This is a genomic window from Paenibacillus sp. VTT E-133280 (genome assembly GCF_002264385.1).
GTDB lineage: Bacteria > Bacillota > Bacilli > Paenibacillales > Paenibacillaceae > Paenibacillus_AQ > Paenibacillus_AQ nitricinens.
The window spans coordinates 1-43,762 of sequence record NZ_NFUX01000063.1; the positions used below are offsets into that span (position 1 = coordinate 1).

The 43,762-nt window shown below is 44.2% G+C and carries 42 protein-coding genes, 1 tRNA gene, 1 other RNA gene and 2 riboswitches; of the genes, 13 read left to right on the forward strand and 31 right to left on the reverse strand.

Going from position 1 to position 43,762, the window contains the following annotated elements; translation table 11 throughout:
• Positions 1-215: 215 nt before the first annotated feature.
• The 14 genes from CA600_RS23275 to rpoE all read right to left on the reverse strand — a co-directional run bounded on the left by CA600_RS23275 (position 216) and on the right by rpoE (position 13,091).
• Complete coding sequence (locus tag CA600_RS23275; RefSeq protein ID WP_371915754.1) at positions 216-473, reverse strand: pro-sigmaK processing inhibitor BofA family protein; 258 nt, start codon at positions 471-473, stop codon at positions 216-218.
• A gap of 43 nt (positions 474-516) precedes the next feature.
• On the reverse strand, positions 517-768 hold the full coding sequence (locus CA600_RS23280; RefSeq protein WP_094873241.1) for a DUF2508 family protein: 252 nt from the start codon (positions 766-768) through the stop codon (positions 517-519).
• 136 nt (positions 769-904) lie between these two features.
• Positions 905-1,504 (reverse strand): recombination mediator RecR, encoded by a 600-nt coding sequence (gene recR, locus CA600_RS23285; RefSeq protein ID WP_042123249.1) that lies wholly within the window; start codon positions 1,502-1,504, stop codon positions 905-907.
• A gap of 39 nt (positions 1,505-1,543) precedes the next feature.
• Complete coding sequence (locus tag CA600_RS23290; RefSeq protein WP_094873243.1) at positions 1,544-1,855, reverse strand: YbaB/EbfC family nucleoid-associated protein; 312 nt, start codon at positions 1,853-1,855, stop codon at positions 1,544-1,546.
• A 47-nt stretch (positions 1,856-1,902) separates the two neighbouring features.
• Entirely contained in the window at positions 1,903-3,678 is a 1,776-nt protein-coding gene (gene dnaX / locus CA600_RS23295) for a DNA polymerase III subunit gamma/tau (RefSeq protein WP_094873244.1), read from the reverse strand.
• Positions 3,679-3,815: 137 nt separating this feature from the next.
• Positions 3,816-4,084: signal recognition particle sRNA large type (gene ffs, locus CA600_RS23300), an RNA gene on the reverse strand.
• 116 nt (positions 4,085-4,200) lie between these two features.
• Positions 4,201-4,398: a 50S ribosomal protein L31 gene (gene rpmE / locus CA600_RS23305; RefSeq protein WP_042123239.1), complete on the reverse strand. Its 198-nt coding sequence runs from the start codon at positions 4,396-4,398 to the stop codon at positions 4,201-4,203.
• Positions 4,399-4,529: 131 nt separating this feature from the next.
• A complete protein-coding gene (locus CA600_RS23310) occupies positions 4,530-5,807 on the reverse strand; it encodes a radical SAM protein (protein WP_094873246.1) in 1,278 nt (425 codons plus the stop codon).
• Between the two features lie 25 nt (positions 5,808-5,832).
• A complete protein-coding gene (gene rho, locus CA600_RS23315) occupies positions 5,833-7,185 on the reverse strand; it encodes a transcription termination factor Rho (protein WP_042123234.1) in 1,353 nt (450 codons plus the stop codon).
• Positions 7,186-7,348: 163 nt separating this feature from the next.
• The gene (locus CA600_RS23320; protein WP_060623903.1) at positions 7,349-8,602 is read right to left on the reverse strand and encodes a UDP-N-acetylglucosamine 1-carboxyvinyltransferase; all 1,254 of its coding nucleotides are present in this window, start codon (positions 8,600-8,602) and stop codon (positions 7,349-7,351) included.
• 187 nt (positions 8,603-8,789) lie between these two features.
• Positions 8,790-9,644, reverse strand: a complete 855-nt coding sequence (gene fba, locus CA600_RS23325; protein WP_036679934.1) for a class II fructose-1,6-bisphosphate aldolase — start codon at positions 9,642-9,644, stop codon at positions 8,790-8,792.
• A 208-nt stretch (positions 9,645-9,852) separates the two neighbouring features.
• Positions 9,853-10,182 carry a response regulator gene (locus CA600_RS23330; protein ID WP_094873284.1) on the reverse strand — a complete coding sequence of 110 codons (330 nt, stop codon included), beginning with the start codon at positions 10,180-10,182 and terminating at the stop codon, positions 9,853-9,855.
• A 426-nt stretch (positions 10,183-10,608) separates the two neighbouring features.
• Positions 10,609-12,216: a CTP synthase gene (locus tag CA600_RS23335; RefSeq protein ID WP_094873247.1), complete on the reverse strand. Its 1,608-nt coding sequence runs from the start codon at positions 12,214-12,216 to the stop codon at positions 10,609-10,611.
• A gap of 326 nt (positions 12,217-12,542) precedes the next feature.
• Positions 12,543-13,091 (reverse strand): DNA-directed RNA polymerase subunit delta, encoded by a 549-nt coding sequence (gene rpoE, locus CA600_RS23340; protein WP_094873249.1) that lies wholly within the window; start codon positions 13,089-13,091, stop codon positions 12,543-12,545.
• A gap of 458 nt (positions 13,092-13,549) precedes the next feature.
• Between rpoE and CA600_RS23345 the strand changes: the two genes are divergently transcribed.
• A complete protein-coding gene (locus CA600_RS23345; protein WP_094873251.1) occupies positions 13,550-14,719 on the forward strand; it encodes a S8 family peptidase in 1,170 nt (389 codons plus the stop codon).
• Between the two features lie 126 nt (positions 14,720-14,845).
• On the opposite strand, the gene argS is transcribed toward CA600_RS23345, so the two are convergent.
• From argS to CA600_RS23360, 3 genes are all read right to left on the reverse strand, one after another.
• The gene (gene argS / locus CA600_RS23350) at positions 14,846-16,531 is read right to left on the reverse strand and encodes an arginine--tRNA ligase (protein WP_076121339.1); all 1,686 of its coding nucleotides are present in this window, start codon (positions 16,529-16,531) and stop codon (positions 14,846-14,848) included.
• The gene (locus CA600_RS23355; protein ID WP_094873252.1) at positions 16,528-16,971 is read right to left on the reverse strand and encodes a DUF1934 domain-containing protein; all 444 of its coding nucleotides are present in this window, start codon (positions 16,969-16,971) and stop codon (positions 16,528-16,530) included. The genes argS and CA600_RS23355 overlap by 4 nt, the downstream gene beginning before the upstream one ends.
• Before the next feature lie 325 nt (positions 16,972-17,296).
• Positions 17,297-18,481, reverse strand: a complete 1,185-nt coding sequence (locus tag CA600_RS23360) for a hypothetical protein (protein ID WP_094873253.1) — start codon at positions 18,479-18,481, stop codon at positions 17,297-17,299.
• Between the two features lie 224 nt (positions 18,482-18,705).
• Between CA600_RS23360 and CA600_RS23365 the strand changes: the two genes are divergently transcribed.
• On the forward strand, positions 18,706-20,766 hold the full coding sequence (locus tag CA600_RS23365; protein WP_094873255.1) for a transglycosylase domain-containing protein: 2,061 nt from the start codon (positions 18,706-18,708) through the stop codon (positions 20,764-20,766).
• Positions 20,767-20,968: 202 nt separating this feature from the next.
• Positions 20,969-21,442 (forward strand): AbrB/MazE/SpoVT family DNA-binding domain-containing protein, encoded by a 474-nt coding sequence (locus CA600_RS23370; protein WP_094873257.1) that lies wholly within the window; start codon positions 20,969-20,971, stop codon positions 21,440-21,442.
• 101 nt (positions 21,443-21,543) lie between these two features.
• On the opposite strand, the gene CA600_RS23375 is transcribed toward CA600_RS23370, so the two are convergent.
• Positions 21,544-22,050, reverse strand: coding sequence for a YwhD family protein (locus tag CA600_RS23375; protein WP_094873258.1), 507 nt, complete (start codon positions 22,048-22,050; stop codon positions 21,544-21,546).
• A 103-nt stretch (positions 22,051-22,153) separates the two neighbouring features.
• Here CA600_RS23375 and CA600_RS23380 point away from each other — a divergent pair, with 103 nt between their 5' ends.
• The 6 genes from CA600_RS23380 to CA600_RS23405 all read left to right on the forward strand — a co-directional run bounded on the left by CA600_RS23380 (position 22,154) and on the right by CA600_RS23405 (position 28,005).
• Positions 22,154-24,160 carry a M1 family metallopeptidase gene (locus CA600_RS23380; protein WP_094873260.1) on the forward strand — a complete coding sequence of 669 codons (2,007 nt, stop codon included), beginning with the start codon at positions 22,154-22,156 and terminating at the stop codon, positions 24,158-24,160.
• 11 nt (positions 24,161-24,171) lie between these two features.
• Positions 24,172-25,002: a hypothetical protein gene (locus CA600_RS23385; RefSeq protein WP_143812191.1), complete on the forward strand. Its 831-nt coding sequence runs from the start codon at positions 24,172-24,174 to the stop codon at positions 25,000-25,002.
• A gap of 213 nt (positions 25,003-25,215) precedes the next feature.
• A riboswitch (cyclic di-AMP (ydaO/yuaA leader) is annotated at positions 25,216-25,353 on the forward strand.
• Positions 25,354-25,406: 53 nt separating this feature from the next.
• Positions 25,407-25,835, forward strand: coding sequence for a C40 family peptidase (locus tag CA600_RS23390; protein ID WP_042131746.1), 429 nt, complete (start codon positions 25,407-25,409; stop codon positions 25,833-25,835).
• A gap of 359 nt (positions 25,836-26,194) precedes the next feature.
• Positions 26,195-26,336: riboswitch (cyclic di-AMP (ydaO/yuaA leader) on the forward strand.
• Positions 26,337-26,341: 5 nt separating this feature from the next.
• Complete coding sequence (locus CA600_RS23395) at positions 26,342-26,833, forward strand: C40 family peptidase (RefSeq protein WP_094873263.1); 492 nt, start codon at positions 26,342-26,344, stop codon at positions 26,831-26,833.
• A gap of 202 nt (positions 26,834-27,035) precedes the next feature.
• Positions 27,036-27,521, forward strand: coding sequence for a GNAT family N-acetyltransferase (locus CA600_RS23400; protein WP_094873265.1), 486 nt, complete (start codon positions 27,036-27,038; stop codon positions 27,519-27,521).
• Positions 27,522-27,648: 127 nt separating this feature from the next.
• Entirely contained in the window at positions 27,649-28,005 is a 357-nt protein-coding gene (locus CA600_RS23405; RefSeq protein WP_094873267.1) for a c-type cytochrome, read from the forward strand.
• A gap of 82 nt (positions 28,006-28,087) precedes the next feature.
• Here CA600_RS23405 and CA600_RS23410 read toward each other — a convergent pair whose 3' ends face one another.
• Positions 28,088-28,375, reverse strand: a complete 288-nt coding sequence (locus CA600_RS23410; RefSeq protein WP_042123209.1) for a 4a-hydroxytetrahydrobiopterin dehydratase — start codon at positions 28,373-28,375, stop codon at positions 28,088-28,090.
• A gap of 228 nt (positions 28,376-28,603) precedes the next feature.
• The gene (locus CA600_RS23415) at positions 28,604-28,897 is read right to left on the reverse strand and encodes a hypothetical protein (RefSeq protein ID WP_042131745.1); all 294 of its coding nucleotides are present in this window, start codon (positions 28,895-28,897) and stop codon (positions 28,604-28,606) included.
• Positions 28,898-29,103: 206 nt separating this feature from the next.
• On the opposite strand from CA600_RS23415, the gene motA reads away from it, so the two are divergent.
• Together motA and motB are read left to right on the forward strand one after the other, a co-directional pair.
• A complete protein-coding gene (motA, locus tag CA600_RS23420; RefSeq protein WP_094873268.1) occupies positions 29,104-29,907 on the forward strand; it encodes a flagellar motor stator protein MotA in 804 nt (267 codons plus the stop codon).
• Positions 29,891-30,709 (forward strand): flagellar motor protein MotB, encoded by an 819-nt coding sequence (gene motB / locus CA600_RS23425; protein ID WP_094873270.1) that lies wholly within the window; start codon positions 29,891-29,893, stop codon positions 30,707-30,709. The genes motA and motB overlap by 17 nt, the downstream gene beginning before the upstream one ends.
• Positions 30,710-30,810: 101 nt before the next feature.
• On the opposite strand, the gene rluF is transcribed toward motB, so the two are convergent.
• Both rluF and CA600_RS23435 read right to left on the reverse strand, forming a co-directional pair.
• On the reverse strand, positions 30,811-31,512 hold the full coding sequence (rluF, locus tag CA600_RS23430) for a 23S rRNA pseudouridine(2604) synthase RluF (RefSeq protein ID WP_094873285.1): 702 nt from the start codon (positions 31,510-31,512) through the stop codon (positions 30,811-30,813).
• Positions 31,502-33,829 carry a sensor histidine kinase gene (locus CA600_RS23435; RefSeq protein WP_094873271.1) on the reverse strand — a complete coding sequence of 776 codons (2,328 nt, stop codon included), beginning with the start codon at positions 33,827-33,829 and terminating at the stop codon, positions 31,502-31,504. The genes rluF and CA600_RS23435 overlap by 11 nt, the downstream gene beginning before the upstream one ends.
• 387 nt (positions 33,830-34,216) lie before the next feature.
• On the opposite strand from CA600_RS23435, the gene tadA reads away from it, so the two are divergent.
• Positions 34,217-34,702 carry a tRNA adenosine(34) deaminase TadA gene (tadA, locus tag CA600_RS23440; RefSeq protein WP_256989982.1) on the forward strand — a complete coding sequence of 162 codons (486 nt, stop codon included), beginning with the start codon at positions 34,217-34,219 and terminating at the stop codon, positions 34,700-34,702.
• A gap of 1 nt (position 34,703) precedes the next feature.
• Positions 34,704-35,273, forward strand: coding sequence for a GNAT family N-acetyltransferase (locus tag CA600_RS23445; RefSeq protein WP_094873274.1), 570 nt, complete (start codon positions 34,704-34,706; stop codon positions 35,271-35,273).
• Between the two features lie 110 nt (positions 35,274-35,383).
• Here the strand turns inward: CA600_RS23445 and CA600_RS23450 are convergent, their stop codons facing one another.
• From CA600_RS23450 to guaB, 9 genes are all read right to left on the reverse strand, one after another.
• Entirely contained in the window at positions 35,384-36,475 is a 1,092-nt protein-coding gene (locus CA600_RS23450) for a hypothetical protein (RefSeq protein WP_094873276.1), read from the reverse strand.
• Positions 36,476-36,577: 102 nt separating this feature from the next.
• On the reverse strand, positions 36,578-36,730 hold the full coding sequence (locus CA600_RS23455; protein ID WP_060623882.1) for a small acid-soluble spore protein P: 153 nt from the start codon (positions 36,728-36,730) through the stop codon (positions 36,578-36,580).
• Positions 36,731-36,742: 12 nt separating this feature from the next.
• The gene (locus CA600_RS23460; RefSeq protein WP_094873278.1) at positions 36,743-37,084 is read right to left on the reverse strand and encodes a hypothetical protein; all 342 of its coding nucleotides are present in this window, start codon (positions 37,082-37,084) and stop codon (positions 36,743-36,745) included.
• 174 nt (positions 37,085-37,258) lie between these two features.
• A tRNA-Ser gene (locus CA600_RS23465) sits at positions 37,259-37,347 on the reverse strand.
• A 67-nt stretch (positions 37,348-37,414) separates the two neighbouring features.
• Positions 37,415-38,701 (reverse strand): serine--tRNA ligase, encoded by a 1,287-nt coding sequence (gene serS, locus CA600_RS23470; protein WP_094873279.1) that lies wholly within the window; start codon positions 38,699-38,701, stop codon positions 37,415-37,417.
• Positions 38,702-38,774: 73 nt separating this feature from the next.
• Positions 38,775-39,371, reverse strand: coding sequence for a pyridoxal 5'-phosphate synthase glutaminase subunit PdxT (gene pdxT, locus CA600_RS23475; RefSeq protein ID WP_094873280.1), 597 nt, complete (start codon positions 39,369-39,371; stop codon positions 38,775-38,777).
• A gap of 18 nt (positions 39,372-39,389) precedes the next feature.
• On the reverse strand, positions 39,390-40,271 hold the full coding sequence (gene pdxS, locus CA600_RS23480) for a pyridoxal 5'-phosphate synthase lyase subunit PdxS (protein ID WP_042123186.1): 882 nt from the start codon (positions 40,269-40,271) through the stop codon (positions 39,390-39,392).
• Positions 40,272-40,381: 110 nt separating this feature from the next.
• The gene (locus CA600_RS23485) at positions 40,382-41,728 is read right to left on the reverse strand and encodes a D-alanyl-D-alanine carboxypeptidase family protein (protein ID WP_094873287.1); all 1,347 of its coding nucleotides are present in this window, start codon (positions 41,726-41,728) and stop codon (positions 40,382-40,384) included.
• Positions 41,729-41,890: 162 nt separating this feature from the next.
• A complete protein-coding gene (guaB, locus tag CA600_RS23490; protein ID WP_094873282.1) occupies positions 41,891-43,348 on the reverse strand; it encodes an IMP dehydrogenase in 1,458 nt (485 codons plus the stop codon).
• Positions 43,349-43,762 lie beyond the last annotated feature (414 nt).

Sequence of the window (43,762 nt, forward strand, 5' to 3'; positions counted from 1 at the left end):
CTCACTCGTTGTTCAGTTTTCAAAGATCAATGTCTCATCTTTCGTCGTCGTTGCTTGTCAGCAGCGACCTTTATAATATATCACAGCACCTTTGTTTTCGTCAAGCGTTTTTTTAATTTCTTTTTTTCGCTTACCGTTTCAGCAAGTTGTTAATCAACATCTTGTCCAAAGGGGCGAGACTTAATGTATCATATTTTTCAAACTCACGTCAAGCATTAAAACAAAATAATTCTTAATCCTATTAACATTACAACGCCTGGAAGGCCAAGAACCGTTACTGCGCCTATGGTTGCAGGATTCAGGGGAATATGAACTTGTGTGATTAAACCCGAGAAATTCACTACATATATCGCGAGCGCAGCCAGTACCAAATGAGCTCCGAACAGACTAAGCCATCCAAAGCCAAGCTTTTTCCGGAATACAATTACACTTAACAACACAACTGATATGACCAGTACTCCTATAGCTAACATTCTTAGCATGTTGATCCCTCCTATATTTTCATTTGGCTAGCGGCTACATCTGACTGCTATTTAATCCAATGCTCTTTGCATGTTTGAGATGTATCTGATACTTGCGCTCTGCTGCCTCTAAAATATAAATAGCATAATCAATTTGATCTTGACCCAGCGCTTCATCAAACATTAGGTACGCTCTCTCCCACTCGGATTGTGCCTTACGAACTTCCAGCAACGTTTCCCAGCCCTCCGTATCTTTTCTACCCTGTTCTTCATCTGCTCCCCGCCACAATGAGCTCCACCATCCCATTTCCCATTCCTCCTCAGAATAATTTCGATGCAAAATCACATCTCTTTATTCTCATTCATATCGGGATAGGGACAAACTTAGAACAAAAAAAGGAGGCCCAGGGGGCCTCCTTTTAAAAAACACGACTTTAGAGCTACTAGAATAGCTCACGACGACCTTCCAACGCTTTGGACAAGGTAACCTCGTCGGCATACTCAAGATCGCCACCAACAGGCAAGCCATGGGCTATTCTGGTGATTTTAATCTCAAAAGGACGAACTAGACGAGAAATATACATCGCCGTTGCCTCACCCTCAATGTTGGGGTTGGTCGCCATGATAAGCTCACTCACTCTTTCATCACTCAAACGAGTCAATAATTCCTTCAAGCGAATATCATCAGGGCCTATACCTTCCATAGGTGAAATCGCACCCTGAAGAACGTGATAATACCCATTAAACTCTTTGGTTCGTTCTATTGCCACCAAATCCTTGGAGTCTTGGATCACACAGATTACTGAAGGGTCTCTAGTTTTGTCCTGACATATCTTACACGGATCCGTATCCGTAATATTACAGCAGACGGAGCAATAATGAAGATTACGTTTGACACTTACTAGCGCTTTAGCAAAATCAATGACATCGTCCTCTTTCATGTTAAGCACATGAAAAGCTAACCGGGCGGCTGTCTTCGGCCCAATCCCGGGTAAGCGCGTAAAAGCATCGATCAGCTTGGCTAGCGGTTCGGGATAATACAAATTAATAATTCTCCTTTAGACGAAAGTGGAGTGAGTGAATTAGAACAAGCCTGGGATCTTCATTCCACCAGTAAATTTACCCATATCATTGTTCGCAAGCTCTTCAGCTTGAGTCAAAGCATCATTAACTGCAGTGATTACTAAATCCTGTAGCATTTCAACATCTTCCGGATCAACAGCTTCTGGCTTGATTTGAATAGAAAGCAATTTTTTGTGACCATTAACTTGAACTGTAACTACACCGCCACCTGATGTGCCTTCAATAACCTTGCCACCCAATTCTTCTTGAGCTTTAAGCATTTGCTCCTGCATTTTCTTCACTTGCTTCATCATTTGGTTCATATTATTCATACATCATCTCTCCTTTGGAATGCGCTATTTGCGCTAGTATGCTTACATTACTCTTTTATGACAACAAGGTCTTCTCCAAAAAGCTGGATAGCCTCATCAATCCAAGGTTCAGATTTGGCATCTGCAGTATCATGTTCATGCTCTAACCGTAACTCCTCTTTGCTAGGCTGTCCCACCTGCTTCTGAGCGGCTTCGTTCCAATCGCGCTGCATAATAGTTACCAGTCTATAAGGTTTACCAAGACGCGCTGCAAGCACATTCTCAATGACCTGTCTATTTGCCGGTTTCTCCGTTGTATCACGATGAATCGTGTTCTTGAATGCAACAAGCACAGCATCGTCCATTATGGATACAGGTTCTCCGTCTACAAACCACGCATGAACCGTTACCTTCTCCTCTTTTACCCCTTGCAAGACAAGACTCCACTGTTTGTAGATAGCTGCAAAATCAGGACTATCCTTACCAGCAATAAACTTATCAACATTTGGAGGCATTTTGGAGGTAGCAGAGATTCTAGGCGCAGAACTTGGAGTCGGATTCGATTTCGCAGAAGAAGCACCATCTCGCCCACCTCCGGAAATACCACCAGACTGCAATGCTTGTTCCAGCTTTTTCTCCAGCGCAGTAATCTGTCTCTTGAGCAGATCCAGTTCACCAGAGTGAACCGCAGGAGCATTCACCCCTGATCCAGCCTGTAATGCGCCTAACGGAGCAGCTGATGCGGTCTCACTTCCCTCTTGCTGCAAGCTACAAAGCTTCATCAGCGCGACTTCAAACAACGTCTGCGGATGAGTAGCATACTTCATTTCACCTAGGTACTTATTAAGTGTATCTACGATCTGAAACAGACGCTCCCGGGAAAATGCGGTGGCCATATCTTTAAATTCGGCAGGATTAAGCACTCGCTCCGTCAGTTGATCGGCCCCGGGTACCATCTTAATCATCAATAAATCACGAAAATAATACATAAGATTCTCTAGACATTTATCAGCACTTTTACCTTCATGCATAAGCTGTTCAACAAGCTCCAGCAGAAGACCCATATCACCTTCCAATATGGCAGTGGCAAGACGTGCAAATTGCTCGGAGGGTATCCCTCCGGTCATCCCTAGCACTTGTTCGTACGTAACTTTGCCATCTGTAAAAGATGAAATCTGATCCAGCAAGCTTACTGCATCGCGCATACCCCCATCAGAAAGGCGGGCAATATACTGCAATGCGTTAACATCGGCTGTAATCCCTTCCTTCTCACAGATAGCACTTAGATGTGCCGTCTGTTCTTCCAAAGCTACTCTACGGAAGTCAAACCGCTGACAACGAGAGATGATCGTCGCTGGCAATTTATGAGGTTCCGTAGTTGCAAGGATGAACATTGCATGTGACGGTGGTTCTTCCAATGTCTTTAATAGCGCATTAAATGCTTCTGTTGTCAGCATATGCACTTCATCAATAATATACACTTTACGGCGCACCTCGGTAGGTGCATATTTCACCTTGTCCCGGAGGTCGCGAATCTCTTCTACGCCCCGGTTGGATGCCGCGTCTATTTCCTGCACATCCATCACATTACCCGCAGTGATTCGCAAGCAGGAAGGACACTCGTTGCAAGGCTCCGGACCTGGCCCACGTTCACAATTGACCGCTTTCGCTAAGACTTTAGCAGCACTTGTCTTACCAGTTCCCCGCGGACCACTGAACAGATAGGCATGCGAAACCCGCTGTTCACGAATTGCGTTCTGCAGCGTTTGGATAATGTGCTGTTGTCCAACCATGTCTTGAAACGACTGCGGCCGCCAAGCACGGTACAGCGCGATATGTTCCACTATGCATTACCCTCTCTTAGGCTGCCTCTTTCCCGGCATTTGTCGCAAATTTATTATACTATATTCATCGGCTATTGACCAAAAACAAAAAGCATCTTTGCTTGTGGCAAAGATGCTGTTATAAACAGAATTATAAACCGTGCACCTGTTATTGATGACTACGATCCAAGCGGCAACCCTACATGACTGCTCGGGCTAGGCCACCCTCCGGCACAAGAGTAAACTTACTTATGGCTGCTTCCTTCCGGACCTGACCAGGTTCATAAGCACTCATTGCGGAGGACCCAACCGTCAACACAGCCCGTAGGAACCAAGGCCTCACATCGATAGCACCTCTAACAGGAATTCAACCTCGCTACAGCGGATTGCGAGTTACAGGGCACCGCTACCTCCCCGTCTAGCACGGCGAAGATAAGTATAGCTCACGCTCGAATAAAAATCAACTCCAAGACATAAAATGAGCCCCCAGCGAGAAAGCTGGGAGCTCGATCTAACCATTAAGCCGCTAAGCGGCTATTCCAATTAGATACCGTATTTCTTCTTAAATTTATCTACGCGACCGCCGGCATCCAGGAACTTCTGCTTGCCAGTGAAGAAAGGATGGCAGCTGGAGCAAATTTCAACACGAAGCTCTTGTTTAACAGAGCCAGCTTCGAAAGAGTTGCCACATGCGCAGGTTACCTTAGTTAAGTTATACTTTGGTTGAATTGCTGCTTGCATTTTGAATTTCACCTCTCATGCCCTAAGCCTCATGCGGACCCAGAGTTATATGATTACACTGTGGTATTTTAGCACGAAAAATTCAATTGATCAATATGTTTCATTGGTAATTCATTGGTATATTTGCTCTATTAAATGTTGAGTTGCCGTTGCTTTAGCCGAGCCATATTTGCTGGCGGTACATGGGTGTAAGAACCAATAACAACATCCGGCAATTCGTCACGGAAAATTTCCAGCATTGTCTTCATACCGAGAATTTCACCCTTAGCAGGAGGAATTAACTCCAGATAACTCTCTGGATCAATGTTCAGGTTACGCATCTGAATAAGCTTCAGATCCGTACGTCTTACAAACTCCACCATCGCCTCAATCTCTTCTTCACGGTCAGTTACTCCAGGGAAAATCAGATAGTTGATCGATGTGTAAACGCCCTGCGAGGCAGCATATTTCAAAGACTTCTCTACATTAGCCAATGTGTAGCCACGTGGTTTGTAATAAGCATTATAATGATCATCTAGAGCACTGATCGTGCTGACACGCATCAAATCCAGCCCAGCATCGACGATTCCACGAATATGATCGCTTAAGCCAGCATTGGTGTTGATATTAATATAGCCCATGTCAGTAATCGAACGCACTTCACGGATTGCTTCTATAATAAGTTTTGCCTGCGTAGAAGGTTCACCTTCGCAACCTTGTCCAAAACTGATAATCGACTCAGGCGTCTTCAAGTGCTCCAACATAACTTGTGAAATTTCATTGACCGTTGGTCGGAAATTCATCCGAGTCTGTGGAGACACAAAACCACTATCATCAGGTTGCTCAGAAATACAGCCAAAACAACCAGCATTACATGAATAAGAGACAGGCACACCGCCCTCCCAGCGCCCTAAGAAGGTGTTGGAGGAAGTCAAGCATTCATAACCAAGCGCACAGTTAGAAAGATGTTCATAGAGGCGGTTATCAGGATATTTGGCAGTCAACTCGCCAACGCTTACCTCGAGATCCTGTTTATCACAGTTCAGCGGGTTCCATTTCTCCGGATTATCGGTTGGATCCGCCGCAACATAGAACCCGCCATCCTTCCACACCACAGCCGAATACCCAAACAGAGGAAGCTTGTAAGACTTATCTGTCTTTACATACCCAGGAAGACACAAGCGAGTATAGCCCTGAGGCAGCAGCGCGCCTACAGCCTGTGAGCCATCCGGCAACGCCATCATTTCACCTGTCTCTGGATCCATACCCACCGCCCGCGTACTAGGCAAGCCCACAAGAGTGGCGCCTTCAGGCAGCGGAATCAACTCTTCCTCCAACATTTCAACGATCATATCCCCACTACGGGCTAGCCCGTACAGTTCTGGATGATCATATACGTTTCCTTGCCCGTCGGCATATACCAAATACATGTTAGTCTCCTCTTATTATCAATTCTCAAGTTGTAGGTACTGAAGAAGTCTTTGCCCGTGTTGTGCGACGAGCAGCCGTACCACTGTTGGAAGTTCCTCCGCTACTTGCAGTTCCATTTGGCGATTGTTTAGCTCCCGCAACGTCAAATGATGCTAAGAATTCAGCATTAGTCTTTGTATCACGCAGCTTTTTGATGAATCCCTCCACAAAATCATAGGATTCATTCATATTTTTGCGAATCGCCCAGATCGTATCAAGCTCTTCTTTGCTCAAGAGCACTTCTTCACGACGTGTACCTGAACGACGAATATCAATAGCAGGGAATATACGGCGTTCCGCCAATTTGCGATCCAAATGAAGCTCCATATTACCAGTACCCTTAAACTCTTCATAAATAATATCATCCATACGTGATCCGGTATCAATTAAAGCAGTTGCTAAAATAGTCAGTGAACCGCCCTCTTCTACATTCCGTGCAGAACCAAAAAACCGTTTCGGCCGATGAAAGGCTGCCGGGTCAATCCCCCCGCTAAGTGTGCGTCCAGATGGTGGAACCACAAGATTATACGCACGTGCAAGACGGGTAATGCTATCTAAAAGAATAACTACATCCTTCTTGTGCTCAACTAAACGAAGAGCTCTTTGCAACACAAGTTCGGCCACTTTAATATGATTCTCTGGAAGCTCATCAAACGTCGATGCAACCACTTCGCCTTTTACTGAACGCTGCATATCGGTTACTTCTTCGGGACGCTCATCTATTAGCAATACAAAGAGTTCAATCTCAGGATTATTAGTGGAAATACTATTGGCAATTTCTTTCAAGAGGAGCGTTTTTCCTGCTTTAGGAGGTGCTACAATCAAACCCCGCTGCCCCAAACCTACAGGAGCGAGCAAATCCATTATTCGGGTAGACAAATGAGTAGGGGATGTTTCAAGCGGTAGCTTGTCTTGCGGATAAAGTGGTGTTAATGCTGGAAAATGTAGTCGCTCCGCTGCGCTAGCAGGGTTCTCACCATTAACGGCATTGACTTGAAGCAGGCCAAAATATCGTTCATTTTCTTTCGGCGTCCGGCATTTCCCAGATACAAGATCTCCGCTTCTGAGATCAAACTTCCGAATTTGTGAGGCTGAGATATAAATATCTTCAGCACTAGGCAAATAGTTAATCGGCCTTAGAAATCCATAGCCCTCGGGTAGAATTTCCAGTACGCCTTCCATAAACATAAGACCGCTTTGCTCTGCCTGTGCCCGAAGGATCGCAAAGATCAGTTCCCGTTTCTTCAGCTGTCCGTAATAAGGGATCTGGTATTTCTTGGCCAGCTTATACAACTCGGTCAGCTTCATTTCTTCCAAATCGGAAATTTGAAGATCCATGTAATAACCACCTATTCAATTTTTAAATGAGTTCGCCCTAGTCTATCTACTAGGCAAAATGATGAGTCTATTAAAATGCCCATTAGGATATTAATACCCAATTTGGAAGGATATATGCGGTAAGTAAGCAAATAACCCTCCTTCCAAACGGGATATCCTAATTTTATTCGTTCTCACGCCAAACATGAGCACCAAGTTGTCGAAGGTTGCTCACTAAATTATCATAACCACGGTCAATATATTCTACGCCGGTCACCTCGGTGATCCCATCCCCTACCGTCAATCCAGCAATGACAAGAGCAGCGCCTGCCCGTAAATCGGTCGCTTTCACCTTTGCAGCGTTAAGCTTACCACCCTCAATAATTGCAGAACGGCCTTCAACGCGAATTTTCGCGCCCATTCGTACCAATTCTGGCACATGTTTAAAACGGTTGCTGTAGACGAAATCGCTAAGCACACTAACGCCTTCCGCCTGTGTCAACATACTTGTCATAGGAGATTGTAAATCTGTAGGAAAGCCAGGATAGGTCAACGCTTTGACATCTGCGTGCTCATATTTAGCTCTACCTATAACGCGAATACTTTCATCAAGCTCTTCAATATCAACGCCCATCTCTAAAAGCTTGGCCGTTAAAGCTTCCAAATGCTTAGGAATTACGTTATCTATCAACACATTACCACGCGTAGCCGCAGCGGCAATCATATAAGTTCCAGCTTGAATCCGATCGGGAATAATGGAGTGACGGCAACCGTGCATCTCTGATACCCCTTCGATTCTGATGGTTTCTGTACCAGCGCCTTTAATAACAGCGCCCATAGAATTCAATAGGGTTGCAACATCTATAATCTCAGGCTCTTTAGCCGCATTTTCAATAATTGTGGAGCCTTTGGCACGTGAAGCCGCCAGCATGATGTTAATAGTAGCACCTACGCTTGATACGTCTAAATAAATTTTCGCACCGCGTAGTTCTTTAGCATATAAGTGGATAGAACCATGTTCGTTGGTAACTGTCGCTCCCAGTGCCTCAAATCCTTTGATATGCTGATCGATTGGACGAGGTTCGAAGTTACAACCACCAGGAAGACCTATTGTCGCTTCTTTGAATCTTCCAAGTAGAGCTCCCATCATATAGTACGAAGCTCGAAGTTTCTTAACCGGACCATTAGGCATAGGTATAGATACAATACGCGAAGGATCAATTTTCATCTGGTTGCCTGACCAAGATACACTTGCGCCAAGCTCTTGCAAGATTTCGGAGTAAACGGCTACATCACTAAGGGACGGTAAATTATCAAGAACAACTTCAGATTCGGCCAAAATCGCCGCAGGAATAAGTGCAATAGCACTATTCTTTGCTCCACTGATGGTTACAACGCCCTCTAGCGGACGTCCACCGCCAATCATTAATTTTTCCATAGATTTATCAATTTCCCCCTACGTGTATTGCAGCTGTGTGGGCAATACGTGCTGTGGACTTTTAGTGATGAAAATGGAAAGACACCGGCTAAGCGGTGTGCTTTCCTCATCAAACTATTCAACTGGGCAGAGCTACACCCTGCCCTTTACAAATTGCTTGTCCACCAGTGGCGGAAGCTAACAATGATTAGGCTTTGTTGTTGGATCCAAATTCGCGGATTTTACCAATAACGGTTTCTTTGATCGCATCGCGACCTGGTGCGATGAATGTACGTGGATCGTAAGCATCAGGTTTAGCAGCTAGAACTTCGCGAACAACTTTTGCGAACACGATTTGGTTCTCAGTGTTTACGTTGATTTTGGAAGTACCCAAGGAGATAGCTTTCTTGATGTCATGTTCAGGAATACCTGTACCACCATGAAGAACCATTGGGATGTTAGTAGCATCGCGGATTTCTTCCATTTCTTTAAATCCGAGGTTAGGCTCGCCATGGTAAGGTCCATGAACGGAACCTAGTGCAGGAGCCAAAGTGTCGATACCTGTTTCTTTAACAATACGTACGCACTCATCAAGCTTAGCATACATGATGCCGCCGATAACGTCGTCTTCTTGTCCACCAACAGTACCTACTTCTGCTTCTACAGAAACACCTTTAGCGTGAGCATATTCAACGACTTTTTTAGTCATATCAATGTTCTCATCGATTGGGTGGTGGGAACCGTCGATCATTACGGATGTAAATCCAGCATCAATTGCTGCTTTACATTTATCAAAGCTAGATCCATGGTCAAGGTGGATCGCTACAGGAACTGTGATATTCATATCGATAATTAGACCTTCTACCATCTTAACAACAGTAGTGAAGCCGCCCATGTGACGTGCTGCGCCTTCGGATACACCAAGGATTACTGGTGATTTCTCTTGTTCAGCGGCACCAAGAATAGCTTGTGTCCACTCCAAGTTGTTAATGTTGTACTGACCTACTGCGTATTTTCCTTCAAGTGCTTTGTTCAACATGTCTGTCATAGATACTAATGGCATGGTTTCATCCTCCTAAGAATGTTGGTTGGCTATGTTTTTAAACCGACATCACATACAGGCTTATTATAACACAACCTGAGTCAAATACTAAATAGGATAAACAAAAAAATGTCCCGGTGGGACGATTTTTATCCAGCCCGTATAGCAATTACACTCAACCTGTTTATAATCACCATAACCAAATAGAATCGATACAGAAAATATCATTTTAACTGCATTGATCTACAGACTTATTATGAAGATGCATATTGACCGCTACCCGCATTTCATCGATGTCAAATGGCTTTGTGAAATGCATCAATGCGCCTAGCTTGGTTGCTTCCTTAATCATATCCAGCTCCCCATAAGCGGTCATCATTATGACCTTAATGGACGGATTTAGTTCCTTCAGATGCTTCAAAATCTCAAGTCCATCCATTCCCGGTATTTTCATATCGAGCAAAACCAAGTCAGGAGACTCACTGCGAACAATGTCTAAGGCTAATTTTCCGTTAGCTGCTTGAAATGTCGTATATCCTTCGCTATTGAACACTTCCATAAGAAGAATCCGAATCCCGTTCTGATCATCGACAATTAACACTTTCTTTTTTCCATATAATACCCTCCCAGAGATTAAGCCAGATTGACTATACCGCGCTCTCCACAGCTAACGGCCCCTTCAGAAACTAACCCATACGAAACCTATTATTCGTGCTTCACTGCTCAAATCCTGCTAATTGGATAAAATGGGTAAATAAAGAGTCTGAATTACAGTGATGTCATTTACGGAGCTCTTCAAAATGGACAAACAGGTATAAACACCTTCGGCGTCCTTATAAGGTTGTTAAGCGTTTAAGCGAGAAATTTGGGACATGAAGGACAGGTGAACAACTTATACTTTCGAATAGTTACAAAAAAAGAGCCTCCAATAGGAGGCTCTTCAAGTTTGATATAGAACCCGTAGGTTCCGATTATATTCATAAAATTACTGCTGTTCGGAATGAGTCAAAGAAGCTTTGACGAAATCACGGAACAACGGTTGTGGACGGTTCGGACGTGAAGTGAATTCCGGATGAAATTGAACCGACAAGAACCAAGGATGTCCCGGAAGCTCTACGATCTCAACTAAACGGCCATCTGGGGAGGTTCCGGAAATGACCAGACCTGCTTTTTCAATCTCATCACGGTACGTATTATTGAACTCATAACGGTGACGGTGACGCTCATAAACCAGTTCATCATCGTAGCAAGACATTGCCAGGGAACCCTCAGCAATCTTACAAGGATACAAGCCAAGACGCATAGTACCGCCCATATCTTCAATATCCTTCTGCTCAGGAAGCAGATCGATCAGTGGATATGGTGTGTTTGGATCGATTTCGGAGCTATTTGCACCTTGTAAACCTAGAAGAGAACGGCCATATTCGATTACGGAAACTTGCATACCTAAGCAAATTCCGAAGAAAGGTATCAATTTCTCACGGGCATAACGAATTGCAGAGATTTTACCTTCAATTCCCCGATCACCGAAACCACCTGGAACTAGAATACCACCAACACCGCGCAGCATTTCGTCCACGTTCTCATCTGTGATTTCCTCTGCATTTACCCAGCGTACTTTAACTTCTGCATTGGAGGCAAAACCTGCGTGTGATAAAGATTCCACAACACTCAAATAAGCATCATGCAGAGCTACATACTTCCCTACAATCGCAATTTCCACTGTTTTCTCTAGCTTCTGAATCCGCTCAAGCATACTTTCCCATTCACGCATATCTGGCGCAGGAGTTGTAAGCTTCAAATGATTAACAACAATCTCGTCCAATCCTTCATCACGAAGATTCAATGGAACTTCATACAACGTTGAAGCATCACGGCATTCCACAACAGCATTAGCATCAATATCGCAAAAGAGTGCGATCTTCGCTTTCATGTCTTCGGAAAGCTCATATTCCGTACGGCATACGATGACATTCGGTTGAATACCGATGCTGCGCAGCTCTTTAACACTGTGTTGTGTCGGTTTTGTCTTCACTTCTCCAGCAGCCTTGATATAAGGAATCAAGGTTACATGGATATACATTACATTTTCCCGACCAATATCACTCTTGATTTGGCGAATAGCTTCCAGGAACGGAAGACTCTCAATATCACCTACGGTTCCACCAATCTCTGTGATTACAACATCCGAGTTGGTCTCGCGGCCTGCGCGGAACACGCGTTCTTTGATCTCATTCGTAATATGTGGGATAACTTGTACAGTTCCGCCCAAGTACTCTCCACGACGTTCCTTGCTAATTACGGATGAATAGATCTTACCTGTCGTCACATTGTTGTTCTTTGACAGATTAATATCAATAAACCGTTCATAGTGTCCAAGGTCAAGGTCAGTCTCCGCACCGTCATCGGTTACGAATACTTCACCGTGCTGATAAGGACTCATCGTTCCAGGATCTACGTTAAGATACGGATCAAATTTCTGAATCGTTACCTTTAGACCTCTGTTTTTGAGCAGCCTGCCCAGCGAAGCGGCGGTAATGCCCTTGCCCAGGGAAGACACAACGCCACCCGTTACAAAAATATACTTTGTCACTGTAAAACCCTCCTAAATAAAGTCCAGACATAAAAGCGGCGCATGGTGTTTATCGTAACCCGTTTTACTATCATCAAAACAGGGGAAATCAAAAGTTTGATTCACCGGGGAAAACATAAAGCGTCGTCCCGCAAATTACATAAAACTACAGCTACTTTGCATCTAAAAAAACAAAAAAGTGACACCCGTAGAACCGGGGCACTTTTTATTTTAAAAAACGCGTTTATTAACTTACATGATAAGCCCATGCAATAGTTTACTCTGACGTTCCCCCACTGTCAAGGGAGGAATTATACCATCAGCAAGACGCTTTGAAATTATTTATCTTACTTGTCAGCTTCGGCATCTTCATCTGAGTCATCTTCTGCATCGTCTTCATCTGAGTCATCTTCGTCTATGTCATCTTCATCGATCACGACATCTTCGTCGACTTCTTCTTCGCTGTCGTCGTCGGAATAGAGGTCGTCGCGATCTTCATCGATAGCGTCGAAATCCTCTTCTTCAGCAGCGTAGTTTTCTTCTTCTTCAGCAAAGTCGTCATCTTCCAAATCATCGTCTTCATCGTTGATAATACGCACGCGTTTGGTGTTACCAACCGGATCATCAGAGCGCTCTAGAGGATACCAGCGTTTCAATCCCCAAAGGTTGGTTCCGACACAGGCAAAACGCCCATCAATGTTAATCTCGGTATATAACTGGGCAATAGTATCTTGGCTTTGTTGATCGGTCATACCGCGCAACTTGGCTACCTCGACCATCAGATCACGGTAATAATACGGTGTATTGGCTGCCTTAAGCACTAGAAAGGCCAAATCCACCATCGGCATTTCTTTAACTTTCTCAGGGTCTAGCTTTAAATTGAGTGGCGTACTCACTAAAGGACACTTCCTCTCACGCATTGTTCACATTACGGTTTATTTCAATAATATCCATTAACAAAACTAAGTAAAACCTATTTGACAACAAATTGCAAGTCAAAAGCGGTAACAGCGAACAGAAAGAGCCCTCAGGCTGTTATCCTTAGCAGAAACCTGTCTCCATCTTGAAGAAGATTAAACCTAAAACATATGTACCCGTGTGAAACTTATAATTCCTTTTAATTAAAAAAAGGCGGAGGAAACCCTCCGCTCATGACTGTATCCACGCCAAGGATCGGCTCCTTACGTGATGTTACAAAGAGAGTGTTAATCTCTTCTGTCTATTTTATGTAAAGCGCCGTCTTTTGACACGATGGGCAGCCCATTTCGTTAAAAAAGGGCAAGTTCCCATTCGGACCCCCTCTTCCACTCATACAATATGGCAGCAGGGCACCGAGGAGGGGACAGCGAAACCTATGGACTATTACAATTTTTGGAACATGCTTCTTGAAGAAATATCGGTTGCCCCCAACAATGGTGAGCGGCGTATTCTTACCTTCAATGATCCCCGCCAGTATGCCGGAGCATTTACACAATGGAAGGCGCTGAAAGCGAAGCAGCCTGAGCTGCGGCAAGTGCAGGTATCTCCGTTGATTCGGGCCTTTTTTGTGCCTGCTGCCGGAGCCAGAAAACTAATGAACCGCTTTGCAGATCTCCTAAATGTCGAAGAGGATCTACAAATACAAATCCATTCTATAGCTAACGAAAAGAGCGGAACCGCAACACTCCCTTGGGGGGTGAAAGCCATTCATGCTCCTCAGGCATGGTCCAAGTCAACCGGAGTCCACGTCAAAATCGGCGTAATCGACACAGGCGCTGATTACCGCCATCCTGATCTGAAGCATTCCTTAGCCGCTGGGGTAAATCTACTACACCGCGGAATGTTACCGCTGGATGATAATGGACACGGGACTCACATCGCCGGCACCCTAGCTGCGGCAGGAGGAACACGAGGTATGATGGGAGTGGCTCCGCGAGCGCTGCTATATCCAGTAAAGGCCTTTGATCATAGCGGATCCGCCTATGTGTCGGACATTGTACTGGGTATCGATTGGTGCGTACAGAACAAAATTGATATCATCAATATGAGTTTCGGAATGAAAACTCGAAGCAAAGCGCTTCACAATGTGGTGATTAAAGCGTACCGAGCCGGAATCGCTATCATTGCCTCCTCCGGGAATGACGGCAAACGTGGCGGGGACTATCCGGCACGTTATCCTGAGACGATTGCCGTGGGCGCCATCGATAAAAGACATCGTGTTGCCAGCTTCAGCAACCGCGGTTCTTATATCGATGTATACGGCCCCGGCGAAGGTGTGTCCTCCTGCTGGCTGAAGGAGGGCTATAAAGAGATGAGCGGCACCTCCATGGCAACCTCGCATGTCACGGGAGCCGCTGCACTGCTGCTCGCGGTGCGACCGGGGCTCTCCCCAAGGGAGCTGAAGCTGCTCTTGCGCCGCACCGCGTCCCCGGTGCGGCTGCGCAAGGGGCAGCGACGCACATCTCTTGGCGGCGGCGCTGCCGATGCACTACGCCTGCTGAAAGCAGGAGTGAGGGCCAAGCGGTCGGTCTCCGCGAACGTATAGAACCTGCCCGGGCACCGGGTGGGTCACTCTGACGTGAGCGCAGCTTGTGCCGGTGCGAAGAACGGCACAAAGTAAAATCCGCCCCCGGGGAACCGGAAGGCGGATTTTTTGTCGTTTGATGTTGAATTACATGCGGTCCGGTGCAGAAACACCGACAAGACGCAGGACATTAGCAATCGTAGTACGCGCAGCACCAAGCAGTGCAAGACGTGCCACGGTTTGAGCGGCATCCTCAGTGATTACACGTTCAGCTTTGTAATAACTGTGGAACATCGCAGCCAGCTCATATACATAACGGATGAGGCGATGTGGAGCATAACCTTCAGCGGCAACAGCAATTTCTGCTGGTAGCTCACCAATTTTGCGCAGCAGATCATATTCATGCACTGCTGTCAGCTTGGAGAAGTCAATCTCAGCGTAATCAGGAATGGAGATCCCTTGCTCCTCTGCCTGACGGAAGATGCTGCAGATACGCGCATGCGCATATTGAACGTAGAATACAGGGTTCTCATTAGAAGTAGAGATCGCCAAGTCCATATCGAAATCGAGATGGGAATCCATGCTACGCATGGTGAAGAAATAACGAATCGCATCGATTCCTACTTCCTCCATCAAATCTTCCATCGTGACCGCTTTGCCGGTACGTTTCGACATTTTAACCTTTTCACCATTCTGGAACAGGCTGACCATCTGAGCAATCAGAACCACTAGCTTCTCAGGATCATTGCCAAGTGCTGACATCGCCGCTTTCATCCGCGGAATATAGCCATGATGATCCGCACCCCAAATGTTAATCATTTTATCGTAACCGCGGCCATACTTATCGCTGTGATAAGCAATGTCCGGTGTAAGGTAGGTGTATGTGCCATCGTTCTTAATCAGAACGCGGTCTTTATCATCGCCATACTTAGTCGTTTGCAGCCAGGTTGCCCCATCCTGCTCATAAACTTCTCCACGATCACGAAGCTCGTCCAGTGAGCGCAACACTTCTCCGTTCTCGTACAGCGAAGTCTCACTGAACCAGATATCGAAGTTTACGCGGAATAGTCCCAGATCACGTTTAATTTTATCGAGCTCTTTATTCAGTCCATAAGTCCGGAAAAAAGCTGCGCGGTCACTTGGGCTCATTTCGAGTAGTGTATCACCCTTTTCAGCCACAAGCTCTTTAGCAAATCCCTTAATGTCCTCGCCATGGTAACCGTCTTCAGGCATTTCTGCTTCTTGACCCAGCTCCTGCAGGTAACGAGTTTCAATGGATTTGCACAGGTTGACCACTTGGTTACCGGCATCATTAATATAATATTCCCGTGTCACCTGATAGCCTGCATAATCGAGTACGTTGCAAAGCGCATCGCCGACAGCAGCACCACGTGCATGTCCTAAATGAAGGCTGCCCGTTGGATTGGCGCTGACGAATTCCATTTCAACCTTCTGACCTTGACCGATGTTAATACGGCCATAATCATCGCCCTGCTCGGCAACAAGGCTGATAATTGGGTACAAATAATTCTTGGACAACGTAAAGTTAATAAAGCCTGGTCCGGCAATCTCAGCTTTTTCAATAGAAGCGCTGCTAGTATCCAAATGTTCTATAATTGCCTCGGCAATCTGGCGCGGGTTACGTTTTGCGATTTTGGTCAGCTGCATAGCAGCGTTCGTAGCCAAATCACCGTGTGCCTTATCTCTTGGTACTTCCAGTACGATATCCGGAACCTCTTCCGGTGCAACAATTCCTGCATTCACAATTGCATCGGCAATGGCTTCTTTTACCCGTTCATTCACTAGCTCCAACGGATTCTTTCTCTGTGTCATAATTTCGGTTCCTCCTGTATATGCAAACTAATAGCAAACTTTCCTGACAATTCCTCGTATACGTACAAATCATATTCCCATGAAACCTTTAGGGAGCGCCCTTCGCGCACCACGTCCAGCTTGTTCGTTTCTGTTGAAAGATTAAACTGTGTATATGGCGAACGATAGAATCCCGGCAAACGCCGTCCGGATTGAAAGCTCTGTTCCGACTGTATCCCACCGTGGCGGATTAGTTTTAGCTGATTGCCTGCAATCTTTATGGTTGTACGAACAGAAATTTCCTCTCCTCGAGGGCCTTGCTCTAACTCTTCATATTGAATATATAGATGCGGTCCTTTGGATACTACCTCTCCATTCGCTTTCATAACATTCCGCTGACCATCTTGAAGGCTCACGAGCGTAATAGAGACATCATATTTGTTAGACTGTAGTTCGGGCATCACACGTTCCTCCATTCTGCAAGCCTCTGCATTCTGCATAAGAAAAACGCCTGTCGTAAAACTTAAACATTTTTATATTCATTCAAAGGCCTATTCGCTTTCCCATTGTACACTATATCCAGTCCAAAGAAGCATTTCAATCTCAGAATCCATTAGTTCTAGCTTAGCTCATAAAATTTTACCATATCAATGGATAAAAGCACACTTGGAACATGTAGTAAAACTGTACACAAGTGCAACCAACTTCATAATCACAAAAAAACGGTTCCCTTAGGAACCGTTTAGAAAACTAAAAGCTATGCTCACTACTTTTACTAAACACGGATTACAAGGACAAAATTTTCAACGAAAATCTAAGTTGCCAAGAAGCGCCGCCATCTTTAGTTACATATAACGATGAATAATCGCGTTCGCGAACGGCTAGCCAGCCTTCTTTATTACTAGTGAACGAGATTACCCCTTCATACCCAGCAATCGCCGGAAGATTAGCCCACTGCTTGCCACCGTTATATGTGCGTCCTACCGCTACTTTCTCTGCTGCGTCGGAATAACCCACCAAGAAGGTTGTATTGTTCCCTATCAGCTCCATATTTCCCGGTCTGCCAGCCGCAGGCCCTTTATTCACTACAGCTTTTCCACTACCCGGAGCAGGCCCCCCGCCAGCAGTTTCCTGTGCGATCACTCTATTCCAGCTTTTCCCCTTATTCGTACTTGTATATAGGGAATATGAGGTTTGACTCATTCCTGAGCCGCCAAAAAGAACCACATCAACTTGATCTCCCTTTGCAGTGATTTGCCCATACTCTGGATCGGTAAAGGCTACCTTTAAAGATTGACTCCAAGTTTTCCCACCATCTGTGGTCTTCATTACCCGGTAGCCGGTTGCCGGCATTGTTACAACGGCCCAGCCGGTATTACGATCACTGAAATAAGCACCGCGTGTATTGGATGGGGTTGAAATCTTACTCCAGCTAAGTCCCCCGTCCTTGGTGTAATACGTTGATGCCCTGTTATACCCGAAACCAATCCTACTGTCGATAAAATCGATTCTTTCAAAGCTAACTGGTTTATTCGAAAGTCTTTTCCATTCTGAGCCGCCATTAGAGGTGCTGATTAAATATCGGGCTTGACCGTCTTCTACAGAAGCAAGGGCAAAACCATGCACGTTATCGGGAAAATCAATCTGTTTAAAGCTCCATTGGCCTTCATAAATTTCTTGAAAATTGCAGCCTCCATTAGAAGTGCCAATCATAAATCCATTGCCTGCTGCCCGTCCGATATCTCCATTCAAAAACTGAACATCAGAAAAGGTAAGCGGTGTGGATACGTCTCCTGAGTGCTTGTTTTGCAGAGACTGTAGTAGCCCATGATCTCCAGTGCCGCAGGCCGCAGGCGTGACCGATGCCGCAGCATGTACAGAAGAAGCTGATGCACCCCACCCTGAAACCATTATTAGCGTCGCCGAAAGGGCGGTTATTGTCGTTCTGTGAATCTTTCTCGTCCAGTTCATAGTGACACCTCCTAATGTATATATACCCTTGCTTTCAATCTCTACTCTTTTATACCTCCTGAAGCACGCATGATCCACCATTGAATAGTCACAAAATGGAAACAGTTTGTCATCTCCTATTTAAATCTCCTCCGGCGATAGTCCCTTTAACAGATCACCTAGTTATACAATGAATATCCTTCCAGTTCCTTTCCCATAATACAAAGAGAAGGGAGTCTGGTACCATGTCACGTGAATCAACGAGTCCACCCAAACGAAAAAGCCGCTTCCGCCGTTTATTCCGGCTGCTGGTAGCCATGATTATATTGTTTCTACTGACTACGGGAGCTCTGCTCGGTTACCTATATCAAAAAGATCTCCCCCCCATTGGTGACGATGTGCGCTCCAAGCTACTCGATTCCAGGGGTAATATTCTTGCCACCTTTACCTCAGACGGACGTAGCCGTGAACCGGTCAAATTAAGTCAAATTTCTCCCCTGCTCATTGAAGCCACATTAGCCGTCGAGGACCGTAAGTTTTACGAGCATTCCGGATTTGATATGAAGGGAATGGCTCGGGCCGTGCTCGTCAATCTGGAAGAGGGAAACCGAACGCAAGGGGCTAGCACGCTAACTCAGCAGCTCGCGAGAAATCTTTATCTATCCCACGAGAAGACATGGACGCGCAAAGCTAAAGAAGCCTTGTATACGATGCAGCTCGAGATGAAATACAGCAAAGATGAAATCTTGAACATGTATTTAAATAACATCTACTATGGTCATGGTGCCTATGGCATTGAAGCAGCCTCTCAAATGTATTTTGGTAAATCTGCAGCGGATTTAGACTTGGCTGAGAGTACCATGCTAGCTGGAATCCCAAAAGGACCAACCAATTATTCGCCTTACAATCATTTAGACAACGCTAAAAAACGCCAAAAAATTATTTTGACTGTCATGACCAATTTAGGAGAAATCACACAAGAAGAAGCAGGAAAGGCTGTTCTGGAGAACTTGAACTTAAAACCACAAGGCCAGAAGGATACCACTGTGGTTGCACCTTATTTCAGAGATTATATCCGCAATCTGGCCACAGAATCTCTTCACATCAGCAGTGATGAGCTGGAACAAGGGGGGCTAAATGTGTACACTACCCTTGACCCTGACATGCAGCATGCCGCAGAACAAGCAGTCGACAAAGAGATGGATCAAAAGAGTGATCTGGAGACTGCTCTTGTTTCCATTGATCCTCGCACTGGTTACATTAAAGCTATGGTCGGCGGGAAAAATTATCGTACCAACCAATACAATCATGCTCTAGCCACCACACGTCAGCCTGGCTCATCCTTTAAGCCGATCATGTATTTAGCAGCACTCTCTTCTAAAGAGATGACTGGTCTTTCCGTTTTCAAAAGCCAGCCAACGATGTTCCATTATGATAACAATCGCAAAACCTACCAGCCTCGGAACTTCGGGGATAAGTATCTGGGCGAAATCAATATGCGACAAGCCATTGCAGCATCCGACAATATCTATGCTGTGAATACGATCATGAAGATCGGCGCGGATAAGGTGAGCGAGATGGCAGCCAAGATGGGCATTGACAGTCCGCTTCAAAGCGTGCCGTCACTGGCACTCGGCACCTCACCGATCAGTCCGCTAGAAATGGCTGCGGCATTCGCTGTTATTGGAAACAGTGGTCAAAAAATGCCAACCACAGCCATTCTAAAAATAACGGATTCTAATGGAATGGTGCTGTATGAAGCACCACAGCCAAAGGGTGAAGCCATTGTAGAGCCTTCTGCCGCCTATGTATTGACCCGTTTAATGGAGGGGGTATTTGAGACAGGGGGGACAGGAAATCGCGTAGCTTCTATAATCAAACGTCCGGTAGCCGGCAAGACTGGAACTACGGATACAGACGGCTGGATGGTAGGCTTCACCCCCGAGCTATCCACTGCAGTTTGGGTTGGATATGATAAGGGGCGCGATATCACAACTACCGACGGTCGACGGGCAGCTCCAATTTTCGCGGAGTTTACTGAAAAAGCGTTGGAAAATATCCCGCCTAAGATTTTTCCCATTCCAGATGGCGTAATCAGTGTATACATCAATCCGCAGTCCGGTAAGCTCGCTACAGCAGCCTGTCCCGAAAAAGAACTGGAGACTTTCATTAGCGGAACTGAGCCCACCGAATACTGTGATCAACACGGCAAAGGGCCCGCTGAAGATGATGTACAAAGCAAAGTAGATCCTGCTGAAGAAAGTCGTTCCCTGTGGAACAATATTAAACGCTGGTGGTTGAATTAACCTCTTCATTCATTGAAGAGGTTTTTCTTTTTTATTACTTATTTATTGTAGAATCCATAGGATGGCCAAACTCGATTTTCACTTCTCCCGCAAAGGATGTAACCGCTTCATTAATTATATTCACCCCATTCTCTTAACTCACAATTACTGCTATAATAGTTAGTAGCAACCAAAATATAAAGATGTAAATGAGGGACATGGGATGAAGGATACAGGCATGATCCGGAGTTTAGACAGTCTTGGGAGAATTGTGGTTCCCGCAGAAATCCGTATGACTCGTAATATCGACATTGGTGATCCTATCGAATTTTTTATACTAAACGATAACACCATCATACTCAGGAAGTACACCTCGACAGAATGTACGTTTTGCAGAAGCCACGACCATGTCACCTACTATAAAGAGCAATTTATTTGCAGTAGCTGTCTAAAAGAAATTGCCGACCCTGAACGCATGTCTCAAGTGCCTGAGACACGCCAAGATTTTGCAAGCGAAGTGTCAGAGCACAGCAGCACGATCCGGAAGACGAAGACAGAGGATATGTGCCAACGCCTGGAGCGGGCCATAGAAGAACATCCATATGCCAATCAGAAAGAGCTTGCTGAAATTCTTGGGATCAGTCAAGCCAGAGTAAGTCAACTCAAACGCAAACTTAGTACGGCAGGCAAATCGTAAACTAATTCATTGTGTTCAATTCAAAAAAGCTTCGACTCTCCTATTTCAGGATGTCGAAGCCTTTTTTCTGTATCAGGTAACCTTGACCGGGTAATTCGTTCCTACTCAGTCAGTGCAGCCTTAAGCTCATCAGAGGACGCAGTCCACCATGTCTCATTATGAGAGATCAAGAGGGATTTTAGGGCGTTTTTTTCAACTGCGCCAAGTCCTCCCACATCGATTTTGCGTTTTAGAGCAGCATCCAACTTATTGACATGCTCGGCGAGAATTTTCCAACCGCGACGCGCTTCCGTATCGATCCACATTTCGCAGGCCGTTATTCCACCATAAAATTGACTATCCTGTGTACGATCCACGGCTACCCATACCACCCAAACCTGTCTACCATTAGGTACATCTTCACGGTTCATGGAGAATTTAATTCCCTTTTCAACCTTACTCTTGGCATGCATGGCACCAATATCAATGACTGCTTCACCGCCATCAATAATGACAGGTGATACGTTATTGAGCTCTATAGAGCCTGCTCCAAAGCCTTTATGTTTACTTTTGGCATTCACAATATTTAAGGCAATCTGTTTCTTGCCCTCCGGTTGTATGTTGTCCACGAGTGCACACCCTTCCTCTTACGAATAATTTAATTTTAGCTAATAATGCGGCGATTGCAAACATATACATCCCGTAGATGCTTGTCACGGGAGGAATCACACTATGAAGTCACTGTCATTAAGGTACATCATCATCTTTGCGACCCTGGCCACCCTCGTGCTTTTAGGAGGCATATGGGTCAATTCGGGGGATAACTCTACATCTTCTGTTACTAGCTTTGTTTCAAAAGAGGCCAAGTCCTCAAGCGGCACAGCTCCTGCAGCTGCACCACAGCAGACACTGCCTGATAGCGCCCCCGTTCCAGCAGAAGAGGCATTAAGTCAACGAGTTGTCGAGTATCACATCGATGTTCAGCTTGTTCCTGATACAGAAACCTTAATTGCTTCTGAGACGGTAACCTGGACACACCCCGGTGTAAAACCGGTAAGTGATCTATATTTTCATATGTATCCTAATGCTTTTTCTTCACCAGATACTACCTTTATGAAGGAGTCCGGAGGAACGCTCCGAAGTGACACCATGCCAGAGAACGGCTTCGGAAATATGACTTTAACCGATTTGCGCACAACAGAAGGAACTTCTCTAATGCAAAGAGTGCAATTTGTACAGCCCGATGATGGTAACGTCAACGATAAGACACTCCTAAAGGTACATCTCCCACAGCCGGTTAATGGTGGAGAAAGTGTCACGCTTAAACTCCGGTACGAGGTCCAGCTCCCCAAAATATTTGCCCGTATGGGCGCATCAGGCAATTTCGTGATGGCTGGGCAATGGTTCCCTAAACTTAGTGTATACGAGCCTATGGGCACACGTGGAGTTAAGGAGGAAGGCTGGGATTTGCATCAGTATCACGGCACCTCTGAGTTTTACAGCGATTTTGGCATCTTTAATGTAACGATTGCGGTTCCTTCCGACTACACGGTAGCTGCGACCGGATTTCCTGTGAAGAGTGCCAAGCTAAAGCAAGATCAAAAAATATATCAGTTCTACGCTGACGATGTCCATGACTTTGCTTGGGCGGCATCTCCTGATTTTACAGTAGCCGAAGAAGCCTTCTCTACGCCAGAAGTGCCTGGTGTACGGATTAAGGTGTATCTCGATCCATTACACAAAGACTTAAAGGAACGATACCTTCAGGCCGCTAAGGCTGCTCTGACCTACTTCAGCAAATGGTATGGTCCTTATCCCTACTCGACGCTATCTATTGTCGTTCCGCCTAAGGAGGGCAATGGAGCTGGAGGAATGGAGTATCCAACACTCGTTACAGCGTTTGGAGCGACAGACTCTTCTCCTGACACCTCACTTGAAAGAACCGTCGTTCATGAGATTGGCCATCAATACTTCTACGGTATGGTTGCCAGCAATGAATTCGAGGAGGCTTGGTTAGACGAAAGCTTTACTTCTTATGCTGAAGACAGACTCATGGAGCAAGAATATGGCATCAAAACGAATCTCCCTCTTCAGTCCAGCCTGGTGACCAAATCAGAGCCGCTAAATTTAGAGACATGGAAATACGCCGGGGCAGAATCCTATAGCCGGAATGTGTATATTCGCGGAAAGCTAGTACTCAAGGATATTGAACGCCAAGTAGGCACTAAAGCAATGAACAGCATCATGTCCACTTACGCACGTAAATTCCGTTTCCAGCACCCCACTACATCTGATTTTCAAAAAGTCGTTGAGAAGATAACCAAAAAATCATGGCAGCCTTATTTCGAAGATTATATTTATGGTGGTGGTGCTCCTGATTTCTCAGTAGATACGATTACGATTAAAAAGAATGGCAACAGCGATGCTCAGAGCTATGAATCCATAGTAAAGATTACAAACAAAGGGAGCCATTATGTTGACGTTCCCATTAAATTCACATTCGACGATGGCTCTGCGACAGAGCGGGTCTGGAGCGGTGAAGGGGCAGAGACTACATTCCAATTGTTAAGCGATAAGCTTCTCCTCTCTGCTGAGGTTGATCCTGAGCATACCGTTCTTTTAGAAAGCAAACATCTGAACAACTTCAGACTGGCGGAAATAGAGCCCAAAACACTCTCCCGCTGGACATTAAGTGTAACTAAACTAGTTGAAACCGTGCTCGGAACTCTTGTCTGGTGAGGTGAATGATTGTGAGAACATCGATAACCCGCGGCTGGCAAAGCATGAAGGAGCAATTTTATATTCTGATTCTGCTCTTCATCTACCGACTGCTCTGGGGCTACTTTATGTACGGCTTCATCCGGTCTGCTATCGTTCCTATTCTGCTGCGCTATCCAGATAAAGACGCTGGAGGCAGCGGAATGGGCAGACTACTCTATTATGTCGAAGGACAGTTCAGCTTGAACACAGATCCTGCGATACGTACTTGGTTATGGATGTTCCTAGGACTTGTTGTCTTTCGACTTCTGCTCTCCCCCTTCATAAGGTCAGGATTACTGCATGAACTCCATCAGGAGCGAAAAGGAGAGCGTGGCCTGTTCTTTTTTCCCGGTATGAAGCTTTATGGATTTCCTGTGTTTATCTTCAGTCTAATCGAATGGGTGCTCGCACTACTTCCGTTATACTGGCTCGCTCCAAAAATGTACGGGCTATTCTTGTCCTCATTTCTGAACTACTCTTTGTTACTTCATCTAATTCCATACGTATTGGCATGGCTTATATACATCTTTATCGTACGCCTGTTCCTTCTATATATGCAGTTTGGTTATACCAGCGGCACGGGGATGTTCTCCTCCCTATTCATTTGCTTGAAGTCGCTGATTCCAGCAATAGGCATTTCAATCCTACTTGGTGCAGCAGGTCTGGTCCTTTTGCTAATATGCGGACTAACGGGTCTCTTCTGCCCTGGCCTACCGGCGCTGATTATCCGTCAAATCTCACCCCTGCCTTCTACACTCTTCAAAATGTGGGGAATCTCAGCACAATATCATCTATGGCTCAGTAAAGCATTCCCACAATAATTCAAGGTCTTACAGCACATAATATAAGAGTCCCGGTTCCTTAATCTGGAGCCGGGACTCTTTCGCGTTATAGAAAATTATGTCGATTTGCAAAATCATAAAGACTTTGTTACAATAAGTCCTGTTCCATTGGTAACAAGTTTGTAATCATTTGAAACGATTTCTACATAACTTCATGTATTTATCGTAGTTTTGTCGATAAGTCACTATCTGGTGCATAAAACGCCGAATTCCTGGCACCAGGAAGTGGGGGAACCATATTTTGGGTGAATTGATCTCGCTTTGCAGGGATCATAGGGAAACTTCTACCGAATCCTTAAGCTAACCTCACAGGCATTGGAAGGGGTACAATTTTTTTGAAGAATTTAAGAAAAGCATGCGTCGCTGCGGCGCTAGGACTTGTGATGGCGTTCTCTATTGGTGGAGGAAGTGCCTTTGCAGATTCTAAGATGGACAGTGTTATTTCAAAGACAATTGGAGTTGCCTATAAAACCGGAGGCACTAGCACTGCCGGGTTTGACTGTTCTGGATTTACTACGTATGTATTCAAGAAGGTGGGTCTTTCTTTGCCCCGTACTTCAAAAGCTCAATATAATGTTGGAACTCCTGTAGCCAAAAGCAAGTTGCGTTCAGGTGACCTAGTTTTCTTTAACACATTGGGCAACGGCGTATCCCATGTCGGCATTTATGTTGGAAACGGAAAATTCGCACAATCATCATCTTCATATGGCGTAACCATCACTTCACTTAGCCAGTCCTACTGGGCCAATCGCTACGTTGGTGCTAAAAGAGTAATGAGTACTTCCTCATATCAAGCTGTAGCCTACGATTAATACTTCGCCACAACTAAACCACACAATTACATTATATAGGACCTGGGTTTGATTATTGACTTAATCGAATCCAGGTTTTCTTTTGCCTCATTATATTCTTTACACCTCTAGAACAGACTTTAAACACTTTTATTTGATAAAAATTTCAATAAATATAAAAATTAGTTTAATATTATCGCTTACATATGCATTTTGTCTTTAAAAAAACGAATTTTTCTGCATGATTATGTTAAAAACGATTGCCAAGCGGCACTCTGTTTGTTACAATAACTGCAGTAAGATTTTAGTAACATTTTTGTAATCATTAAGTTGTTATTTACAAAGGTTTTGTCATGTATTGATTACAAGCTATTCCTAATCAACAGTATCAGCCGAGTTTCCTGACTATTAGGAAAACGGGGGAACCAACTTTGGGTGAATTGACCTCCATTTTTAGAGGGGTCATAGGGGACCTTCAACCGAACCCTTAAGCTAACCTCGTAGGCATCCGGAAGGGGTATAAACTTTTGAAGAAGAAGCTAGCAGCAGCAGTACTTAGCTTTTCCATTATTTTCACCATTGGAGCAGGAAGCGCTTTCGCGGATTCCAAAATGGATAAAGTGATCGACAAGACCATCGGAACTAAGTACGTATCCGGCGGCATCTCCACAAATGGATTTGATTGCTCCGGATTTACAATGTATGTATTTGATAAAATTGGTATTAACCTACCACACCAATCAGGTTCCCAGTTTCAAATGGGTACTGCTATCTCCCAAGATGATTTAAGATCTGGAGATCTTGTATTCTTCAATACAAGTGGCAAGGGTGTCTCCCATGTCGGTATTTATGTCGGTGAAGGCAAGTTTGCACACGCATCTTCCTCACGCGGTGTAACGATTAGCTCCCTGAGTGATAGCTACTACGTGAAACGCTACATCGGTGCTAAACGCATTATGAGCACGGATGCTTATCATTCTGTTGCTTCTGAGACAGAAGATAATGATGATGTTCAATAAGTAAATCGTACATAGGCTCTTTTCCAAGATGTTGATTCTTGGGGAAGAGCTTGTTTTTTGTCTTATTTAGTATTTACCCCTCTCAGAATTTGTAAAACAATAATCTCATAAATTTCTGAGTCGACCAAGCCTATTTTTGTATATAATTAGTATACTTTCTTATATTTTAAAGTAACCCCCGTGAAAGGAGGTCCTTAACCTTATGATAAATTCCTCTGTTACTTTTCATGTAGCGCCTATGGAGACCAGTCACGCGGAAGAGATTTGCAACTGGGATTACACTGCCCCTTATAATATTTACGGCTGGATGCCATGGGAGCAAATGCAGGCTCTTGGAATCGAGTTCGGTGACCCTCAGCTACGTAATGAGCAATATGTCTCCATATTAAATGGGCAAGGGATTTTGTGTGGATTCGCGCAGTTGTTTCCAATGGAAGGTGTTGTTCGCTTGGGGATTGGCATGCGCCCTGATCTATGCGGCCAAGGTCTAGGCAAAACATTCATGGATGCAATCGTGCAAGCAGCCTTAATTCGTTATCCTGAGCGTGAGATTGATCTAGAGGTATTGACCTGGAACCAGCGGGCGATCCGAACTTACCAAAAGTGTGGATTTACGATTACCGATACGTATGAGCGCCTAACCCCCACAGGAAACAAACCTTTTTATTGCATGGTCTATGACAAATAATATTAAATTCCATATTTTTCAATGATTTGATGGCATTGTCGTTCATTTTTTTGTCACAAACCCTATGATAACGCTTCACCTTGAGCTATAATGTAGGGAGCAGCTTACATAGAAGGGACGAACTGGGATGCAGAAATGGATCATGAGCGGTTTGTTTTTTGCCGCCTGTGCCTTTGCGGTAGTACTTATGTTTACACTTCCAGGTAAAGAAGAGGTAGCTGAACAGAATAAGCCGACGATGCCGGAAGTCCAATTGGATGCGGCAAAGGCGGAAGCAACCGTGAAAGCCAGCTGTATTACCTGTCACGGCGATCAGCTTCAAGGTGGAGTTGGACCCAGTCTTCAAAATGAAGGCGGTCAACATGATGCTGAAGCAATCTACAGTATTGTAACTAAAGGACGCGGTCAAATGCCTTCCTTTAAAGAAAAGCTAGCCCCTGAGGAGATTGCAAACGTCGCCCTCTGGCTCGCAGAGAAAAAGTAACTACCAAAGCAACTAAAAACGCCCGTGCCTGAAGATAGTTCACTATCTGCGCACGGGCGTTTATTTATGAGTTTGGGTGACACTAACGATTTTTCTCAAAGGCTTCATTAAATTCATGTGCCTCTCGAATATCTAGAGCTGTAATACCGTCTTCCTCATTTGATTTCAGCCGTAAAGTCACTGTCTTATAATCAATTGTAATATGTGGATGGTGATCAAAGGCTTCTGAAATGGTGGCTACTTCATCAACGAAAGCAATACCCTTCATATATTGACTGAACATATATTTTCGCACCATGGTATTCTCTTCCAGCTTCCAACCTTCCAGCTTGCTGATCTGCTCACGCAGTTCTTCTTCCGTAAATAACAATTCATTTCCTCCCTTACTAAAAATTGCAGTAAAATCCGCAGGTCCCATTACTCGTCTTATTCGTTAAACAAAACATCCCTTAGCTTCTGAGGTCCAAGGGATGTGCCAGGATAAAGGCAATATTTTCGATTAAATGTATTCAAGAATCCCAGCGATTATAACTCGGCTACACCAATTTTAACACGGGCTACTAACTACGGGCAAATTACGCCCCGTCGCCCCCTCTTCTTAAATCAAAACAACAGAGGCTAAATCCTCTTCTCCGACTAAAATATTAATGCGGTGCGTGTCCTTATCATAAATGATAACGCCGCTCCCCACCTCAATCATAGGTTCATTACCCAGCGCGAAGAAAAGATCCTCAGCCAGTGCCTCCCATACCTCCATCTTGGATTCCTGCGGCAATTCTTGCCACTCTTCCGGATCCATTTCAAAAAATAAGTACCCATCGGAAATTCTGCCGACAGCCTCAGTCAAATCCGTTAGGATTTCACCGTAATCTCTACCATGCTTTACACCCACATGTATCACTCCGTTTTCTCCACAGATGAATAATTACTTACCTTATCCATTATAGCCGAAAAAATGACTTCACAAAAAACGGAATGATGTCGATAAATAAGAATATACGTTATTCGGTTTCGCACAGAGTGCCTTGCCGCTGTTTCAAGGATGATATACGCGGCTTTGTCGGAACACATCTTATAATCTCATGGACGAGGTGCATAATGGAAATTTCAACAATACTTGGTTTAATTTTTGGTCTAGTTGCAGTTATTTGGGGTATGATCCTCAAGCACGCTCCTCTTCACGCTTTAGCCACACCTGCTGCTTACGTTATTATCTTAGTGGGTACGGCAGCTTCCATCTTTATGGCCTTTCCGTTCTCAGAGGTCAAGAAGATTCCAAGTCTGTTTAAAATGATTTTTGTCAAAAAGAAATTAATCAGTAAACCCGAATTAATTACTATGTTCATGGAGTGGGCTTCTATTACACGGCGTGAAGGTCTGCTGGCTCTTGAGTCGAAAGTCGATGAAATAGAAGATAACTTCCTCAGAAATGGCATGCGGATGATTATTGATGGAAATGATCAGGATTTTGTCCGCGATGTTCTTATGGAGGACATCCACGCCACAGAGGATAGACATAAAGCAGGCGCACTCATTTTCTCACAAGCAGGTATGTATGCTCCTACACTTGGCGTACTCGGGGCCGTTATCGGACTTATCGCCGCTCTGGCTGATATGAGTGATATGAACAAATTGGCTGCAGCAATCGGGGCTGCCTTCATCGCAACACTACTCGGTATCTTTACAGGTTACGTATTATGGCATCCTATTGCCAATAAGCTAAAACGACTTTCCAAACGCGAAATTGAAGTTCGAATGATGATGGTCGAAGGTCTTTTGTCCATACAATCCGGTGTATCCACTATTGCCATCAATCAGAAGCTTGCTGTCTTCCTAACACCTTCGGAACGAGCTAAGTTAAATGCTGAGAAGGAGAGTGGATCGGGTGAGCAAAAAGACTAGACGACACGAAGAGCATGAAGAACACGCCGATGAATCGTGGCTACTGCCTTATTCTGATCTTATGACCCTTCTGGTAGCCTTGTTCATCGTAATGTATTCTATGAGTGCAACGGATGCCAAAAAATTCGAAGAGATGAGTCAAGCCTTCAGTTCCGCTCTTAATGGCGGTACAGGTATTCTTGAAGAGCGGGCGGCAATGCCATCTAAGACTCAAGAGGATTTAGGAAAAAATGATCAAATGGATAAATCAGTAGCCAAGAAAACCGAACAAACAGAAATGGCTAAGCTGCGGCAAAAGGAACAAGAGGATTTAGAGAAGCTTAAAAAGCAGTTTGATCAATATATCAGCAAGAACGGTCTAACCGATCTTCTCAGTACTAAGCTCAATCAGTCTCAGCTTATGATTACGATAAGCGATAACGCGTTGTTCGCTTCCGGACAGGCTGTAGTTAAAGATGATTCTCGGCAATTAGCAAAGTCCATCTCAACTATGCTGCAGCAATTCCCGGATTATGATGTTGTCGTGCAAGGGCATACTGATAATATCCCTATCTCTAATAGCGACTATTCTTCCAACTGGGACCTGAGCGCCGATCGCGCCCTTCAGTTCATGAAGATCTTGCTAACAAATACGAACCTGAATCCACGGAAATTCAGTGCGATTGGATACGGAGAATACCACCCGATTTCTGAAAATACTACAGCTGTTGGAAGAAGTAAGAACCGCCGGGTTGAAGTATCCATTATTCGTAAATATCAAGAAACCAAAGAGTTCTCAGGTATAGCTCCTACTGATGAATAATGGTTTCCTTAACACAAAGCATAAAGAGCTGCCCCAAGGTCTTAGACCGATGGAGCAGCTCTTTTTTGACAAAATCTTATTCAAATCTAGGATCTTTTAAGCTATAGAAGTTGGTAGTTCAATGTAGCCCCAAGTTCTTGCTTCTCTTCAGCAGACAACTCACGCCATTCTCCTGTTTGTAATGCCCCTAGACGAATATTCATAATCCGAATGCGTTGCAGCTTTCTAACCTCGTAGCCAAAAGCGCTACACATACGGCGGATCTGCCGATTCTTACCCTCCGTCAAAATAATACGGAATACACGCTCTGTAATACGAGTAACCTCACAAGGTAGCGTCTTTTCACCCAATATCTTTACGCCACTGGACATACCGGTAATAAATGATGGCGTGATCGGTCTGTCTACAGTAACAACATACTCTTTTTCATGCCGACCTTCAGCCCGTAAAATCTTATTAACGATATCCCCATCGTTGGTAAGCAGAATTAAGCCTTCTGAATCCTTATCGAGCCTCCCAATCGGGAAGATTCGCTCATGATGACCTACAAAATCAACAATATTACCCTTAATATGCTGTTCTGTAGTTGAAGTGATGCCCACTGGCTTGTTTAACGCAATGTAAACCGTCTGGCTTGATGTTTCAAGTGCAACACCATCTATTCTTACATCATCGCCTGGAACAGCCTGACTGCCAAGCACAGCAGGTTGTCCGTTGATCGTAACTCTACCACCTTCCACCAGCTTATCTGCTTCACGGCGTGAACAGTATCCTGTCTCACTGATGAATTTATTAATTCTCACGTTGTCCTTCACTCCGTTCATCCTTAATATTAAGCCAAGAGGTATCCGTACCAGCTGCAGGCAGCTTGATCATAACAGTTGTCCCTTGACCCACTTCACTTTGTATTTCCAAATGACCCTTATGAGCCTGAATAATACGTTGACTAATCATTAGCCCTAAGCCTGTTCCCGATTCCTTATTGGTGAAGAAGGGCTCACCCAGTTTAGGCAGCATATCCTTAGGAATTCCTTCGCCTTGATCTGAAATAAGAATGAAAACAGAATCCAGGGTATTTCTTAACTCCATTGAAATCACACCACCATCAGGCATGGCTTCAATAGCATTTTTGACGATGTTAATAAACACCTGCTTGAGCTGGTTCACTTCACAATGTACGGTAGATGGGTATTCTGAGAACGTAGTACTAAACTGAATCCCAAACAAATGAGCTTGACTGTCTAAAAGAGAAACCACGTCCCCAAGGATATCCCGTACATCTTTTTCCTGAAAATGAACAGCTTGAGGCTTGGCCAAAATCAAAAATTCACTTACGATCAGATTAATCCGCTCGAGCTCAGACAACATCAGTTCAATATGGAGGGGGACCAAAATCTGCTTTTCTTGTTGAAGCTGCAGAAATCCTTTTAGCGTTGTAAGTGGATTTCTGATCTCGTGTGCAACTCCAGCGGCTAATTGGCCTACTGTAGTCAGTTTCTCAGAGCGTCTAAGCAGTTCTTCCATACGGTTACGTTCCGTCATATCACGTGAGACGTGAATAAAGGAATGTGGATACCCGTCTTCATCACGAATCACTGAGGTACTAACACTAACTTCAACAATTGTTCCATCCCGTTTAAGTCTTACGGTTTCAATTGGTGGTAGAGCCGCACCACTCTTTAACGCATCAAGCCGCTCTTCCTCCTGCTTAAGCGCTGTCGCAGGCACAAGGTAAGGCTTATTCCCTAGCACCTCTTTGGCACTCCATCCATACAGTTCTTCGAAGGCTCTGTTCGTACTAGTAATTCGGCCGTCCATATCGATTGTATGTATCGCATCAGAGGTCCCATTAATGACGGATTCCAAATGTTCCTTAACTGCTCGGTTCTCTTCCAGTGTCTGTTTGAGCCGATTGGTGCGCTGCATGAGATGAGCTGTCATAGCGTTGATTCGTAGTGCCAATTGCCCTAACTCATCCCGGCTAGTTACCTTGAGTGGAGGCTCGAATTTCCCTTTGGCCACATCGTTCACTTTGGCAAGTATCGCCTGAATCGGACGAGTAACAAATCCAGACAGTATGTAACTGCATAACAAGAATAATGTAAGTAATAACAGAGATGTTGTCAGATTATTAATTAATTGTTCATGAACCACTGATGAAATTACGGAGTAATCCAATACGACTCCAATCACATAAGCCTTCAGTCCAGGAGATTCGATAGGGATATAGCTTTTGAGCACTCTTTCCCCATGTACCTTCATCTCAAGTGTAACCGGCTTCTGCTTCTCTTGAGCTAATAGAATCGCCGCTCTATCCCGCTCCAGATTACCATAAGTATAAGTACCATACTTAATGGGGCGGTTACCAAGATTCTTATTCAATGCGTCACTTCCGTCAGCCTTCATACTCGCCGAACCAAATGTCACTGGGTTAAATCCTGTGAGTTCTAAGATCCCTGGATTAGCTTCTTTGGTCAGCGCTGCAATTTGATCAGGATTGGTAATTTTGACATAGTCGCTGGCTGCATTATTGAGGATAACAGGGTTTATGATGTAGTTACTTGCTTCATCATGATAATATCCCCACTTCTCAATGAAATCGAGATTGTAGGTTGAATAATCAAATGGGCCTGACCAAAAATGGTCCAAGGCCTGCCCCTGACCCACGGATACCTCCTGATTATCGAACAACTCCAAAAAGGCCAGGTGCCAGTACCCCCAGTCCTTTGTGGACACCCCAATATCACCAGGCACCGAAGACCTTGCTATTACAATATCGTTATCAGTCTTTACCAGAATTGAAATATTAGACACGCCCACCTTGGAAGTTAGGACCTTAAGTTCTTCATTCGTGATATTCTTATAATCGGGATCCAGCTCCTCGGAGGCAAAGATAGCCGCCATCCTTAAATTATGCGCAATTTGATATTCTACATAGTTAGAGCTATAGTTACTTTGTTCTACAGAAACGGCCATTTGCATAGCGGTTAGTTGCATATTATTAATGCTTTCATTCCGTAGATTGTTTTGGGCGGCATAAAGGTTAAATGTCAGGTTCAGTGCTAAAATTAGCAACACCGCCCCAAAAATAATAGCAGATAGTTTTGTCTTTATGGACAAACTGTTTGTTCACCTCTTATCCACTGGTAAATCCTTGCGGGGCCTACAATAAACATCATACCTTTTGCCCTCACATTTGAAAAGACATTTCAATGAAGCGTTACAATTCAAGAAATATTGAAATTTAAAAGGTCTTTCTCTACAATATACAAATATAAATGCCTTCGGCGTCCTAATAAGAATGGGAAACGTCTAAGAAACCATCCACAACTTATGCACATATAAACATTTTATTATAAAACGATGTGTACAAAAATGTGCATAAGTAGGCGGTTATCCACAGAGTTATGCACATTTTGTTAAGAACGAATATTTGTTCGTTGTACAATGGATATAAAGGAAGGGAAGATGATCTTGAATATTAAAGCAGGTGAATCGCTAGATGATATGCGAGCGGTTCATGAACATTGGATGAGGCAGGCGATAGCAGAAGCCCGCAAAGCTGAAGCATTAGGGGAGGTTCCCATTGGGGCAGTGATCGTACGGCATGGTGAAATTATCGGACGCGGATACAATTTAAGAGAAACTACAATGGATTCTACAGCTCATGCAGAAATGGTTGCCATTCGTGAGGCCAGCAATGTCATGAACTCGTGGCGTCTATTGGATTGCCAGCTGTATGTTACTTTAGAGCCTTGTCCGATGTGTGCAGGAGCGATTGTACAATCAAGAGTACCACTCACTGTGTATGGCACGCCTGATCCTAAGGCTGGATGTGCTGGGACCCTCATGAATCTGTTAGAAGAACCGCGTTTTAACCATCGCACCGAAGTGATTCAGGGGATTTTACAAGAAGATTGTGCAGACCTACTAACCTCATTCTTTCGCCGTTTACGTCAAAAACCATCGAAGGAAGACAAAGGAGAGACCTGAAATGACCCTTACTTTATATCATACCTCACATGGCATCTATATTTCTCCACTAGAGCTAAAGGATACAGAGGACTTACTGGAGCTGCGTTTGAATAATCGGGTAACACATGAACCATTTGAACCACAACGCGATGAGCAATTCTACACTTTGGAGAGTCAACAACGGATCATTAATCAGCGTCTGGAGGATGCTCTGGAGGACAGAGCCTATATGTTCGGTGTCTATCTGCTTGATGGACAATTAATAGGTCAAATCACGCTGTCTAATGTCTCAAGAGGTGTAGCACAGTATGCTGATTTAGGCTATCTAATGGATCATCGGATGCAGGCAAAAGGTTACATGACCGCTGCAGTCGGATTAGTTCTAGGCTACGCTTTTCGAGCCTTAGGTCTTCATAGGGTTCAGGCAGCCGTCTTATTGCATAATGAGGCTTCTCGGAGGGTGCTGGAGAAGAGCGGATTTAAACCTGAAGGTATCGCCCGCCAGTATCTCAAAATAAACGGCCATTGGCAGGATCATCAAACCTACGCAATATTAGCCGAAGATATGCTGCCGGATGAACACAAATAACTTTCTACTGACCCGTTCAAGATTAATAATCTTATTGTTCTAATAAAAAAAGACCCGCATGGGCGTAAATCATACGCTGGCATGCGGGTCTTTCTCTCGTAACTTCTTAATTAATAAGTCCCCAAGCTACCGAATTGTTCCTCTAGTTGATCCATTGTAATTACATCATCACCTTGAGGAATGCCAATCTTAAACACTGGCTTCTCGTTAATCTTGTCATATTGACCTGTTCCGTTTATAGAGAAGGCTACGTTCGTACCATCTTCCGGATCATTTACTTTAATGTCCATCAATAAATCCTGATAAACAGCAAATCCGTCTTTATTGATCGCCGTATTGTAATGGAACTGATTGATCGTAAGATACTTATCAAGATCAGCCAAGCTCTTATCGAATTCAGTTCTAGTCTCACTCGATGTGATCTCTTCTTTAGCCTTAGCCAGATCCGCATCATTAATTTGCAGCATATCCTTGTACTCTTCCTTGCTCACAATATCAATGATTTTAGGCAGGGCATTATTCACGAAGATAGTGATTGCTTCTTTAACATTATCGTTCGTCACTTGGAACTGAACGACCTGTTTAGCTTCTACACCCTCTGGTAAATTTGCATCCTTTGGACTAAGCTCATTAAAATATTTTCCTTCATCATATTCCGCTAATACAGTGTCCATTACTTCATTAGAGAACTTTTGCATTTTCTGTGTATCAAGAGAGCTGGGATTAAACTCAGCACCCTCTTGCTCTGCCAACGCCTTTAGATCCACTTCTACAAATTTATTGACGATGGTCTCCGGAATCGGAAAGAACGGAATCGATGGAATCTTAACATACAGCTTCTCAGTGGTCATCACCATAGGGACATTGAAGCTCATGCTCATATCTCCCTTAAGATTCAGAACCATAGTTAGCTCTGTCTGCATTGGATCAGCCTGGTAAACACCGTCAATAGTTATATCAGCGTTCTTAAGCATGCTGAGTACCTGTGTGGTCATTGCAGCAGATTCAGCGTCAGCGGTCTCGATGGTTAGATCGTTGATCGAGAATTTACTCTTCATTTCATATGAAGACATCGCAGTCGCTTTTGTAGCGGCTGATTTTAAGGCCTCTTTTGGCGCCTCCTGTTTACTTCCACATCCCGGCAGAATTACCGCTGCTGTAAGCAACAGTGCCGCGGCGGATAAACCCCATTTTTTGTTCATTATTTTTCTCCTCTCCCATGTAAAAAAAATCTCCCCCCCTTATGATAAACTATTTGTAAAAATCAAGAAACACTTCTTTATAATTGTTATTGTTTTTATTTATTATCCTTGCGGATTATGATGGTCAACATGATTAGCCTGCTTCACCTTTTTAGAGCCAGAAAGTGGCTCTGGTGCAGAAGAATTATGCTCCTTTCTGCGTTCGCCATCGTTAGGCTGTGCCCCGGGAACTGGAATACTTTTCGGCTTTGACATTGTTCATTCCTCCTAAGGATTAGTTATACTCTGTAGCGCCTGAGCACACTCGTGAATTTGTCGTGAATACTGTTGTGCTAATAGCTGTACTGCATCATTGTGCTCATCAATATGAATTCCACTCTGCTCCACATCAAGCAGATCAACAGCGACCTCCCTGCTATCTACATATCTGCAGCGAAAATCAAGTGAGTACCCTTGACGTCCCGCAGCATTAAAATGAATAAGCAGACTATTCGGATCACCTTCATCCGCTAGTACATTGAAACTGTCCCCATCCTCCATTAACGCAGGCAGGCGTTCTTGCCAGGCCGAGACAAGATTATGCTGATCTACTTCCAATTGTCTGTCCATAATTATGATCATCCTCCTTCCCTAATACATTGCGGAGAAATCAATCTTTTTATTCTCAATGGAACTAGGTTCATCAAACAATGCCTGAAACTGCACCATTTCAAGCACAACAAAAAAACCGCCTCCAAAGGAGACGGCTTCTATCTGCTTATTTCTTATAGTTTCATAAAGGAATGGCGGAGAGGGTGGGATTCGAACCCACGTGAGCTTGCACTCTAACGGTTTTCAAGACCGCCCCGTTATGACCGCTTCGGTACCTCTCCAAATGCATATAAATTTCACATGCATTAGTAATTGTAACCTAGAGTGCGATTAAAAGCAACTGTTTTCTTAAATATTTTTAGGTTGGATCGATTTCACATTGCGCATATACGGTTGTAGACATTCTGGAATCAGAACACTGCCATCCTCTTGCTGATAATTCTCAAGAATCGCTGCAACAGTACGTCCTACAGCCAAAGCAGATCCGTTCAGTGTATGAACAAATTCAGGTTTAGATTTCGGATCTTTACGGAAACGAATATTTGCCCGACGCGCTTGGAAGTCCTCTGTATTCGAGCAAGAAGAGATTTCACGGTACATTCCACTCTCAGGCAGCCATACTTCCAAATCATACGTCTTAGCCGATGTAAAGCCCATATCAGCTGTACATAGCCCAAGTACGCGATAAGGCAATCCAAGAAGCTGCAGGACGCGCTCAGCATCTGCTGTCATTTTCTCTAACTCCTCATAAGAGGATTCAGGTGTAGTAAGCTTTACCAGCTCTACTTTGTTGAATTGATGCTGACGGATCAGACCGCGAGTATCACGGCCAGCCGAACCCGCCTCAGAACGGAAACAAGAGCTGTATGCTACATGATACTTAGGTAGATCTGCTGCAGTCAAAATCTCTTCGCGATAGTAGTTGGTTACAGGTACTTCCGCTGTCGGAATCAAATAGTATTCAGTGTCACGTAACTTAAACAGATCTTCCTCAAACTTAGGAAGTTGTCCCGTTCCGTACAAGCTGTCTTTATTCACAATGTAAGGCGGCAGCATTTCTTCATAGTTATGCTCCCCGCTGTGCAGATCCATCATAAAGTTAATAAGCGCCCGCTCTAAACGTGCTCCCAGTCCTTTATAAAAAACAAACCGTGATCCCGTAACCTTCGCTGCAGCTTCAAAATCAATAATATCGAGCTGCTGCGCAAGCTCCCAATGTGATTTCGGAGTAAATCCGAATTCTTTTGGCTCCGACCAGCGACGCAATTCTACGTTATCCTCCTCAGATTTACCAACTGGAACTGAATCATGCGGAATATTCGGAATACTCATAGTAAGTTCAGCAATCTGAACTTCCAATTCACGGACTTCGTCATCAAGCTCTTTAATTCGGTCAGATACCGTACGCATTTCTGCAATTAGGTCATCTGCTGGCTCACCATTCTTTTTCTTCTTCGCTACTTCGCCAGAAACCGTATTACGACGATTCTTAAGACCTTCTGTTTCTTGCAGTAATTCACGTCTGCGTAGATCAAGTTGTGGAAAATCAGCAATTAAATCCAGTGATTTACCCCGTTTCTCTAAAGCTTGTTCAACTCGAGCATAATCACTGCGTAATACTTTTACATCTAACACAAAGTTTCCCTCCTGAAAACAGCCTAAACTCTTTCAAATTGCTGCTTACAGCTTTGAAAGAGTCAGGATGTTCTTATATGCGATTCTGTTGTTGCATTTGCCTAGTAGCCTCTACCATATCAGCAAAATATTGATGCAGTCTGAAATCATCGGTCAATTCTGGATGAAAAGAAGACACCAGCAGGTTACCCTCCCGTGCAGTTACAATCTCATCATTATAGACTGTAAGCACATCTACACCCGGGCCTACCTCGTTGATAAGCGGTGCACGTATAAACACAGCACGAACCGGCTCATCAATTCCTTTAACCTCCAGATCACATTCAAAGCTTTCCCGTTGACGACCGAATGCATTCCGAGCCACCGTAATATCCATTAGCTCTAAATGTCCTGGTTCGCCTCCGGCAATTTGTTTGGCCAGAACAATCATACCCGCGCATGTTCCAAAAATCGGCTTGCCCTGATTGGAGAAATTACGTATGGCTTCGATGAAGCCATATTTTCGCATCAGTTTACCGATCGTTGTACTCTCACCACCAGGAATAATTAGGCCATCAACCTCCTCAAGCTGCTCTACCCGCTTGATAGGTACGCCCACTGCTCCGGTCTTCTCTATACTAACAATATGCTCCGTAACTGCGCCTTGAAGCGCCAGCACTCCTATTTTCATCCGGCAACCTTCTCTCTATTAACGGCCACGCTCCGACATACGTTCAGCCGGGGTTAGAGTTGCAATATCAATCCCCTTCATGGGTGCGCCAAGGTTCTTAGATACTTCTGCAATCAGTTTGTAATCCGTATAGTGTGTAGTGGCTTCAACGATCGCACGGGCAAATTTCTCAGGGTTGTCCGATTTAAAAATACCTGAGCCTACAAACACACCATCCGCACCTAGATGCATCATCAGGGCAGCATCGGCAGGAGTTGCTACACCGCCAGCAGCAAAGTTAACAACCGGCAGCTTACCAAGCTCATGCACTTCAAGCAGTAGCTCGTAAGGAACTCCCAGGTTCTTAGCTTCATTATATAGCTCATCCTTGGACAAATTAGTTACTTTGCGGATTTGACTATTGATAAAGCGCATATGACGCACTGCTTCAACAATGTTGCCTGTACCTGGTTCACCTTTCGTACGGATCATGGATGCACCTTCGTTAATACGTCTCAAGGCTTCACCCAAGTCTTTAGCTCCACATACGAACGGAACAGTGAACTCACGTTTATTAATATGGAAGACTTCATCAGCAGGAGTAAGAACTTCACTCTCATCCAAATAGTCAACACCCAAGGATTCCAAAACCTTTGCTTCTACGTAATGGCCAATACGAGCCTTAGCCATAACAGGGATACTTACCACTTTGATAACTTCTTCTACAATTGTAGGATCGGCCATCCGTGCTACACCGCCAGCTGCGCGAATATCAGAAGGCACGCGTTCCAATGCCATAACAGCTACTGCACCCGCAGCCTCAGCAATTTTTGCTTGTTCTGCATTCATGACGTCCATAATGACGCCGCCTTTTTGCATTTCTGCCATGCCTCTTTTAACGCGCGATGTTCCAGTTTCCATGTCCTAGCCCCCCGAATGATCTATCTTAATCTAACTTGTAATTTTACCCCAATGAAGGGAAATATACAATCCACTTACTCGGATTAACGCAATTTTCAATGCTATATTCATTAGAACAAGTTCTTGATCCCTGTAAATAAATCGCCGAAGAAATCTCCAATGGCTCTAAGGAATAAACTGAACCAACCGGCTTTTTCCGCTTCTTCGGCAGTAATCAGATTAACTGTCTTCTGCTGAACATCAGACATGCCTTCAACTTGGTAGGAATAAGTAACCTTACCCACTTTAGCAGATTGTTCTATAGGAGCAACTAAGGTTGCTGGATCATTGATTTCAACGGTTGTTTTAATTTGAGGGGAGGTTGTTCCCTTAGGGACGATAAACGAAACAGCTTCATCCGTAACTACAGACACCTTTTTATTTTTCCCTTTAAGAACTGGCACGGTTTCGTTGCCGGCTAACACTGCTTTAGGCGCTACAACCTGTTTAATTTCAAAATTATTAAATCCGAAATCAAGTACTTTCTTCGTCTCTGTAAAACGGTGTGGCTCTGTATTAGCCCCCATTACTACACTGATCAGACGCATACCATCACGTTCAGCTGTACCTGCAAAACAATATTTAGCTCTAGCGGTATGGCCTGTTTTCAAACCATCCAGTCCCTCATAAGCATAAGCCTTAAAATTCTGTATATTCTTATTCGATTCCAACATCCAGTTAAAGTTAATCATTGGAGCAGTATCGCGTTCACGGAACTTATAAGACTGAACCGTTGTAAATCTATTAAAATCAGGATGATCAGTAACAATATATTTGGCAAGAATAGCAGCATCCATCGCTGACATTACGTTTTCTTTCTTATCAGTTGAGCGGTACTTCTTAGGCATGTCAGCCTTGTCTAGTCCAGTAGAATTAACAAAATAGGCAGTTTTCATACCCATCTTCTGGGCAGTCTGATTCATTAGCTCTACGAATTCCAATTCTGACCCGGATACTAGTTCTGCCAAAGCGACTGTAGCATCATTTGCAGATCCGACAGCCATTGCTATGTACAGCTCTTCAACCGTATGCTCGTCTTTTTCCGCTAGAAAAATACGTGAGCCAACCTGTTTAGACGCATTTTCCCCTACTATGACTTTTTGATCCCATGAAATCTGTCCAGTCTTCACCGCTTCTGCTACAAGATACTCTGTCATCATCTTAGTCATACTTGCTGGAGGCAAAGCCTCATCTGCATTCATAGATAGAAGAATTTCGCCTGTTGTTGGTTCGATTAGAACCGCTGATTTCAAATTTAGCCCCAGTGATTCCACAGAAGGGATCTTTACTGCTTTCTGAGTCGTCTGAGTTGCAGTTCCGGCTTGTATGGTCGTAGTCGTACCTTCCTCTGCGAATGCCGGAAGTGGAGTGGAAACTAACATATTTAAAAGCAGACCTACTGTCGCTGTCTTAATCATAAATTGCTTACCGTTAAATTTCTGCTTGTGCTTCAATGATTACTACTCTCCTTTTAAACCTCATATCAATAGCTTGTTCTATTCTAACACAGGGGTACACGCAAAAAAAGACAGACAGGTCGAAATAGTCCTGTCTGTCCAAAAAATAGTACGGTTAGTCCATTATACGGAATAGTTTGGCGCTTCTTTCGTAATTTGCACATCATGTGGGTGGCTTTCACGAAGTCCAGCACTTGTGATGCGAATGAAAGAAGTATCATTGCGAAGTTCTTCCAAAGACTTCGTACCACAATAACCCATACCCGAGCGCAATCCCCCGATCAATTGATGAACTGTATCCGAAAGAGGTCCTTTAAATGCAATACGTCCCTCAATTCCTTCAGGAACAAGCTTTTTATCGTCATCTTGAAAATAACGGTCTTTACTGCCTTGTTTCATGGCGCTCATACTGCCCATACCACGATATACTTTAAATTTACGGCCTTGATAAAGCTCCGATTCTCCTGGGCTCTCTTCTGTGCCCGCAAACATACTTCCCATCATTACTGCATGAGCACCAGCGGCAATAGCCTTAGTGATTTCACCGGAGTACTTGATTCCACCGTCAGCGATGACAGGAACTCCGTACTCACGAGCAACCGTTGCACAATCATAAATGGCTGTAACCTGCGGCACACCGATACCAGCGATAACTCGTGTTGTACAGATAGATCCAGGTCCAATACCTACTTTAACTACAGAAGCTCCAGCTTCAATAAGTTCACGGGTTGCTTCACCTGTAGCCACATTACCAGCAACAATCGTAAGATCAGGATACAACTCACGAATTTGGCGAACCGCTTCAATAATATTAATGTGGTGACCATGTGCAGAATCGACGACGATCAAATCGACACCTGATTTCACTAACGCTGCAGTACGCTCGAATGTATCTTTAGAGATACCAACAGCTGCTCCAACTAGTAAGCGACCCTGTGCATCTTTCGCTCCGTTAGGGAACTGAATCGCCTTCTCGATATCTTTAATTGTGATTAGGCCCTTAAGAACGTTATTCTCGTCCACCAGCGGCAATTTCTCAATTTTATGACGTTGTAAGATGCCTTCTGCTTCTTGAAGTGTCGTACCTACAGCAGCAGTCACGAGATTCTCATGTGTCATAACTTCTTTGATTGGAATATTAAAGTCATGAATAAAACGTAAATCTCTATTAGTTAGAATACCGACCAGTTTGTTGTCACTGTCTACAATCGGTACTCCGGAAATACGATATTTACCCATCAGCAGTTCAGCATCGGATACCAGATGTTCTGCTGAAAGAGAGAATGGGTTAGTAATAACTCCGCTCTCGGAACGTTTTACACGATCCACTTCTTCCGCTTGCTGCTCTACAGGCATATTCTTGTGAATAATCCCGATACCACCCTCACGAGCAATAGCAATGGCCATAGCCGCTTCTGTGACTGTGTCCATACCTGCACTCATAAGCGGGATGTTCAACTTCACATTCTTACTTAGAACTGTAGTCAAATCTACTTCCTTCGGCAGTACCTCAGATTTACGCGGAACCAACAGCACATCATCAAAAGTCAGACCTTCTTTACCAAACTTATCTTTCCACACCTGGGTCATTCCTCCTCGGTTGTTTTTAAATTATACCCGCCTACAAACTTTATAAAAGAAGAACCTTCGACTTTAAGTCCATTCACGACAGACAACTCTGTACATCTGGAAGTTGAACAAGTTCATATCTTCAATTTAGGTTTGAGATGCTTATCCAAAAATATATTATTGCCATCTTAGCAAAGGGCATTTGGACTGTCAAGAACATTACATCATCAGAGTAGGTATTCAAAAAACGACTCCCGCGTAAGCGAATTATTGGACTATTATCCGCACAGAGTGGACATTTAGTGGTGAAATTATACAATCCACCATACCCATCACCAATGCTTACACCTATCTCTAATGTAGTATCTCAAAATAAACCCTAATGAATTCTTCAATAATACAACAAAAAGACCACTGTCGATGACT

Excerpts from the sequence above, each read along its gene's own strand:
- CA600_RS23360 (WP_094873253.1), bottom strand. The coding sequence starts at position 18,481 with ATGAACTGGACGAGAAAGATTCACAGAACGACAATAACCGCCCTTTCG.
- CA600_RS23380 (WP_094873260.1), top strand. The coding sequence starts at position 22,154 with ATGAAGTCACTGTCATTAAGGTACATCATCATCTTTGCGACCCTGGCC.
- CA600_RS23280 (WP_094873241.1), bottom strand. The coding sequence starts at position 768 with ATGGGATGGTGGAGCTCATTGTGGCGGGGAGCAGATGAAGAACAGGGT.
- CA600_RS23400 (WP_094873265.1), top strand. The coding sequence starts at position 27,036 with ATGATAAATTCCTCTGTTACTTTTCATGTAGCGCCTATGGAGACCAGT.
- CA600_RS23390 (WP_042131746.1), top strand. The coding sequence starts at position 25,407 with ATGGCGTTCTCTATTGGTGGAGGAAGTGCCTTTGCAGATTCTAAGATG.
- CA600_RS23450 (WP_094873276.1), bottom strand. The coding sequence starts at position 36,475 with ATGAACAAAAAATGGGGTTTATCCGCCGCGGCACTGTTGCTTACAGCA.
- CA600_RS23445 (WP_094873274.1), top strand. The coding sequence starts at position 34,704 with ATGACCCTTACTTTATATCATACCTCACATGGCATCTATATTTCTCCA.
- rho (WP_042123234.1), bottom strand. The coding sequence starts at position 7,185 with ATGGATCTTCAAATTTCCGATTTGGAAGAAATGAAGCTGACCGAGTTG.
- CA600_RS23320 (WP_060623903.1), bottom strand. The coding sequence starts at position 8,602 with ATGGAAAAATTAATGATTGGCGGTGGACGTCCGCTAGAGGGCGTTGTA.
- fba (WP_036679934.1), bottom strand. The coding sequence starts at position 9,644 with ATGCCATTAGTATCTATGACAGACATGTTGAACAAAGCACTTGAAGGA.
- CA600_RS23365 (WP_094873255.1), top strand. The coding sequence starts at position 18,706 with ATGTCACGTGAATCAACGAGTCCACCCAAACGAAAAAGCCGCTTCCGC.
- motA (WP_094873268.1), top strand. The coding sequence starts at position 29,104 with ATGGAAATTTCAACAATACTTGGTTTAATTTTTGGTCTAGTTGCAGTT.
- tadA (WP_256989982.1), top strand. The coding sequence starts at position 34,217 with ATGCGAGCGGTTCATGAACATTGGATGAGGCAGGCGATAGCAGAAGCC.
- CA600_RS23345 (WP_094873251.1), top strand. The coding sequence starts at position 13,550 with ATGGACTATTACAATTTTTGGAACATGCTTCTTGAAGAAATATCGGTT.
- CA600_RS23355 (WP_094873252.1), bottom strand. The coding sequence starts at position 16,971 with ATGCCCGAACTACAGTCTAACAAATATGATGTCTCTATTACGCTCGTG.
- CA600_RS23330 (WP_094873284.1), bottom strand. The coding sequence starts at position 10,182 with ATGGAAGTGTTCAATAGCGAAGGATATACGACATTTCAAGCAGCTAAC.
- CA600_RS23455 (WP_060623882.1), bottom strand. The coding sequence starts at position 36,730 with ATGTCAAAGCCGAAAAGTATTCCAGTTCCCGGGGCACAGCCTAACGAT.
- CA600_RS23485 (WP_094873287.1), bottom strand. The coding sequence starts at position 41,728 with ATGATTAAGACAGCGACAGTAGGTCTGCTTTTAAATATGTTAGTTTCC.
- CA600_RS23275 (WP_371915754.1), bottom strand. The coding sequence starts at position 473 with ATGTTAGCTATAGGAGTACTGGTCATATCAGTTGTGTTGTTAAGTGTA.
- CA600_RS23405 (WP_094873267.1), top strand. The coding sequence starts at position 27,649 with ATGCAGAAATGGATCATGAGCGGTTTGTTTTTTGCCGCCTGTGCCTTT.
- CA600_RS23460 (WP_094873278.1), bottom strand. The coding sequence starts at position 37,084 with ATGGACAGACAATTGGAAGTAGATCAGCATAATCTTGTCTCGGCCTGG.
- rpmE (WP_042123239.1), bottom strand. The coding sequence starts at position 4,398 with ATGCAAGCAGCAATTCAACCAAAGTATAACTTAACTAAGGTAACCTGC.
- CA600_RS23290 (WP_094873243.1), bottom strand. The coding sequence starts at position 1,855 with ATGAATAATATGAACCAAATGATGAAGCAAGTGAAGAAAATGCAGGAG.
- pdxT (WP_094873280.1), bottom strand. The coding sequence starts at position 39,371 with ATGAAAATAGGAGTGCTGGCGCTTCAAGGCGCAGTTACGGAGCATATT.
- CA600_RS23310 (WP_094873246.1), bottom strand. The coding sequence starts at position 5,807 with ATGTATTTGGTATATGCCGACGGGCAAGGAAACGTATATGATCATCCA.
- CA600_RS23370 (WP_094873257.1), top strand. The coding sequence starts at position 20,969 with ATGAAGGATACAGGCATGATCCGGAGTTTAGACAGTCTTGGGAGAATT.
- argS (WP_076121339.1), bottom strand. The coding sequence starts at position 16,531 with ATGACACAGAGAAAGAATCCGTTGGAGCTAGTGAATGAACGGGTAAAA.
- pdxS (WP_042123186.1), bottom strand. The coding sequence starts at position 40,271 with ATGGAAACTGGAACATCGCGCGTTAAAAGAGGCATGGCAGAAATGCAA.